This is a genomic window from Pseudomonas sp. IPO3774 (assembly GCF_013386835.1).
Taxonomy (GTDB): Bacteria; Pseudomonadota; Gammaproteobacteria; order Pseudomonadales; family Pseudomonadaceae; genus Aquipseudomonas.
The window spans coordinates 134,057-176,706 of the sequence record NZ_JACAQY010000013.1 but is presented as its reverse complement, the minus strand read 5'-3'; the positions used below and the strand labels follow the sequence as shown (position 1 = coordinate 176,706).

Genomic DNA, 42,650 nt, shown 5'->3' with positions numbered 1-42,650 from the left:
AGCGGGATTTTCGTTCAGCGCAGGATCTTCGGCGCTTCATCCCGTGGCAGGTTATTGCGCAATGCAGGCTGTCCAGGTGCTTCCTGATAACCACCGCCGAGTTGTTCGGCCAACTGCCGCGCCACATCCTCGCCCAACGCCTTCGACACTTCCCGCACCACGCGAGGCCGGTTCAGGCTCACGCGCACGTCACGGTTGTTCACCAGCTTGGTGTCCTGGCCTTCGCCCATGGCGGTAAACGCCGAGGTGATCTCAAAGGTGCGGGTGTTGATCAGGCTGAAATCCGCCACCAGCGTCAGGCCCAGCACCGCCGAGTAGCTGTTGGTGTGGTCCAGCGCGTTGATGTCCTGGGTGAAGTCGATGTCCGACAAGGTGCCGAACAGCACGTAGTCCGCACCCTTGAAGTTACCGGCCTTGATCCGCTTGATCACGTCATACACATCGCCCTTGGCGTCTGCGGTGTAAGGCGTGCCCTGCACCAGCTGGAACTGCCGCGACTTGAGGATTTCCCCCTTGATGTCGCCGCTGAACTTGCGCAGCTCGGTCTGCTCGATGTAGCTGGTACGGCTTTCATACTCGCTGTAGCTCGAGCCGCCGCTGGCGTTGTAGGCGCTGGCCTGGAAATTGTTGCTGGCCGCGACCTGGTGGATGTATTCCTCCACGCGAGCCTCGTAGGCCAGGTCGGTTACCGCGATCTTCGGTGCGGCCGAGGCGCCAAAGGCGCACAGCAGGCCGATCATGCCGATCCATGCACGCATTGCTTAGCGCTCCGTGGTCTTGCGGATTTCTTTTTCGTCCATCCATTCGGCCAGGCCGCTTTCGACGTCGACCAGTTGCAGGCTGAACTTGTAGAACACGTCCTTGTAGTCCGAGCTGCGCTTGACGATGGAGCTGATGGAGCCTTCCAGGCGGTACTTGGCGGCGACCATGTTGCCGGTCTTGCTGACGGTCGACTTCTTGTACAGGCCGCTCTGGTTCTGCAGCTTCAGTTGGTCGACCTGGCTTTGCATGTCGGTGTTGTCGCTGGCGAAGCGGGCGGTGCCGGTCTTCATCAGCTGGGTCTTGATCGACGTGGTGATCTCGCGGGTATCGATGTACTCGCTGGTCTTGTTCTTCACGTCATACACCTGCACCACCGGACGGCCTTGCAGGATGCCGGACTGGGCCAGGGAGCGGGTCATGCTTTCGGCGATCATCTGCAGGTCGGTGGAGCCGAACTCGTTGGTCACCAGTTCCACGGCCTTGCTGTCGCCGTAGCTGATGTTTTTACCGCCCAGGACTGGCGAGGTGTTGGCGCAGCCGCTGGCCAGGACGGCCACCACGGCGAGGAACGAGAAGCGTGCAAACATGGGGATGTCTCTCTGAAACTGAATGAGTGGGTGGATCAAGGCGTCTTCACTTCAAGGCGGAAGTCGGCAGCCTGGGGCAGGTTGGCGATGGCCGGCAGGAAGGTCGCCTGGTTTGCGTAGAGGTTCAGCACCTTCCAGGTCTCTTCATCACCCACCGGGAAACCGTCGGCACCCAGCCAGGCGAAGCGGTAATACATCATCTGGTTGCTGCTGGTGATGTTGCTCAACTGCACCTTGGCGGTCAGGAAACCGTTTTCCCGGGCGACCCGGATGGCGCCGACGGCGATGCCCTTGAACTTGCCCATCACCACGATCTTGCTCGCGGCGCTTCCGGGTTCCGGCGGTGGCGGGGTGGCGCAACCGGCCAGCAGGACCAGCGCCAGGGCGCCGAGGATGAAATGACGCATAGCGTGCTCCTTAAGGTTGTTTGAGAGTGGCGACGGCCTGGGGCGGATTGTTCTGCACCACGTGGGCTGCAAGACCGCCGGCGAAGACCTGGTTGCCGACCACGCGCAGGGTGATCACCTGGTAGCGCTGATCGGCCTTGACCGTCACCAGCGTGCCGCCCAGGGCGTTGGGCAGGCTGACCTGGTGCTCGCCGTGCTTGAGGCGCAGGCGTGTCACCTGGGTCATGTCCGGCAGGGTGCGCCAGGTGCGGGTGTCGGCGCCTTCGGTGACGGCCGAGGCAATACCGAGTACCAGGCCTGCCATCGGGTTGGTCTTGTTCAGGTTGTTCTGGGTGATGCCGCGAGTGACGGCGCGCACGGTGGTGCGCAGGATGATCCCCGGCATGTCATCCCGCAGGGCGCGGCGGGACATGGCGGTGGTGCTGTTGAGGGCAGTGAGGTTCTGTTGCCGGCCGTCGACACCGATCTGGGCGAAGGGCGCGGTCGAGGTGTCGGGCTTGATCACCGGGAACGACAGTGGCGTGATCACCAGGTGGCCGTCGATGGGGATCGGCAACGGCAGGCGAATCGAGTCGCGGGCCGGCGCCAGGCCGCTTTGCACCACGATCAGCACGTCAGTCTCGTCCGCACCGACCTTGGATTTGTCCAGGTCGAGCAGGGCCTGTTCCAGCAGCGGTGTGTTGGGGCGCAGTTCGGCGGCCTTGCGATAACCCGGTGCGGCCAGGTCTTTTTCGCCCAGGGCTTCGTAGACGAAGCCGGCCAGGTAGTGGCTGAAAGCGCTCTGGTAGCTGTTCTTCAGGCCTACCACTTCAGGGGCGTTGAGGCTTTCCACCGGGTAGCCGCGCAGGTCCTTGAACTGGGTCGCGATGCCCTGGCGCTCGGCCTCGTTTTCGCTCTTGAGGTATTCCTTGTCCCGCAGGTCGGCAATCACCGCTTCGCGTTCGTGGGTCTTCTTGATCTCGGTGCGGGCACCGTCGAAGTCATTCAGCGCCAGCAGGTTCAGGGCCATCTGGGTGGTCAGCATGACCTTTTCGTAGTCGTAGCCTTCGTAGCGGCGGACCTTGTCATTGACCAGGAAGGCGCCGAACTGCGCGAGGTACTTGTCGGTGTCGAACTTGACCGACTCTTCCCACTTGTAGACTTGCAGGTCGGCGCTGCGCCAGGCGACCTGGCTGCCGGTCAGGTCGCCCTTGGCGCGCAGCAACTCACCCTTTTCGAAGTAGTAGAGAAGGTCCTTGTCGTCGCCGGTGTTGTTCTTCTCAAGCAGGGTCAGCGCGGCGTCGACGTTGCCGGTGGCCAACTGCTGATTGGTGGCTTGCAGCTCGGTGTCGTAGCTGCGAAACATCGAACAACCGGACAGCAAGGTCACTGCCGCGAGTGTGAGCGAGGTAAAGGCGCGAGATGCCATCGAAGAGCTTCTTCCCTGAACGTAATCGGCCGAATGTGCTGGTCGGGCCGAATCACCAATGGCAGGAACGCGTTGCGATCCGGCCAATTCCTCATAAAAAGAGGAGCTGAAATGCCATTTCGAAATAACGAAGGCGCGGCATTATAAGCTGCATTACTGGCAAAACAATGGCCTTTTGGATCCGATTTTTAGCTCGGATGCCACTACCTAAGTGTCGTTATCCCCATCCCCGAATCACTAACGCCTTGAGTCAAACCCCTTAAGGTTTGACAATGTGTTACTTCGTATTTCCCTTTGAGATCCATTCATGATTGCCCCCTTCCGTTTTCTTGCCTGGCTGGTGCTGCCGGCGTTGATGTCGTGCAGTTTCAACCTGCTGGCTGCAACTGCCGAGGGCGCGCCCCAAGCCCTGCATTTACTGGACTACATCGGTGCGGACTACCCCCCGACAGTGGAGGCGGGCAAGGTTATCGATGATTCCGAATACCGTGAACAGGTAGAGTTTCTCGGGGTGTTGCAGGGGCTGGTGGCCGATCTACCGGAAAAGCCCGAGCGCGCCGAACTGATCAAAGGCGTGGATGAACTGCTGGCCGCCGTAACGGCCCATCAGGACGGCGCGGTGGTTGCGCACCAGGCCCGGCAATTGGGCGCCAAGTTGGCAGTGGCCTATGAAGTCAGCCAGGCCCCGGCCATTACCCCCGATCCGACGCGCGGTGCGCCGCTGTACGCGCAGAACTGCTCGGTGTGCCACGGCGCCACAGGCGCCGGCGATGGCCCCGCAAGCGTGGGCATGACGCCGCCGCCCGCCAACCTGCGGGACGCTGCACGCCTCGATCGCTTGAGCCTCTACGCGATCTACAACACCCTGGGTCTGGGCGTGGAAGGCACCGACATGCCGTCGTTTGCCGATCAACTGGACGACCGCCAGCGCTGGGACCTGGCGACCTATATCGCCGGCTTCACCGCCGACCCGGCTGCCGCGAACAGTGAAAAGTCCTTCAACCTCGCCGACCTCGCGCGCCAGACCCCCAACGAAGTGCTGGCTGCCGAAGGTCCCGGCGCAGTTGCCACCTTCCGCGCCCAGCGCGCCCAACCGCCGCAGGTCAAGCGTGGCCCGGCGCAGTTGCTTGATTACACCGCGGCCACCCTCGACAAAAGCCTCGCCGCGTTCCGCAATGGCGAGCACGAGCAGGCCTACGACCTGTCGGTAGCCGCCTACCTGGAAGGTTTCGAGCTGGTTGAAAGCTCCCTCGATAACGTTGATGCCAACGTGCGCAAGGACACCGAAAAGGCCCTGATGGCCTACCGGCAGTCATTGCAGGACGGCTTGCCGATCGAGCAAGTGCAGCAGCGCCTGGATGTGGCCAAGGGCAAGCTCACCGAGTCGGCCGGCCTGCTGGGCAGCGATGGCTTGAGCTGGTCCCTGAGCTACATCTCCGGTTTGCTGATCCTGCTGCGCGAAGGCCTGGAAGCGATCCTGGTGTTGGCGGCGATTCTCGCGTTCCTGCGTAACACCGGCCAGCAATCGGCGGTGCGCAGCGTCAACGTCGGCTGGGGCCTGGCGCTGTTGGCCGGCTTGGCGACGTGGGCGTTGGCGGCTTATGTGATCGACGTCAGCGGCGCCCAGCGCGAGTTGCTGGAAGGCTGCACGGCGCTGTTTGCCAGCGTGATGGTGCTGTGGCTCGGGGTGTGGATGCACGACCGCCGTCACGCGGCCGCCTGGCAGGACTACATCAAGAGCAGCCTGGTAGGCGGTGGCGGGCGCTTCGGTTTTGCGATGCTGGCGTTCTTCTCGGTGTACCGCGAGCTGTTCGAAGTGATCCTGTTCTACGAAACCCTGTGGTTGCAGGCCGGCCCTGCCGGGCACAACGCGGTATTGGCCGGTGGCGCCACGGCGCTGGTGCTGTTGGTGGGCCTGGCCTGGGTGATTCTGCGGGGCTCGGCGAAACTGCCGCTGGCGCTGTTCTTCGGCATAAACGCGGCGTTGCTGTGCGCGCTGTCGGTGGTATTCGCCGGGCATGGCGTCAAGGCGTTGCAGGAAGCCGGGATCTTCGGCACCCGGCCGGTCGCGTTCTTTGACTTCGACTGGCTGGGCATTCACGCCGATGCCTATTCCCTGAGCGCCCAGGCTGTGGCGATCCTGGCGATTGTGGTGCTGTACGGTCGCAGCCGGCTCGCTGAAAAGCGTCGGGTGGTGGCTTAACCATGCGCGTGTGGATCGATGCAGACGCCTGCCCCCGGGCGGCCAAGGATCAGGTGGTGAAGTTCGCCCTCAAGCGCCAGTTCGAAGTGGTGCTGGTGGCCGGGCAGAGCCAGATCAAGCCGAGCTTCTCGTGCGTGAAGTTGATCGTGGTGCCCAGCGGCCCGGACGCGGCCGATGACTACCTGGTGGAGCACGCCGTGCCCGGTGACCTGGTGATCTGCAGCGATGTGCCGTTGGCCGACCGCTTGGTGAAGAATGGCGTGGCTGCGCTCGACCCACGAGGCAAGGAGTTCAGCCCGCAGAACATGAGCGAGCGGCTGGCGGTGCGTAACCTGTTCACCGATCTGCGGGAGCAGGGGCAGATGGGCGGTGGCCCGCCGCCCCATGGGGACAAGGACAAGCAGGCGTTTGCCAATTCGCTGGATCGGATTCTGACCCGGCTGATGAAGGCCTAATCGTTCTCGTGGGTGAGTTCCAGCACCCGGTCCACCAGCTTGTTGATGCCTGACGCCACTTCGCTGATGCGTTTGCCCAGCATGTAGGCCGGGGTACTCACCAGCTTGCGCGCCTTGTCTTCGACGATGTCGTCGACCGCGCATTCCTGGTGGGTGGCGCCCATCTTGTCCATGGCGGCTGCGGTGTCGGCGTCATTGCCGATGGTGCAGGTCACGCCTGGGCCATAGATCTTCGCTGCCAGCGCCGGCGAGATGCAGATCAGCCCGACGGGCTTGCCCGCTTCGGCAAACGCCTCGGCCAGCTCCAGCACCTGCGGGTTGACGCTGCACCCGGCGCCTTCCACGGCAAAGTTCGACAGGTTCTTCGCCGCGCCAAACCCCCCGGGCACGATCAGTGCGTCGAAATCCTCGGCGTTGGCCTCACGAATGTCCTTCACCTCGCCACGGGCAATGCGCGCCGACTCCACCAGCACATTGCGCGACTCGGGCATCTCCTCCCCCGTCAAGTGGTTGATCACATGCAACTGGGCAATGTTCGGCGCAAAACACTGCACCTCGGCGCCGCGCTGGTCCAGGCGCAGCAGGGTGATCACGCTTTCATGAACCTCGGCACCGTCGTACACGCCACAGCCGGAAAGGATCACTGCAATCTTTTTGCTCATGGGCATTTCTCCTGATTCATGGCGTTAAATGTCTACTCATTTGTCACTCATTGCCAATGGGATATCCAGCCGCTACACCTACTCTAGATGTAACAATAATTGACCGGACTTGCCCATGGACTTCGTCCCTTACGCGGTACCGTTTTTCATTGCCTTGATCGTGGTCGAGCTGCTGGCCGACTACCGGCGCGGCCAACGCAACTACCGGGTGGCCGACGCCATCAACAGCCTCAGCACCGGCGTGCTGTCCACCACCACGGGGCTGCTGACCAAAGGGGTGGGCATCCTCACCTATGCCTTCGCCCTCAAGCACCTGGCGATCATCGAGCTATCGGCCCAGAGCGTCTGGACCTGGGTGTTCGCCTTTGTGTTCTATGACTTCTGCTACTACTGGCTGCATCGCATGGGCCATGAGCGCAACATCCTCTGGGCCGCGCATTCCGTGCACCACCAGAGCGAGGACTACAACCTCAGCACCGCCTTGCGCCAGACCAGCACCGGCTTCCTGCTGAGCTGGATCTTCTACTTGCCGCTGGCCGTGTTGGGCGTGCCGCTGGTGGTGTTTATCAGCGTGGCGTCCCTCAACCTGTTATATCAATTCTGGGTGCATACGCGGCATGTGCCGAAGCTCGGCTGGTACGAGTGGTTCTTCGTCACGCCATCCAATCATCGGGCCCACCATGCACAGAACGCTCTCTACATGGATCGCAACTACGGCGGGGTGTTCATTATTTGGGACCGCCTGTTTGGCTCCTTCCAGGAAGAAGACGATAACGAGCCGGTAATCTTTGGCGTGACCACGCCCTTGGCCAGTTGGAACCCGCTGTGGGCCAACCTGCAGTTTTATGCGCAGCTGTGGAGTGATGCACGGCGCACCGAGAGTGGGTGGGACAAGCTGCGGATCTGGTTCATGCGCACCGGTTGGCGCCCGGCGGATGTGGCGGCAAAGTACCCGATGGCCAAGCCGGACTTGAGCCAGTTCCGCAAGTTCGAGGTGCCGCTGGATGGGCGCCAACAGATTTACATCGCGCTGCAGTTTGCCGCGTACGTGGGTTTTGGCAGCTACCTGATGAATTTCGGCGAGGGCTTGCCGACCGCTGCCCTGGTGTTGGGCTGGAGCGCGATGGCATTGGGGTTGTTCACCCTGGGGGTGGCGCTGGAGAATCGCCCGTGGGCGTTGAAGGCTGAACTGCTGCGCCTGGCACTGAATGTGCCTTTGGTGTGGCTGGCGCCGCTGGTGGGGCTGTGGCCGGCCAGCGCGTTGGGCTGGCTGGGCCTGGTCAGTTACAGCTTGCTCAGCGGCATCGGCCTCTACTGTTGCAGAGACCGGCTTACTCGACTGGCGTCGTAGGCTTTTCGGCTTTTTCAGGTTCGCCGGCCGCCAGGCGAACCTTCTCGGCGGCACAGGCTTCGCGGGTCAGGCGGGCGTTCTTGACGCGCCGGCGAATCCACAAGCCCAGGCCCAGCACCAGCAGTGCGCCCAGCACCCACAGTTCGTATTTCTTGACGCTGCCCAGCATGCCTTCCAGTACCGCGCCGAAATGGTAAGCCGCAGCGCCCAGCGCAGCGGCCCACACGGCGGCGCCAATCCCGTTGAGCAACAGGTAGCGACCCGGCGGGTAGCCCGACAAACCAATGGCCACCGGCATCACCGTGCGCAAACCGTAGACAAACCGGAAGCTCAGCACCCAGATGTCCGGGTGCTTGCGAATATGCTCCAGGGCCTTGTCGCCCAGCAGTTGCCAGCGCGGCTTGCGCGCCAACAGTTTGCGGCCGTGCTTGCGTCCCAGGAAGTACCACAACTGGTCGCCGGCGTAGCTGCCGAAAAAGGCAACGACCACCACCAGGTTGATATCCATGTATCCACGGAACGCCAGGAAGCCTGCGAGAACCAGGATGGTTTCGCCTTCGAAGAAGGTGCCTAGGAACAGCGCAAAGTAGCCGAAGTCATGCAGAAATTGTTGAAGCATGGTCTGGGTGCTGGCGAAATGAACGCGCAGCCTACGCCTTCGTGAACATTCATGAAAGTATCGAGATGTGTCACGAAGTGAACAATTCCTACATAAACGACGAATGCGACTACAGGTCGCACGCCGGTTGCCTTACGGCGCATGAGCTAACCACAACTGTAATTCCTTCGTCATAATGGCCGCTTATAACTGTCACGCTCGCCCGTCAAGCCGGGCTCAGGAGTCTGCCGTGAGCTTTACCCCCGCCAACCGCCTGTTTCCCTCCACTCGTCTGCGTCGCAACCGTCGTGATGATTTTTCCCGGCGCCTGGTGCGTGAAAACGTGCTGACGGTGAATGATCTGATCCTGCCGGTGTTTGTGCTGGACGGTGAAAATCGTCGGGAAGCGGTGGCGTCGATGCCGGGCGTGGAGCGCTTGACCATTGATTTGCTGCTCGAAGAGGCCGCGAGCTGGGTTGAACTGGGGATTCCGGCGCTGGCGCTGTTCCCGGTCACGCCGTCCGGGCTCAAGTCCCTGGACGCCGCCGAAGCCTGGAACCCCGACGGCATCGCCCAGCGCGCCACCCGCGCCTTGCGTGAACGCTTTCCGGAGCTGGGGGTGATTACCGATGTGGCGCTGGACCCGTTCACCACCCACGGGCAGGATGGCATTCTCGACGAAGAAGGCTATGTTCAGAACGACATCACCGTTGATGCGCTGGTAAAACAGGCCTTGTCCCACGCCGCAGCGGGCGCCCAGGTGGTGGCCCCCTCGGACATGATGGACGGTCGCATCCAGGCGATTCGCGAAGCCCTGGAACTGGCCGGACACGTCAACGTGCGCATCATGGCCTACTCGGCCAAGTACGCCAGCGCCTATTACGGCCCGTTCCGCGATGCGGTGGGTTCGGCGCTGAACCTGGGCAAGGCCAACAAGGCCTCGTACCAGATGGACCCGGCCAACAGCCACGAAGCCCTGCACGAAGTGGCCGCGGACCTGGCCGAAGGCGCCGACATGGTGATGGTCAAGCCCGGGATGCCGTACCTCGACATCCTTTATCGGGTCAAAGAGGAATTCAAGGTGCCGACCTTTGTCTATCAGGTCAGCGGTGAATACGCCATGCACATGGCCGCGATCCAGAATGGTTGGTTGAGTGAAGGGGTGATCCTTGAATCCCTGACTGCCTTTAAACGCGCGGGTGCTGATGGCATCCTGACTTACTTCGCCGCCCGCGCCGCCCAATTGCTTAGAGAGCAACACTAGCCCTCACAGGAACACTCGATGAATACCGAAGGACTCACAGAAGTTGCCGTAAAAGACGCTCACCCGGTGGTCGAACAAGCTACCGAGACCCCGCCGGAGCTGGAGCCGGCCCCACCTGCCGTGGTGGCCGAAGCGCCCGCTGCCGCGCCGGTACCGGTGGTTGCGGTTACCAACCTGGATGACAGCAGCCTGTACATCCATCGCGAGCTGTCACAACTGCAATTCAACATCCGCGTGCTGGAACAGGCGCTGGATGAGTCCTACCCATTGCTGGAGCGGTTGAAATTCCTGCTGATCTTCTCCAGCAACCTGGACGAGTTCTTCGAGATCCGTGTCGCCGGCCTGAAGAAGCAGATCACGTTCGCCCGTGAACAAGCCGGTGCCGACGGCCTGCAACCGCATCAGGCCCTGGCCCGCATCAGCGAGCTGGTACACGGCCACGTGGACCGCCAATACGCGATCCTCAATGACATCCTGCTGCCGGAACTGGAAAAGCATCACGTGCGCTTCATCCGGCGCCGGCACTGGACCACCAAGATCAAGACCTGGGTGCGCCGCTACTTCCGCGACGAAATCTCGCCGATCATCACCCCCATCGGCCTCGACCCGACGCACCCGTTCCCGCTGCTGGTGAACAAGAGCCTGAACTTCATCGTCGAGCTGGAAGGTATCGATGCCTTCGGTCGCGACTCGGGCCTTGCGATCATTCCGGCACCGCGCCTGTTGCCACGGATCATCAAGGTACCGGAAGAGGTGGGGGGCGCTGGCGATAACTATGTATTCCTTTCGTCGATGATCCACGCCCACGCCGATGACCTGTTCCAGGGCATGAAGGTCAAGGGCTGCTACCAGTTCCGCCTGACCCGTAACGCCGACCTGGCGCTGGACTCCGAAGACGTCGAAGACTTGGCCCGCGCCCTGCGCGGCGAGCTGTTCTCCCGTCGCTACGGTGATGCGGTGCGCCTGGAAGTGGCGGACACATGTCCGAAACACCTGTCCGACTACCTGCTCAAGCAGTTCAACCTGAGCGAGACCGAGCTGTACCAGGTCAATGGCCCGGTGAACCTGACGCGCCTGTTCAGCATTACTGGTCTGGACAGCCACCCGGAGCTGCAATACACGCCGTTCACCCCGCAGATCCCGAAACTGCTGCAAAACAGCGAGAACATCTTCAGTGTGGTGAGCAAGCAGGACATTCTGCTGCTGCACCCGTTCGAGTCCTTCACCCCGGTGGTCGACCTGCTGCGCCAGGCCGCCAAGGACCCGCACGTGCTGGCTGTGCGCCAAACCCTGTACCGCTCCGGCGCCAACTCCGAAATCGTCGATGCGCTGGTAGACGCCGCGCGTAACGGCAAGGAAGTGACGGCGGTGATCGAACTGCGGGCGCGGTTCGACGAAGAGTCCAACCTGCAACTGGCCAGCCGTCTGCAAGCCGCCGGTGCGGTGGTGATCTACGGCGTGGTCGGCTTCAAGACCCACGCCAAGATGATGCTGATCCTGCGCCGCGAAGCCGGTGAGATCGTGCGCTACGCCCACTTGGGCACCGGCAACTACCACGCCGGCAACGCCAAGCTCTACACCGACTACAGCCTCCTGACCTCCGACGATGCCTTGTGTGAAGACGTCGGCAAGCTGTTCAGCCAGTTGATCGGCATGGGCAAGACCCTGCGCATGAAAAAACTGCTGCACGCGCCGTTCACCCTGAAGAAGGGCATGCTCGACATGATTGCCCGCGAGACCCAGTTCGCCCTCGAAGGCAAGCCGGCGCACATCATCGCCAAGTTCAACTCGCTGACCGATCCGAAGATCATCCGCGCGCTGTACAAGGCCAGCCAGTCGGGTGTGCGTATCGATTTGGTGGTGCGTGGCATGTGCTGCCTGCGGCCGGGCATCGCCGGGGTCTCCCATAACATCCACGTGCGTTCGATCATCGGGCGCTTCCTGGAGCACACGCGGGTGTTCTACTTCCTCAATGGCGGCGAGGAGCAGATGTTCCTCTCCAGTGCCGACTGGATGGAGCGCAACCTCGACAAGCGTGTGGAGACCTGCTTCCCGGTGGAAGGCAAGAAACTGATCATGCGGGTCAAGAAGGAGCTGGAAAGTTATCTCACCGATAACACCCACAGCTGGAGCCTGCAGTCGGACGGGCGCTACGTGCGCAATACCCCGACCGGCAACCAGAACCCGCGCAGCGCCCAGGCGACGTTGCTGGAGAAGCTGGGCAGCCCGATTCTGACGGTGAACTAAAAACCGACGCGGTCAAAAATGTGGGAGCGGGCTTGCTCGCGAAAGCGGTGGATCAGTCGATGAATCTGTTGACTGACACTCCGCCTTCGCGAGCAAGCCCGCTCCCACATTTGTTTTGTGGCGTTAGATTGTTCCCACGCTCTGCGTGGGAATACATCCTGTGACGCTCCGCGTCACTCACTCATATCAGCGCACGTTCAGCGTGAACCCAACCCGCGTCAGCCACTCGGCTTCCTGGGCGAAATCCGCCTGGGTCAGCTGGTTTTCATCCAGCCAGTTCTTCGGGAATACCACGTCCAGGCTGTCGGCATTGGCCCGCAGGACCACTTGCGGCATTTCCTGGGTACCACGGATGTGGTGGAACAGGATCGCAAACCGCAGCAGCGCGCACAGGCGAATCAGCTTGATGCCCTCGGCACCGAACTCGGCAAACTTGTCCCGGGGGATGTTGCGGCGGTGGCCGCGTACCAGCAGCGCGAGCATCTGCTGGTCTTCACGGGAGAAACCCGCCAGGTCCGAGTGCTCGATCAGGTAGGCGCCGTGCTTGTGGTAATGGTAGTGGGCGATGTCCAGCCCCACTTCATGGACCTTGGCCGCCCAACCCAGCAGTTCACGCCACACGCCGTCTTCCAGGTCCCAATCCGCTGCGACCTGGTCGAAAGCATGCAGCGCCTTGCGTTCAACCCGCGCCGCCTGTTCCAGGTCGACGTGGTAACGCTCCATCAACGAGCTGAGGGTGCGCTCACGGACGTCTTCATGATGATGACGGCCCAGCAGGTCGTAGAGCACCCCTTCACGCAGGGCGCCATCGCAGTGGTCCATGCGTTGCAGTTCAAGGGCGTCGAAAATCGCTTCGAGAATCGCCAGGCCCGCCGGGAAAATGGTGCGGCGATCAGGCTTGATGCCTTCGAAGTCGATCTTCTCGGCATCCCCCAGCTTGAACAGCTTGCGCTTGAGCCAGGCCAGGCCTTCGGCGTTGACCTCGCCAGTGCCATGGCCGCCGGCCTTGAGGGCCAGGCCGATGGCGCGGATGGTGCCGGACGAACCGATGGCCTCATCCCAGGTCAGGCGGTGCAGGGCGTGCTCGATGCTCATGATCTCCAGCCGCGCCGCCGTATAAGCCTGGGCGTAGCGGGCCGGGGTGATCTTGCCGTCCTTGAAATAGCGCTGGGTGTAGCTGACGCAGCCCATTTGCAGGCTTTCGCGCAGCAGCGGCTCGAAGCGCTGGCCAATAATGAATTCGGTACTGCCACCGCCGATGTCGGCCACCAGGCGCTTGCCCGGAGTGTCGGCCAGGGTGTGGGACACGCCGAGGTAGATCAGGCGCGCTTCCTCGCGGCCGGAGATGACCTCTACCGGGTGCCCGAGGATCTCCTCGGCGCGGCGGATGAACTCGCCCCGGTTGCGGGCTTCGCGCAGGGCGTTGGTGCCGACGATCCGCACGGCGCCCGGGGGCATGCCGTTGATCAGTTGGGCAAAGCGCTTCAGGCAATCGAGCCCGCGCTGCATGGATTCTTCATTGAGCTGACGCTCGTCGTCGATCCCGGCAGCCAGCTGCACTTTCTCGCCGAGCCGCTCAAGGATGCGGATTTCGCCGTTCTGGGCCTTGGCCACGACCATGTGAAAGCTGTTGGAGCCCAGGTCGATGGCGGCGATCAGGGACAGATTCTTGGCTTGGGATTGCGGCATGGTTAAGGGGTCTCGGTCGATAACCTCGCCATCGTGCCACGATCAACCGCTGACGCCAACGCGTAGTGCTTCCGGAATTCGCTCATCGGTGTCTTGGAGGAAAATCTGCAGGATATGTAGGGCGATTCTTGATGCGCCTGGCGATTGTTCCGTAGGGCAAGTGGAGTAACGGAAATCTCCAGCTTTAATAGGCTTCCTGAATATGCCTACATGGCTGGGTTATTTGTTCCAGTCGATAATTAAGTCAGGACTACTGCAAGGATGATCTAAGGGGACATTGTTTTTTTACCGCTCTGACACTAGTTCAGGCGTCGTCTCATTCTTTCTTCGGGTGTTTACGAGAGAGACTGTCACTCGGCAATTAAGCCGTGGTGTTAACTATTTGTAGTTTGCCTATCAAGGTTGATAGCAGTTGGGCATGGAATAGCCCGGCGAACCACATGCACCTGAGAACTTCAGTGACAGGATGAACATGAACAGAACATTTGGTTTGGCAATAGTTGTCGTTGGCCTGGCGGTAAGCATGGGTACTCAAGCAAATACAAGTGGTGCCGGGAACCTGAGAGTCACCGGAACCATTAAACCAGCTGCATGCACGGTAAACCTCGGCGCCACAGGCGGCACCGTTGATTACGGTACGATCAATGCGTCGAGCATTCCGCTGACCTCTTTCTATCCTCTGCAGGAAAAGTCGCTGCCGTTAAACGTCAACTGTGGTGCGGCGGCTGCCCAGATGGCACTGTCCGTTACTGACTCACAAACAAACAGTGTCGTAAGGGGGATCCTGGGAACCGGCTTCACCGACAACCACAACTTTGGTCTTGGCGCGGTCGGAACCAGGAATACCGGTGGCTATTCGATCAGGCTCGCCACCTTGACCACTGTCGGCGCTACGCTGTACCCGCTTAGAAGGACAAGCTCCGGCGGTGCCTGGAGCACCAGTGACGGCAAGGTCGAAAAATCTCCTTACCAGCACTCCTGGAGCCGTAATAACAACACAACTCCAGCCGCGGTCTCTTCCGTTACCGGCACTCTCGTAGTCAAGGCTGTGATCAATCGCGGCGATGCACTGGATCTCAGCAGGGATATTCAATTGAATGGAGCTGCTACTTTGGTAGTAACTCGAATCTAACTCTATAAACATGGCCAGCATTTAGCAGGCGGTCGCGCACCGTGGCTTCGTGCTGGCTCTTTATATGCGTATAGGTATTTCGTGATTGTCAACGGTGCGTTATCTGGTTGCGGGTAGAGTTCGATGAGTCGTCTTTTAAATACAGTTAATGCTCTGTTCTGGTGTGCGAATCTTTGTTTTTTGGTTTCTGGCAGTGTAAGAGCGGATGGGATGGAGCCGGAAACATCCGTTGTTATTCTTTATGAAGAGAACGGTGAAGCGACGATCAACGTAAAAAATACGGACGCTGGCCCTGCTTTACTTCACACAGTCATTCAAAACGTCCCGGAAGATCCGGAGACACTCTTGATCGTTACGCCTCCTATCGCCCGTGTCGAACCGGGCGAAACACAACTTGTGCGGTTTATCAGTACCTTGAAGCAGCCGCTCAAGACTCAGCGATTGAAGCGCGTCACCTTTGAAGGTATTCCGCAGGCGCGCGCCGAAGGGCGCTCGACTATTGGAGTGACCATTCGACAGGACTTACCGCTGATCCTGCATCCCCAGGGCTTGCCGCGGCATCAGGAGCCATGGAAGTTGCTGAAGTGGAAGCTGCGGGGAAATCGGCTGACGGTTCATAACGACAGTGCCTACGTGGTCCGGATGGGGCTGGAGGTACACCTGCTGCCGTCGAGGCACCCGGCGATATTGCCGCGCACCTATATCCTGCCTGGCGAAGTGTTATCGACCCGCATCGAAGAGGCGGTGGCCCAGGTCAGCGGTGTCGAGATTCAACCGGCGACGGTCTACGGGTATTCGGCAACCGCCTACGAAGCCTCCGTTGTTGTCGAGGCGGGTTGAGCGGTCTATGAGAAATGCTACCCATGCAAACGATTGGAGCCTCTCTGTACGACCCATTCGAACCTCGGTTTCCCGGACTTGTATCGGCCTGGCAACGCTGTGGAGCCTTCCCGCCTACGCGCTGGAGCTCGGATCGGGTTTTGATCTGGCGGTCTTGTCGGCGAACGGGATCGACCCGAAGGTTGCCCATTATTTTCGCAGTGCTGCGCGATTCCGCGAGGGCGTGCACGTGGTGGGGCTGCAGGTCAACGGCACCTCATTGGGCCTGGTGGAGGCACGCTTCGACTACCAGGGGCAGTTGTGTTTTACCCCGGTCCTGCTGGACAAGGCCGGGTTGCGGTTGCCAGCCGCGATTATTCGGCCGGGTATCGCGCCCGATCAGGCGTGTCATGACTTTCTCGGTGCTTACCCCGCGACCATCGTCAAGTTGCGCCCCGGCAGCGATGAGGTATCGCTGGTGGTGCCTACTCAGTCAATGCGCGAGGCCGAATGGGATGTCGGCAGTTTCTCCCAGGGCGGCACGGCAGCCTTGTTCAATTACGATGTGCAGGGGTTCGAAGAGCGCTTCAACAGCGGCTCTTCCCGCTCGGTTTCGGCCTACACCGAGGCGGGATTCAATATCGGCAACTGGATCGTCCGAAGCCGCCAATTCTTCGTCTCCGATAACGGCAAGCGCAGCAGCGAGCATGTGAATGCCTACGCCCAGCGCGATTTCGCGCCCCTGAAGTCGACCTTCCAGGTCGGGCAGATTTCCAGCAACAACCCGGTGTTCGGTGGGTTACAGCTGTCGGGTTTCCAGCTCTCGCCGGATGGCCAATCGCGCAGTCCGGGTGGCAGCAGCGTGGTGGTCGAAGGTTTGGCCCAGAGCCCATCCCGGGTCGAGGTGCGCCAGGCCGGGGTGTTGATCCATACCACACTGGTACCGGAAGGCCCGTTCACGTTGACCGGATTACCCATACTCAATGGCACCAGCGATCTTGAGGTCAGTGTCATTGGCACTCGCGGTGGCAGGCATGGGTTCACCGTCCCTGCCGCGTCCTTTGCGGGGGCGGTACCGATAGAGCCCGGTTATTACTTCTCCCTGGGCAAGGTGCGCGGGGCAAATCCGGGTGCCGGGGAGCCTCCGGTCGTGGCGATGGGCAGTGGGACCTGGGGATTGGGGCGCAACTCGTCACTGGGATTCGGCCTGTTGAGTACCGACGAATACCAGGCGGCGGGTGGCGTGTGGAGCAGTGTTTTTTTCCAGCACCTTTCGGTTGGCGTGCGCCAGAACCTGTCTCGCGATGGCCGGGACGAAGTTACCGGGGCTCGCAGCTCAGTCACCGTGGGAAGTCCGCTGTTCGCCGGCATTGAAATGACGTCGAGTGCCACTACCCAGACGCGGGATTATCGCGAAGTACTGGAAGTGGGGCAGTCGACGCGGCGTGACCAGCGGGATGCCCGCTTCAAGGACCAATACACGGTAGGTTTGAGTTGGGTCGACCCGTCCCTGGGAGGCTTTTCCGTCAGTTATTCGCGCAGCTCGCAATTTGATGATCGCTCCGCCGAACACGTCTTTGCCTCATGGAACCAGCAGTTCAATGGCACCCAGGTGGCTTTGATTGCGGATTCCCGGGTGGGCGGCTCTCGACCGCGCAAGGTCAAGAACACCGTTCGAGACGAGCGCAGCGATGTGTCGGATAAGGGGCTTTCGCTTCGGTTGCAGGTCACCGTGCCGTTCGGTGGGGATCGCCGCGTCACCTCGTATGCCAGTCGGCGGGGCGACAGGTTCGATCTTGGGACCGCCTTCAGCGATCGGGTCAACGACTATGTGAACTATGAAGTGGGGGTTGCGCGTGAGCAGGCGAGCCGTACACAGGCTGTTCACGCCCGCGTGAATGCCATGCCGCGTTACACCCAGATAGGGTTGGGTGTGCGACATGATTCATTGAGCACCGGGTATAACGGCCAATTGCAGGGCGGCGTGGTGGCCCACGACAGAGGCATGACGTTCTCGCCCTATGCCGTCCAGGACACCTTTGGAATTGTCTCGGTGGGTAATGTCGGGGCAGCCAAGGTTTCGACGCCGCAGGGGCCGGTCTGGACTGACTACCGCGGGCAGGCGGTGATCGCCAGCCTGCCTGCCTACCGCAGCAGCAATGTCGAGGTGCAAACCCAATCCCTGCCCAAGCGCATCGACCTGAAAAACGGCACCAAGGTCCTTGCGGCCGGACGCGGTTCTTTCAACACGATCGATTTCGAAGTAGTGAAAGTGCGCCGTGTATTGCTTGAGGTCCGTGACGCGCACGGCCAACCCTTGCCCCAGGGAGCCTCGGTTTTCGACAGCAACAATGCTTTCCTGACCAGCGTCGTGGGCGAGGGCATGGTCTTCCTTAACAGCCTGGATGAGTCGCGAGCGCTGAACATCTCCTTGCCAGATTCAAGCACCTGCTTGTTGCAACTGAACCTTGAGCCAGAATCCAATGACGACAAATTCTATGAAACAGGTTCGGCGGTCTGCCGTACCCTCTGAGCCGGTGGGGCCTTTTGACGGTGGACGCCTGCGTCATGGGCTTATCCTTTACCTGCTGCTGTTTGTCGTGGTGTTGGCCAATGAGGCGCGGGCAGATAACTGCCAGGTGTCCTTGAGCCAGCCCCGGGTTGATTACGGTCTGGTTCGCCAGGCCGAGCGGGGCCACCCACAGATCGCGCTGGGCAAGCGCACGCTTCGCCTGAGCATGGCCTGTGAGGCGCCTGTATCCATGGCGCTGCGCTTTACGGGCGTACCCGCAGGCCTGGAGGGCTTTCGGTTTGGGCGCCAGGGGCATTTCACCCTGAGCCTGCAGTCCGCTCAAGTCGATGGAAAATCCGTTGAGCTGGTAATGCCGCACCTGTCTGAAGAGCCGGCGACCGGACGATTGCTGCCGGGCCATAGGCTTGTTGCACACGTAGCGGGTATGCCGGTGCATGGGCGCCGCTTCACCGCCCTGGTCAACGTCGAGACCTTCCTGCCTGCGGCTTTGCTGGCCGTCAGGGATGAAACGACATTTGAGGGGCAGGGCGGTTTTGAGTGGGCGCCCGGGGCCTGATGCCTCAGTCCGTGCGCTCCACCGAACCGATGAAGTTGGCCAGCTCGGCGGTCTGCGGATTGGCAAACAGGATTTTCGGGTCGCCCACTTCATGCACCTTGCCCTGGTGCATGAACACCAGCTTGTCACCCACTTCCCGGGCAAAACGCATCTCATGGGTGACCATGATCAGTGTCATGCCATCCTTGGCCAGTTGGCGCACTACGCTGAGCACTTCGTTGACCAGCTCCGGGTCCAGGGCCGAGGTGATTTCATCGCACAGCAGCACTTTGGGCGACATCGCCAGAGCCCGGGCGATTGCTACCCGCTGCTGCTGGCCGCCGGACAAACGATCGGGGAACGCGTCGAACTTCTCCCCCAGCCCAACGCGCTCGAGCATTTGTCGCGCCAATTGTGCGGCCTTGGCTTTCGGCACTTTCTGCACCACTTGCGGCGCAAGCATGACGTTTTCGCCCACCGTCAGGTGTGGGAACAGGTTGAACTGCTGGAACACCATGCCGACTTTCTGCCGCAGGGTGCGCAGGTCGGCGCGGGCGGCGTCGAGGTATTCGCCGTCGACCTCGATCACGCCGTCATTGATCGACTCCAGGCCATTGAGGGTGCGCAGCAGGGTGGATTTGCCCGAGCCGCTGCGACCGATGATCGCCACCACCTGGCCCTCTTCGACACTCAGGTCGATGCCCTTGAGTACGTGGTGATCGCCGTAATACTTATGCAGGGCGGAAATTCTAAGCAGAGGCATGCAGTCTCCTTTCCAGGTAGCGCGCACTGAGGGACAAGGGGTAGCAGAGCAGGAAGTAACCCAGCGCCACCAGGCCATAGACCATGAAGGGTTCGAAGGTAGCGTTGGCGAGCATGCCGCCGGTCTTGGTCAGCTCGGTGAAGCCGATGATCGAGGTCACGGCGGTGCCCTTGACCACTTGCACCGAGAAACCCACGGTTGGCGCCACGGCAATGCGCAGGGCCTGGGGCAGGATCACGTAGCGCAATTGCTCCAGCGGGTTCAGGGCCAGGCTCGCGGACGCCTCCCATTGGCCGTGGGCGATGGAGTCGACGCAGCCACGCCAGATTTCGGCCAGGTAGGCGCTGGTGAACAGGGTCAAGGCAATCGCCGCCGCCAGCCAGGGCGAAATGTCCACGCCGAGCAAGGCGATGCCGAAGAACACCAGGAACAGTTGCATCAACAGCGGCGTGCCCTGGAACAGCTCGATATAGGTGCGGGCGACATTGCGCGGGAACGCCTTGGTGCTGATGCGCATAGTCATCACCAGCAAACCGATCACGCCGCCGCCGATGAACGCCACCAGCGACAGCAGCAAGGTCCACTGCAAACCGGTGAGCAGGTTGCGCACGATGTCCCAGAACGAAAAATCACTCATCGGGCGTTCCTCATGACATAGCGCCGGCCGATCCAGTTCAGCAATTGGCGGATCATCAGCGCCATGCACAGGTAGACCAGGGTCGTCAGCGCATAGGTTTCAAAGGCGCGGAAGTTGCGCGACTGGATAAAGTTGGCGGCAAAGCTCAGTTCCTCGGTGGCGATCTGCGAGCAGACCGCCGAGCCGAGCATCACGATGATGATCTGGCTGCTCAGGGCCGGCCAGACCTTGCCCAGCGCGGGCAGCAACACCACATGGCGGAACGCCTCGAAACGTGTCATGGCCAGCGCGGCCGCCGCTTCCAGTTGCCCGCGGGGGATCGCCTGGATCCCGGCGCGGATGATCTCGGTGGAGTACGCCCCCAGGTTGATCACCATCGCCAGCACTGCCGCCTGCCATTCGGTAATTTTCAGGCCGAGGGACGGCAGGCCGAAGAAGATGAAAAACAACTGCACCAGGAACGGCGTGTTGCGGATCAACTCGACGTACACGCCGAAGATCCAACTGAACGGCTGGATCTTCCACGCCCGCACCACAGCGCCGACGATTCCCAGCGCCACACCCAGCACGGCGCCGATGGCGGTCAGTTCAAGTGTGAACAGCGCGCCGCGCAGCAGCAGATCGGTATTGGCCAGGACCGGCACAAAGTCGAATTGATAGGCCATAGGCTAACCCTCGTTACCGCGCTCAGAGATCAGCCGGCAGCGGCTCTTTGAGCCACTGCAATGCATTCTTTTCCAGGCTGCCGTCGGCCTTGGCCGCGACCAGGATCTGGTTCACCTTGTCCAGCAGCGCCGGCTCGTTCTTGTTCACGCCCACGTACACCGGCGAGTCCTTGAGCTTCACTTTCAGTGCCGGCACGCGCTTGGGGTTGCGTTCGCTGATGGCCACCATCACCACGTTGCCGCTGGCGATCAGGTCCACCTGGCCGGCGAGGTAGGCGGCGATGGTCGAGTTGTTGTCTTCAAAGCGCTTGATCGTCGCCTCTTTAGGCGCCACGGCGGTCAGCTCGATGTCTTCGATGGCGCCACGGGTCACGCTGATGGTTTTGCCCTTGAGGTCGTCAACGGTGCTGATCGGCGCATCGGGAGGGCCGAATACGGCGAGGTAGAAGGGCGCGTAGGCCTTGGAGAAGTCGATGACCTTCTCGCGCTCGGCGTTCTTGCCCAGGCTGGAAATCACCAGGTCGACCTTGCCGGTGGTGAGGAACGGGATGCGGTTGGTGCTGTTGACCGGGGTCAGTTCAAGCTTGACCTTGAGCTGGTCGGCCAAAAGCTTTGCGGTGTCGATGTCCAGGCCGCGGGGCTTCATGTCCGGGCCGACCGAGCCGAACGGCGGGAAATCCTGGGGCACGGCCACCTTGAGGGTGCCACGGGCGACGATATCGTCCAGACCGTTGGCCTGGGCGGGCGCCTGGCTCAGCATCAGGCTGGCAAACAGGGCAGTGAGCAGGGCGCTGCAACGCTTGGTCATGGCGACTCTCCGAAAAGGACGAAAGGATTTTCCGGTTTTTGCCAGTGCACAGCCCATGCCAGCACCGCCGTATTTCGCGCCAGAGCCGGTGGCTGTTGAGTCTTGGCGGTCTTACTGGTCTGAACAGTTACTGGGTTTTCTGCACCCTTTTCGAGCGCCGTCAAAACCGCGCGAGCCCCTTTGGGGCGTGGCTTGCCGGGCGCTGCGAATAGCTTTACAACTAGCCGCTCAGTTGACTGGAAACCTGAGTTTCTTATGAATTCCATCGCCCAAGCCGTACCGGAAGTGGCGCTACAGGCCATCCGCAAATTGATCGCTGACGAGGGCTTCGGGCCGGGTGATGCGTTGCCCTCCCAGCGCGACCTGGCGCTGCAATTGGGCGTGAGCCGGGCCTCTTTGCGTGAAGCCTTGTCGTCCCTCAGTGCCTTGGGCGTGGTAAGTGTGCAGCCGGGCAAAGGCGTGTTCGTGCAAGCAGTCGAAGAGCTGCCGGGGTTGGCCTGGCCGTTTACGGCGCAGGCGACGCCGCTGGATATCTTTCAACTGCGCTACGCCCTGGAAGGTTTTGCGGCGGGGCTGGCGGCGGTGACGCTGACCACCGGGGAGTTGGACATCCTGGAAGATAACGTCGAGGCGATGCGCAAGGAGCTGAAGGCCGGTGATTTCGAGGCAGCCGCCCGGCTGGACTTCGAATTCCACCGGCGCATCCTGCTGGCCAGCGGCAATCAGGCGATGGTGAGCATCCTCAGCGCCAGTGCCGAGGTGTTCCTGGAGAGCCAGAAACTACCGTTCATCCGGCCGGAGCGGGCCATGGAGACCTGGCAGGAGCACCGCAAGGTCCTCCGTGCCCTGGCCCGACGCGCCAGCGGGGCGGCGCAGAAAAGCATGCAGGAACATGTGCGTAACGCGGCGTTGCGTACAGGGATTGCCTTCATCACTCCCGTAACCCCATGAGTTGGGCTATACCCAAACTCATGCGCCATCATAGGAAGAGTCAATCAGCTGCAGCTTCCTGAACGCGGGAAGGGCGGCTATGATGGGCAACGTTTTTTTTGCTTACAACCCGGAGACATCCATGAGCAACGATCTTATCAAGCACGTCACCGACGCGACCTTCGAGGCCGAAGTACTGAAGGCCCAGGGCCCGGTGCTGGTTGACTACTGGGCTGAGTGGTGCGGTCCTTGCAAAATGATCGCTCCGGTCCTGGACGACATTGCCACCACTTACGAAGGCAAGTTGACCATTGCCAAGCTGAACATCGATGACAACCAGGAAACTCCGGCCAAGCACGGCGTGCGTGGTATCCCGACCCTGATGCTGTTCAAGAACGGCAACGTCGAGGCCACCAAGGTCGGCGCGCTGTCGAAGTCCCAGCTGCAAGCTTTCCTCGACGCCAATATCTAAGCGTCCTCAAAAAGCCCCGCAATTTGCGGGGCTTTTTCGTGAAACAGGGCTAGACGCTCTGAAACTCAGGTGGTACATTCGGCCCCGCACTGGTTTCTCCACTGCCCCCTGCAAGCCGTCGCCGACGCTCTCCTTTTCGATTAGTACGCGATCCTGTCGCCTTCTCTGCGGCGCGGCCTCATTAAGCCAAAAGCTTAATTTCCCCCCCTCCATAAATGATTACGTCATTCCTATATGAATCTGACTGAACTCAAGCAAAAGCCGATTACCGAACTGCTCGAATTGGCCGAACAGATGGGCATAGAAAATATGGCCCGTTCGCGCAAGCAGGACGTGATTTTCTCCCTGCTGAAAAAGCACGCGAAAAGCGGCGAGGAAATCTCCGGTGATGGCGTGCTGGAGATTCTCCAGGACGGCTTCGGCTTCCTCCGCTCTGCAGACGCTTCCTATCTCGCCGGCCCAGACGATATCTACGTCTCGCCGAGCCAGATCCGTCGCTTCAACTTGCGCACCGGTGACACCATCGTTGGCAAGATCCGCCCTCCAAAGGAAGGCGAGCGTTATTTCGCCCTGCTCAAGGTCGACACGATCAACTACGATCGTCCCGAGAACGCGAAAAACAAGATTCTCTTCGAGAACCTGACGCCGCTGTTCCCGACCGTGCGCATGAAGATGGAAGCCGGCAACGGTTCCACCGAAGACTTGACCGGTCGTGTCATCGACCTGTGTGCCCCGATCGGCAAAGGCCAGCGCGGCCTGATCGTGGCCCCGCCGAAAGCCGGCAAGACCATCATGCTGCAGAACATCGCAGCGAACATCGCCCGTAATAACCCTGAAGTTCACCTGATCGTGTTGCTGATCGATGAGCGTCCGGAAGAAGTAACCGAAATGCAGCGCACCGTGCGCGGCGAAGTGGTTGCCTCGACGTTCGATGAGCCGCCAACCCGCCACGTGCAGGTTGCCGAAATGGTGATCGAGAAGGCCAAGCGCCTGGTCGAACACAAGAAAGACGTGGTGATCCTGCTCGACTCCATCACCCGTCTGGCCCGTGCCTACAACACCGTGATCCCAAGCTCCGGCAAGGTGCTCACCGGTGGTGTCGATGCCCACGCCCTGGAGAAACCGAAACGTTTCTTCGGCGCTGCGCGGAACATCGAAGAAGGCGGCTCGCTGACCATCATCGCCACCGCACTGGTTGAAACCGGTTCGAAGATGGATGAAGTGATCTACGAAGAGTTCAAAGGTACCGGCAACATGGAACTGCCTTTGGACCGTCGTATCGCCGAGAAGCGGGTGTTCCCGGCCATCAACATCAACCGTTCCGGCACGCGCCGCGAAGAGTTGCTGACCGCCGATGACGAACTGCAGCGCATGTGGATCCTGCGCAAGCTGCTGCACCCGATGGACGAAGTTGCGGCCATCGAGTTCCTGATCGACAAGCTGAAAACCACCAAGACCAACGACGAGTTCTTCCTGTCGATGAAGCGCAAGTAACACGACGCTTCGGTCAAAAAGGATGGCGCCCCATGGGGCGCCATTTTTTTTGTTTCTGGAAAAGGAGGTTTGGCTTTAGTGTGTGTCTGTTTAGAAACAAACTCGCGTGTGTGACTACACTCGCTGTCCATCCGATCAGGCAAATTACAAGATTTTATGACCATTCTCGCTTATCGCAGGGACATTGACGGCCTGCGTGCCATAGCTGTGCTCGCTGTTGTGCTGTTTCATTTTGGTGTACCGGGCTTTACCGGCGGCTTTGTCGGCGTCGACGTGTTTTTCGTGATCTCCGGCTACTTGATCACCTCGATCATCTGGCGCGAGCGTGAGGCCGGCCGTTTCAGTTTTGTCAGCTTCTGGGCCAGGCGAGCGCGGCGTATCCTGCCGGCACTGTTCGTGATGATGCTCGGCGCGCTGGTGGTGGGCTGGTTCCTGCTGGCGCCCAAGGATTACAGCGAGTTGGGGCGCTCGATACATAACCAGGTGGTGTTTATCTCCAACCTGTTTTTCATGCGTCAGGACGGTTACTTTGATGTGGCCTCCGATATCAAACCATTGCTGCATACCTGGTCATTGTCGGTTGAAGAACAGTTCTACATCCTCTTCCCACTCCTGCTGACACTGCTGTCGAGCCGGCTCAAATATTGGCGCACGGCGCTGTTCGTGTTGTTGCTGGTGTCATTCGGCATGAGTACATGGGCGGTGGCCCACGCTCCGGAACGAGCCTTTTTCCTGCTGCAGATGCGTGCCTGGGAGCTGTTGGCGGGTGCAATGCTGGCGGTAATGCCGGTACGCGAGTACCGCGCCAGCCCGGCGTTGGCGCAGGCCGTCAGCCTTGCCGGCCTCGGCCTGATCCTGCTGGCGGTCTTCGCGTATGACCCGAGCACGCCGTTTCCCGGCGCCGCAGCGCTGTTGCCGGTGGTGGGCGTGGTCTGCCTGATTTGGGCCAACGGCCAGCAAACTACCCTGACGAGCAAGCTGCTGGGTAGCCGCTTGCTGGTGGGGATTGGCCTGATCTCCTACTCCTGGTACCTGTGGCACTGGCCGGTGTACGTGTTTGGCAAGTACGCCAGTGTCGACGGGCTGGGCCCGTGGGAGCTTGGTGCACTGTTTGTGTTGAGCCTGGTGCTGGGTTATGCGTCCTGGCGGTTTGTCGAGGCGCCGTTCCGTGAGCGTCGGCTGTTGGCAGGGCGCAAGCCAATCCTGGTGGCGGCGGGTATCGCGCTGCTTGGGGTGGGACTGCTCGGCAAAGGCCTGGTCATGACGAAGGGCTTGCCTTGGCGCCTGTCGCCCGAGGCACTGCAATTTGCCCAGGCGCGCGAGTGGAGCCCGGACCTTATGGCCTGCCTGGTGGATGGTGGGAAAAATCGCCACCATGGATTTTGTCATTTCGGACCTCAGTCCGCGCCGACGCGCGCGCTGGTCTGGGGCGATAGCCATGCCACGGCGCTGGTTCCGGCGTTGCGAGACGGCGCCAGCAAGTACGGTGTCAGCGTCACGCAGGCAGGTTATGCCGGTTGCCTGCCGTTTAATCGCAAGGAAAGCGTTCCGGGCTGCCTGACCTTTAACCAGCAGGTCACGCAACTGCTCGGCAAGGAAACCTTTAGCGACGTGGTGCTGGTGGCGCGCTGGAGCCTGTATGTCTATGGGCAGCGCGATGGTGACACCGAGGCTTCGTTGCTGGACCCGGCAACCGGAACCTATGACCGCGCCTTCGCCGAGCGGCGCTTCGCTGAAAGTCTGGGCGCCCTTGTGCAGCAATTGCGCGCCAGCGGTCATCGGGTGTGGCTGGTCAAGGAAGTCCCCCTGCAGGAATTCAGTCCGCCTTACCGCCTGAGTCGCCTGGCGATGCTCGGCCGGCCCACCGACAAAGAAGGCATGCCCCTGGATGAGCACCTCCAGCGCCAGGCCTATATCAGCAGCGTATTCGAGCGCATGGCGGCGGCTGATCCCGGGGTAAAGGTAATGGATCCGGCGCCCAAGTTATGCAGTGCGAATGACTGGTGCCGGGTGGAACTGGACGGTCAGTCGCTGTACACCGACGACAATCACCTCTCGGCGGTTGGTTCGCGGTATGTCGAGGCGTTTCTTGAACCCTTGTTCAAAGCCTTGCGCGATGAAACCCAGGCATCGGCTCTTTGAGTCTGTGTCGTCGGCAATGCTGCTCAATAAGCTGCCAGCGACCGTAAGAGCAGGTAGGATGTACGCCTATTTTACGGGTGGCATGGTTAATGAAATTCAAGGATCTTCGGGATTTCGTGCAGCAACTTGAGCAGCGCGGAGAGTTGAAACGTATCCAGGTGCCGATTTCCCCGGTCCTGGAGATGACTGAGATTTGCGACCGCACCTTGCGCAACAAGGGCCCGGCGCTGCTGTTCGAAAACCCGGTGGGCTTTGATATCCCGGTGCTCGGCAACCTGTTCGGCACTCCCGACCGCGTGGCGTTTGGCATGGGCGCCGAGTCGGTCAGCGAACTGCGCGAGATCGGCAAGCTGCTGGCCTTCCTCAAGGAACCCGAGCCACCCAAGGGGCTCAAGGACGCCTGGTCGAAGCTGCCCATCTTCCGCAAGATCATCGCCATGGCCCCCAAGGTCGTGAAAGACGCGGTTTGCCAGGAAGTGGTGATCGAAGGCGAGGATGTCGACCTCGGCATGCTCCCCGTGCAGACCTGCTGGCCTGGCGACGTCGGCCCGCTGATCACCTGGGGCCTGACCGTCACCAAGGGCCCGAACAAGGACCGCCAGAACCTCGGCATCTACCGTCAGCAAGTGATCGGCCGCAACAAGGTCATCATGCGCTGGCTGAGCCACCGTGGCGGCGCCCTGGATTTCCGTGAGTGGTGCGAAAAGCACCCCGGCCAGCCATTCCCTGTTTCCGTGGCCCTGGGCGCCGACCCGGCGACCATCCTCGGCGCCGTCACGCCGGTGCCCGACAGCCTGTCCGAGTACGCTTTCGCGGGCCTGTTGCGCGGCAATCGCACTGAGCTGGTGAAATGCCGCGGTAACGACCTGCAAGTGCCGGCCACCGCCGAAATCATCCTCGAAGGCGTGATTCACCCGGGCGAGATGGCCGATGAAGGCCCCTACGGCGACCACACCGGCTACTACAACGAAGTCGACAGCTTCCCGGTGTTCACCGTCGAGCGCATCACCCACCGGATCAAGCCGATCTACCACAGCACCTACACCGGCCGCCCGCCGGATGAGCCGGCGATCCTCGGCGTGGCGTTGAACGAAGTGTTTGTGCCGATCCTGCAAAAGCAGTTTCCGGAAATCACTGACTTCTACCTGCCGCCCGAAGGCTGCTCGTATCGCATGGCCATCGTGACGATGAAGAAGTCGTACCCCGGCCACGCCAAGCGGGTAATGCTGGGTGTGTGGTCGTTTTTGCGACAGTTCATGTACACCAAGTTCGTTATTGTCACCGACGACGACATCAACGCCCGGGACTGGAACGACGTGATCTGGGCCATCACCACGCGTATGGACCCCAAGCGCGACACGGTGATGATCGACAACACGCCGATCGACTACCTCGACTTTGCTTCCCCGGTATCGGGCCTCGGCTCGAAAATGGGCCTGGACGCCACCCATAAATGGCCGGGTGAAACCACCCGCGAATGGGGCCGCGTGATCGTCAAGGACGAAGCGGTCACTGCCCGTGTCGATGCGCTCTGGAAAGAATTAGGAATAGATTGATGCGTGTAACCCTGCAGCCTTCCGGTGCGGTACTTGAACTGACGCCCGGCGAGCGGATCCTCGAGGGCGCGCGCCGCCTGGGCTACGATTGCCCCCAGGCCTGCCGCAATGGCGTGTGCCACGTGTGCGCGGCGCTGCTGGTGGAAGGCCGGGTGCAGCAAGCCGGTGAGGTGCGTGACCATGGCGAGTTCTATACCTGCATTGCCGAACCGCTGGAAGATTGCATTGTGTTGTGGGATGGCGTGCTGGCGCCGGGAGAATTGCCGGTGCGCAAACTGTCTTGCCAACTGAGTGAATGCGTCGAGGTGGGCGGTGACGTATGGCGCGTGCGCCTGCGGGCTCCGGCCGGCAAGGCGGTACGCTACCACGCCGGGCAATACCTGATGATCGAGCGGGAAAACGGCGAGAAGTCGGCATTCTCCCTGGCCTCGGCGCCCCACGCCGGGCGCGAGCTGGAATTGCACGTGCTGGCCCGGGAAGACAGCGCCCGCAGCCTGCTGGAGCAGTTGCAGCGCAACCAGATGGCCCGCATCGAAATGCCGTTTGGCGACACCCACCTGGCGGAACTGCCCGACGGGCCGCTGGTGCTGATCGCCGCCGGCACCGGCATGGCCCAGATGCATAGCCTGATCGAACACTGTCGCGCCAGTGGCTTCAAGCACCCGGTGCATCTGTATTGGGGGGTACGTCGACCGGAAGACTTCTACGACATCGAGCACTGGGACCAGTGGCTGCAACTGCCCAACCTGTTCCTGCACAAAGTGGTCAGCGACCTGTGTGGCTGGGAAGGGCGCTGCGGGCTGTTGCATGAAGCGGTGTGCGAAGACATCAGCGACCTCAAGGCCGTGCATGTCTACGCCAGTGGTTCACCGGCGATGATCTACGGCACCCTGGATGCGCTTGTCGAGGCCGGCATGGATGCACACCAGATGCGTGCTGACGTATTTGCCTACGCACCTCGCCCGTAACATGTGGCGAGGGAGCTTGCTCCCGCTGGGCTGCGCAGCGGCCCCGAAACAGTCGCTGGGTTCTATCTTTAAGATCGCATGAACTTCAGGGCCGCTTCGCGACCCAGCGGGAGCAAGCTCCCTCGCCACAGAAGCCCTTCAGTGGCTTGATCAGAAACGAACGCCCGTGGTCACCATCGCCGCATTGAACCCGAGCAACACCAGCTCGGCGGCGACCGGCCCGTAGTGGGTGCCCACCGAGGGGATGATCACCGGCGCCACCCCCAGTCCATTCAGCGGAATCTTGTCGCGGTACTTGCCGCGATAGCCCTGGATCACACCCCCTGTCAGCTTCAAGTACACCGGGTAATCGGGCATGTCATAGCGTTTGCCGGCATAGGCGTAGTACGAACGCTGGCTGAACGAGTTGCGAAACGTCGCCCCGCCATACACCAGGCCTGACGCTTCATTGCGCTCCAGGCCGATCAGGTCCTGGTTGTTGTTGTGGTCCTTGTCCGGCGCAAAATGCCGGGTGTAGACGCTCGTCTGGGCATACCAGAAGCCTTTTTCGTCCTGGGTCGGCACTTCCGCCGCCAGGGCGGTGGTGGCCTGTGCCAGGAACAACAGGCTGGGCAGTCGGTATTTCATGGAGTGACCTCGGTAGTCGATTCGGTTGGCGGCTAGGTGGGTCGTGACAGGCGCCTATTTTGAAGGCTCAGCGTGCCCCCAGGCTGAACCTGCGCTGAAACTACAGGGATTGAGGCAGCCAATCCTGATGAGCGGAGCGGCCTGGGCTTATGCATTCGCTTATTCTTTAAAGGTATTTAATTTGTTACATAAATATCATTAAGCTATATGCCAACGGACTACCGACTTTCTGCCAATAACCAATAAATGACCGCCACCGTCCGCCACACGGATCGATCGTACGAGCTCAGAGCATTGACGTTCTGGCTTTTGATTCCAAGGGGAGCGGTATGGGGAGCAACAAGCAGCACCTGCTGTACACGGCGATTTTGTCGGCTAATTTGCTGACCGCTGTGGGATTCAGTCCAGTGGCATCCGCCGAAACGGCCACTGCCGATGTACCCAAACTCGATACAGTCATTGTCACCGGCACCCGCGCCCAAGAGCGCACCGCCAGTGCCTCGTTGTCACCTATCGATGTGATTTCCGGCGACACCTTGCGCAGCACCGGCTCTGATGAGTTGGGCGCGGTGTTGGCCCGATTGATTCCTTCCATCAACTTTCCACGCCCGAGCCTGGTAGACGGTGCCGAACTGGTGCGCCCGGCGCAGCTGCGTGGCCTGTCACCGGACCAGGTGTTGGTGCTGGTCAACGGCAAGCGCCGCCACACCAGTGCCTTCGTCAATCTCGGCGGTGCGGTTGGGCGTGGCTCGGCGCCGGCGGATTTGAATGCGATCCCGTTGTCGGCGGTCGACCATATCGAGGTGCTGCGTGACGGCGCATCGGCCCGCTACGGCTCCGATGCGATTGCCGGGGTGATCAACGTGATCCTCAAGCATGACGACCACGGCGGCTCGATCACCAGCAAGTTTGGTGAGTACAAGAAGGGCGACGGTATCCAGCGCAACCTCAGCGGCAACACCGGTGTGGCACTGGGCGATAACGGGTTTATCAACATCTCTGCCGAAGGCGCCGACAACGATTACACCAACCGCGCCGGCAAGGACCTGCGTCCGGGCAGCGTTGGTTCGACGACCTACGGCCAGCGGGTGTTCCGCCAGGGCGAGCCGGCCACCGACCAGGGCAAGCTGTTTCTCAACTCGGAATATTCCTTCAGCGATGCGGCCGAGTTCTATGCGTTTGGCGGCTACAGCAAGACCCGCGGCGAGACGGCGGCGTTCTACCGGGCCAGTAACGCGAGCAACAACATTCCTGCGCTCAACCCCAATGGTTACCTGCCGTTGATTCGCGGTGACGTGGAAGACACGTCCCTGGCGGTCGGCCTGCGCGGCTTGTTGGCCTATGACTGGCACTACGATGTGTCGGTCAACTACGGCAAGAACCAGTACCAGATCGGTACCGAAACCATCAACACCTCGCTGGGCCTGGCCACGCCGCGCAAGTTCGACAATGGCACGTTGGTCAATGACCAGAAGCAACTCAGCCTGGACCTGTCGCGGGAATTCAGCCTGGGCTGGTTGCCGTATCCGGTGTCGGTGGCGTTTGGCGGCGAATACCTGGACCAGGGTTACCAGATCAAGGCGGGCGACCCGGCGTCCTACTACCAGACCGGCAGCTCGGGCCTGGGCGGCTTCCGTGATTCCGACGCCGGCACCAGCACGCGCCACAACTGGGCGCAGTACCTGGACCTGGAAACCAACTTCACCGAAAAACTCAGTGCCTCCGCCGCCGTGCGTCACGAGGACTACAGTGATTTTGGCTCCAACGTCAGCGGCTCGCTCTCGGCGCGCTACGACTTCACCCCGCAAGTGGCCTTGCGCGGCAGTGTATCCAACGGTTTCCGTGCGCCGTCCCTGGCACAGCAAAACTTCGCCTACACCTCGTCGCAACTGATCGGCAACACCATCCAGGAAGCCGGCACCTTCCCGGCCAACAGCCAGGTGGCGCGCCTGCTCGGCGCTGAAGACCTGAAAGCCGAGAAATCCCGCAACTACAGTCTCGGCCTGGTGCTGGAGCCGACCGACAACCTGACCGTGACCGCCGATGTCTACCGTATCGACATCAGCGACCGCATCAGCCTGTCCTCCAACCTGGACCTGAGCAAGAACCCGGCTGCGCTCGCGTATCTGCAGGCCAATGGCGTCGGCAACATCAACTACACCACGGTGCGCTACTTCACCAACGCCACCGACACCACCACCAATGGCGTCGACCTGGTGGCCAACTATCGCTACCAACTGGACAACGGTGTGCGCTGGAACAGCACCGTGGGCTACAACTACAACCACACCAAGGTCACCGACGTAAAAGCCAACCCGTCCGTACTGGATAGCCTGGGCGCGAGCCTGGTTCGGGTGGACCGTCGCGAGCGCATCGGCCTGCTGGGCGATACCACGCCACAGCACAAGCTGAGCCTGGGCAACGACCTGAGTTTCGGCAACTGGGCGCTGCACAGTAATTTGGTGCGCTATGGTTCATTCACCAGCTACCAGGCCGACCCGACCAACGACCAGCGCTTCAAGGCCGCCTGGCTGTTGGATCTGTCAGCCGACTACAAGCTGAAAAACTGGACCTTCACCGTTGGCGGCGACAACGTCACCGACAAATACCCGGAAAAACTCAATGCCTACGCCAGCAGTGGTGGCAATTTGGCCTATAGCACTTTTTCGCCGTACGGTTACAGCGGCGCGTTCTATTACGGTAAAGTTGCTTACAACTGGTAACAGCTTCTCGTAACAACAAAGGAGACCTAAGCGATCTGCCATGACCGCCATTGAATCTGATCTTTTGCAATTGGCTTACCCTCCGCGGCTCGATCTGGGGCCGCAACTCACTCACGAACAGTTGATGAGCTCGATGCAAGCCACCATGGCGCTGCACAAGGGTGGGCCGGTCTGGCTATTCGCTTACGGTTCGCTGATCTGGCGGCCTGAATGTTCGTCGACACAGCGGATGCGGGCGCGGGTCCACGGTTATCACCGGGGCTTGTACCTGTGGTCTCATGAGCACCGGGGCACGCCGGAAATACCGGGGTTGGTGTTTGGCCTGGATCGCGGCGGCTCGTGCAGCGGGTTTGCCTACCGCTTGCCGGAAGATCAACTGGAGGCCTCGCTGTATGCCCTGTGGCAGCGCGAGATGCCGTATCCCTCGTACCGGCCGCACTGGCTCAGCTGTCGTCTGGAAGATGGCAGCCAGGTGCAGGCATTGGGATTTGTCCTGGAACGGCACCTGCCCAGTTATGCCGGCAATTTGCCCGACATCGTGCTGAATCACGTGTTGCAAAGCGCTTGCGGGCGTTACGGCACTACGCGCGATTATGTCGAGCAGACCGTCAACGCCCTGCGTAGCCACGCCATGCCAGACAAGAATCTGGAGGCGCGGCTCAAGCGGTGTTCCAAAGGCTGTTCCGACGATTAACGTGCGGCACTGACGCTATTGGTGTGCCACAAGGTGGGGATCAGGAACGCGATGGCCAGCAGGCACGCGCCGATCAGCAGCACGAAACCACCGTCCCAACCGAAATGGTCAACGGTGTAGCCCATGGCCGCACTCGCTGCCACTGAACCACCCAGGTAACCGAACAGGCCCGTAAAGCCCGCTGCGGTACCGGCGGCTTTCTTCGGTGCCAGTTCCAGCGCCTGCAGGCCGATCAGCATCACCGGGCCGTAGATCAGGAAGCCGATGGAGAACAGCGCGATCATGTCGATCATCGGGTTGCCCGGCGGGTTGAGCCAGTAAACCAGGGTCGCCACGGTGACCAGGCCCATGAACACAATGCCGGTCAGGCCACGGTTGCCACGGAAGATCTTGTCCGACATCCAGCCGCACAGCAGCGTGCCCGGAATGCCCGCCCACTCGTAGAAGAAGTACGCCCACGAGGTTTTATCCACATCGAAGTGCTTGGCTTCCTTGAGGTACGTCGGTGCCCAGTCCAGCACGCCGTAGCGCAGCAGGTAGACGAAGACGTTGGCGAAGGCGATGTACCAGAGCATTTTGTTGCGCAGCACGTACTTGACGAAGATTTCCTTGGCGCTGAATTCGTCCTCGTGGCTGGCGTCGTAGCCTTCCGGGTAATCGTTCTTGTATTGCTCGATGGGCGGCAGGCCCACCGATTGCGGGGTGTCGCGCATGGTGATGAAGGCAAACGCCGCCACCAGCAGGGCCACGGTAGCCGGGACGTAGAACGCCGCGTGCCAGTCGTTGAACCAGGCCATGCCCAGCAGGAACAGCGGGCCGATCAAGCCGCCGCCGACGTTATGCGCCACGTTCCATACGGAAACCACACCGCCGCGTTCCTTCTGCGACCACCAGTGCACCATGGTCCGCCCACTTGGCGGCCAGCCCATGCCCTGGGCCCAGCCGTTGATGAACAGCAGAATGAACATCATGGTCACGCTGGAGGTAGCCCAAGGTGCGAAACCGAAAATGAACATCACCCCGGCGGACACCAACAGGCCGAAGGGCAGGAAGTAGCGCGGGTTGGAGCGGTCGGACACCAGGCCCATGAGGAACTTGGACAGGCCGTAGGCAATTGCGATCGCCGACATTGCCAGGCCCAGCTGGCCACGGGTGTAACCCTCGTCGATCAGGTACGGCATGGCCAGGGAGAAGTTCTTGCGCAGCAGGTAGTACCCGGCGTAACCGAAGAAAATACCGGCGAAGATCTGCCAGCGCAGGCGTCGGTACGTGCTGTCTATTTTTTCTTCAGGCAGGGGCGCCTGATGTGCGGCAGGACGGAAGAAAGCAAACATTCAAGAGCTCCAGATTTCTTGTTTTGACTGCGGATGCGAATGTTACAGTTTCGTTACCGAAAATAGCACCGCCTCTTATCTGCGGGCATAGGAATTGAGTGCAATTGCATGTTCTTTTACGAACATGTCGCTTAGAGGCAAGTGAGGGACGTTTTCAGGAGGGGATGCCAAGAAGCTGTGGTGAGGGAGCAAGCTCCCTCACCACAGGCAGTGATTCGGTTCAGTTGCCGTTGGCGGCTGCGATATCACCTGGAAGCAGGTGTTCCTGGATCTTCTGGCTGCGGGATTCCACCAGTTGACCCTGGTCGTCGAAGCGCAACACGATCAGCCAGTCATACACATTTTCCGGCCATTTCTTCATGCCGGTCAGCGCCGCGCCGTCACCGCCGAAGGCCTCGATCAACTTGTCGATATGCCCGTGATGCCAGGCGATCAACACGGTCTGCGCCTGGTTGGACTTGCGCAGGGACTTCACCAGCTTGCCGACTTGATCGTCTGAGTAGGGGGTTTCAAGCGGGAGCTGCAGGCGCTGGGCCAGGGGTGTCAGGGTCAGGCGCGGGCGAGAGCTTTCCTTGCTGTCGCTGGTAGCGATCAGCCGCTGGGGCACCACGGAGATGCCGTTCAACAGCAGCGGGTCGAAATAGCTGGCGTAGGCCGCCGCCCGTTGTTCGCCCTTGGGGCTCAGCAACGGACCTTCATCGGGTTTTTCCGCATGGCGCACGATCAGCACCGTCACGTTGTTCAGCCCGCGTACATCCTTGCCCTCTTTATGGGCAAAGGCGTGAGCCGACACCATCATCAACAACCCCAGAAACAGCGCGCGCAGCGGTGTGACCATTATTCATTCCTGCCAGTGAGTGAGTGCCTCGGCCGATCATGGGCCCAGGCACTCCGCGGACAAAATGAAACAATAGTCAGCGTAGCTGCACCACGACCTTGCCCACAGCCTTGCGCTGGCCGAGGTCGTTGATCGCCTGCGCCGCCTGCTCCAGCGGGTACACCTGGGACACCAGCGGCTTCAACTTGCCCTCGGCGAACCAGCCGAACAGTTGCTGGAAGTTGGCGGCATTGTCCTGCGGCTGGCGCTGGGCGAACGACCCCCAGAACACCCCGACCACCGCCGCGCCCTTGAGCAGCGCCAGGTTCACCGGCAGCTCGGGAATGCGCCCGCTGGCAAAGCCCACCACCAGCAGCCGGCCATTCCAGGCGATGCCGCGAATGGCCTGGTCAAACAGGTCGCCGCCCACCGGATCGTAGATCACATCCACGCCGTTGCCGCCGGTAAGGCGTTTGATCTCGTCCTTGAGGCTGGCTTCGCTGTAGTTGATCAACTCATCGGCACCGGCAGCCTTGGCCACCGCCAGCTTGTCGGCGCTGCTGGCCGCGGCGATCACCCGGGCGCCCATGGCCTTGCCGATTTCCACCGCAGCCAGGCCGACGCCGCCGGAGGCACCGAGCACCAGCAGGGTTTCCCCGGGTTGCAGGTTGGCCCGTTGCTTCAGGGCGTGCATCGACGTGCCGTAGGTCATGCTGAAGGCGGCGGCGGTGTTGAAGTCCATGCTCGGCGGGATCGGCAGCACGTTGTAGCCCGGCACCGCGACCTGCTCGGCGAAGCTGCCCCAGCCGGTCAGGGCCATCACCCGGTCACCGACCTTCAGGTGGCTGACGTTCTCACCGACTTGGCTGATCACGCCTGCCGCTTCACCGCCTGGCGAAAATGGGAAGGGCGGCTTGAACTGGTACTTGCCCTCGATGATCAGGGTGTCCGGGAAATTGACCCCGGCCGCATGCACGTCCAACAGGATTTCGTTCTTCTTGATCGCCGGGCTTTCGACGTCTTCCAGCACCAGGTTTTCGGCGGGGCCGAAGGCTTTGCACAGCACAGCTTTCATCGGACTATTCCTTTTGGCGTGTTGGCCGATAAGTGTAGGTGGGCAGGGCGACGGGTCAACGAGCATGCCCCGGCCTGATAAGTCGCCATAAGCTTGTGCTCAGGGCTGCTAGCGTTATGCTACTGGGCAACCGAATTGAGGAATGAACTGTGAAAGCGTGGATCCTGTTGATGCTGGCCCTGACACTGCCGACGGCAGCCCTGGCCGAAGAAGCCAAAGAAGGCGAAGCGCCGAAGGTCAGCTATATCAGCCTGAGCCCGCCGTTTGTCGGTAACTACGGCCTGGATGGCACCGCGAAGCTGCGGGTGTTCAAGGCGGATATCGCCCTGCGGGTCACCGGTCCCGAGGCAGCCGCTGCCGTGAAAGCCAACGACGCGCTGATTCGCAACCAGTTGGTGGCGTTGTTTACCCAGCAGACCAACGACACCATGAGCAGCGTTGATGGGAAGGAAAAACTGCGCCAGGAAGCCCTGAAGCAGACCCAGCAAGTGATGAACGACGAAACCGGCAAGCCGCAGGTTGAGGATCTGTTGTTCAACAACCTGATCATCCAGTAAGCCGGTCGCTTCGCGCCCTTCGCGAGCAAGCCCGCTCCCACACTTGACCGAGTTCTAACATGAGAATGCGGTTGAATGTGGGAGCGGGCTTGCTCGCGAAGAGGTCCTGACAGGCACCTCAGGAAGCCAGGCTCTTCCTGAACCGCGCCAACGCCACCGCAAAGAACAGCAACCCGATCCCCGCCAGCGCCAGCAAGTCCGGCCACACCACATTCACACCCGCATCCCGGAACAGAATCGCCGCACTCAGGCTCACAAAGTGCGTCGACGGCGAGCCCTGCATCACCCATTGCAACCACTGCGGCATGCTGTCCAGCGGCGTGCTGCCGCCGGACAACAGCAGCATCGGGATAATCACCGGGATCGCCAGCAGGCCAAACTGCGGCGTCGAGCGGGCGAGGGTGGCGAGGAAGATGCCGAGGGCAGTACTGGCAAACAGGTACAGCGCCGTCACCAGCAAAAACAAAGTCAGCGACCCGGCCAGCGGCACGCCGAGCAAGCCTTTCACCACCACTTCCAGCGACAGCCAGGTGCACAGCACCACCACCAGCATGTTGCTCCAGATTTTCGCCAGCATGATTTCCAGCGCAGTCAGCGGCAGCACCAGCAAATGGTCGAGGGTGCCGTGTTCGCGCTCACGCAGCAGCGCGGTGCCGGTCAGCACGATGGCGAGGATGGTGATGTTGTTGACGATCTGGATCACCGCCAGAAACCAGCCGCCTTCCAGGTTGGTATTGAACAGCGCCCGGGTGGTCAGCAGCGCCGGCGCCTTTTGGGCGGCATCGGCCTGGTTGCCATAGGTCAGCAATTCCCGCTGGAAAATCCGCCCGATATACCCGGCGCCCATGAATGCCTGGCTCATGGCCGTGGCATCGACGTTGACCTGCACCCCCGGCTGGCGCCCGGCCAACAGGTCGGCCTGGAAATTCGCCGGTACGTTGATCACGAAGGTGTACTGGCCGCTGTCCATCACCTTGTCCAGTTGGTCGTACGGCAACGGCACCGCCGCCTGGAATTCCGGCGGTTGCAGTGCTTCGGCCAGTTGCCGGGAAAGCGCGCTGTGGTCTTCATCCACAAAGGCCACGCTGGCGTTGTGCACACCGATCACCGAGCCGGCGGCGGGCATATAGATGGCGACGGTAAAGGCGTAGAACAGGAACAGCAGCAACACGCTGTCGTGGCGCAGGCTGGTCAGTTCCTTGATGCCGAGGCGCAGGATATGGGCGAACTTGTGCATCTCAGGCCTCCTGCTTCTTGAGCATGATCAGGCTAAGCCCGGTGAACCCCAGGAAAAACCCGAACAGCGCCAGGCACTGTGGCCATAGCTGACGCAGGTCCAGGGCCTTGGTAAAGGTGCCCACCGCAATGTCGAGGAAGTAGCCCGCCGGAAACAACATGCCCATCAACGCGGCGGCGCCTTCCAGGGACGAGCGCGGCACGATCAGCCCGGAGAACTGGATGGTCGGCAGGCTGGTGATGATCATGGTGCCGAGGATCGCTGCGATCTGGGTGCGGGTGAACGCGGAAATCAGCAGGCCCATGCTAGTGGTGGCCAGCACATACAGCAGGCCGCCGAAAGCCAGGGTCACGCCGCTGCCCTTGAACGGCACGCCGAACAGCCAGCGGTTCATCGCCACCAGCAGGCCCAGGTTGATCAGGCTCACGGCCAGGTACGGCGCCTGCTTGCCCAACAGGAATTCCAGGCGGGTCAGGGGTGTGGCGTAGAAGTTGGTGATGGAGCCCAGTTCCTTCTCGCGCACGATCCCCAGGGCCGTGAGCATCGCCGGGATAAACGCGAGGATCAGCGCCATCACGCCGGGGCCGATAGCGTTCACGCTGACCACGTCCTGGTTGTAGCGAAAGCGGGTTTCCAGTTTGGCGGCGGCTTGCTGATTCAATGGTGTGCTGTTCAGTTCGGCCAGTTGTTGGAGGTTGGCCTGGTGCACGGCCTCGACATAATTGCGGCTGGTTTCCGCACGGAACGGCATGCCGCCATCGAGCCAGGCGGCCACGGCGGGTTGGCGGCCGGCGTAGAGATCGCGGCCGAACCCTGGCGGAATCTCCAGCGCCAGTTTGATTTCCGAGCGTTGCAGGCGTTTGTGCAGTTCGTTGGAGTCAGTGATCGGCGACTGTTCGGCGAAATAGCGCGAACTGCGAAAGGCTTCCAAGTAGGCCCGGCTTTGCGGCGTCTGATCCTGGTCGTAGACGGCGAAGGCGAGCTTCTCCACGTCCAGGGATATGCCGTAGCCGAAGATCACCATCATGAAAATCGCCCCCAACAGGGCGAAGGCCATGCGCACTTTGTCCCGCAGCAGTTCCTTGCCTTCGCGGCTGGCCACGGCCAACAGGCGGGCGACGCTGAACCCGCGTTTGCTGACGGGTGGGGCCATGGGTTCGCTGACGGTTTCGGTGGGCGCGGTGGCCGCTTCGGGCGCGCCTTGGGCCTGTTCCAGGCAGGTGACGAACGCTGCTTCCAGGGTTTCGCCGTGGAACTGCTGTTGCAGCGCGTCTGGCGTGTCGCAGGCCAGCACCTTGCCCGCGTGCATCAGCGAGATGCGGTCGCAGCGCTGGGCTTCGTTCATGAAGTGGGTGGACAGGAAGATCGTCACGCCCTGTTCCCGGGACAGTTCGATCAGCAGCCGCCAGAAGTCATCCCGCGCGGCCGGGTCGACGCCCGAGGTCGGCTCATCGAGGATCAGCACTTCCGGGCGGTGCAGCACCGCCACCGCCAGGGACAAGCGCTGGCGCAGGCCCAGCGGCAACTCGCCGGACGGCTGCTCGGCAACGTCGCCCAGGTCAAAACGCTTGATCAACTCGTCGATGCGCTGGCCGCTCTCGGCCTTGGGCAGGTCGAACAACTGCGCATGCAGCACCAGGTTCTGGCGCACGCTGAGTTCGCCGTACAGCGAGAAGCTTTGCGACATGAAACCCACGCGCTTGCGGGTGGCCAGGTCCTTGGCGTTGACCGGGTTGCCCAGCAGCGTGGCGGTGCCCTCGGTGGCGGGCATCAACCCGGTGAGGACTTTCATGGTGGTGGTCTTGCCGCAGCCGTTGGAGCCGAGGAAACCAAAGATCTCGCCCCGGCCAATCGCGAAGCTGACCTTGTTGACTGCCGTGAAGTCGCCGAAGCGCAGGGTCAGGTCGTGGGCTTCGATGGCGATGTCGGTGTTGTCGCTTTGCCGTGGCGGAATCACCAGGGGGTCGTTGTTATGGGCGCTGTCGCCCTGGAAATGGGTGAAGGCTTCATCCAGTTTGCCGCTGGGCGTCGCGGCGGCCAGTTCGCTGCTCAGGCCGTCGGCGATCAGCTTGCCGCGGTCGAGCATCAGGCAGTGTTCAAACTGCTCGGCCTCTTCCATGTAGGCGGTGGCCACCAGCAGTGTGAGCTGCGGGCGTTCGCTGCGTACGGTTTCCACCAGTTCCCAGAAGCGTCGACGGGACAGCGGGTCGACGCCGGTGGTGGGTTCGTCGAGGATCAACAGGTCAGGGTCGTGGATCAGTGCACAGCACAGGCCGAGTTTCTGCTTCATGCCGCCGGAGAGCTTGCCGGCGGGGCGCTCGGCGAAGCGTGCGAGGTCGGTGGCCAGCAGCAGGTTGTGCATGCGCTGGTCGCAATCGGCTTTTGACAGGCCGAACAGCGTGGCAAAGAACCGGATGTTTTCGCTGATGGACAGCTCGGGGTACAGGTTGCCGCCCAGGCCTTGAGGCATGAAGGCGATACGCGGGTACAGGCTGTTGCGGTGGCGGCGGTCTTCGATGGAGCCGCCGAGTACTTGCAGTTCGCCTTGTTGAAGCTTTTTGACCCCGGCGATCAAGCCCAGCAGGCTCGACTTGCCGGCGCCGTCCGGGCCGATCAACCCGCAGCGTGTGCCGGCAGGCAGGCTGAAGGCGATGTCGATCAGCGCCTGTTGCTTGCCGTAGCGATGGTTGATCCCCGTGGCGTGCAGCGCCAGGCCGCTCATTGCAGGTTGGCCGGCCAGTCCAGGTCAGCGGTGCGCACATAGCCGGCGCCGGGCATGCCCGGTTTGGCTTGGGGCACGGCGCTTGGTTGGGTCAGCCGCAGCTTGACCCGGAACACCAGCTTCTGGCGTTCGTCGCGGGTTTCCACTTCCTTGGGGGTGAACTGCGATTTGGCGGCGACGAAGCTGATTTTCGCCGGCAGCGGTTGCTTCGGCAGGGCGTCGAGGACGATCCGCGCTTCGCTGCCCACGGTCAAAGCGCCTGTGACTGAAGCGGGCAGATACAGGTTCATGTATTGGTCGTTGGGGTCGATCAGCAGCAACACGCGGCCACCCGCGCCGAGCACTTCGCCGGGTTCGGCCAGGCGCAGCTGGATGATGCCGTCGATAGGCGCCCGCAGGCTGCTGTCTTCGATTTCACTGGTGAGCTGGGCGACCTGGGCCTGGGCGGCGCCGATGGCGGCCTTTACCGAATTGACCTGGGCCTGGGCGGCGACCACGGCAGCGTTGCCGGTGTTTTGCCGGGCCTGCTGCTGGTCGATCAGCTGGCCGCTGGCGAAGCCGCGCTTGTACAGCTCCTGGGTGCGCTTGAGTTCCTGGCTGGCCAGCAGTTGTTCGCTCCGGCGCAGTTGCACATTGGCTTCGGCAGCAGCGAAATTCTCCCTGGCCCGCAGCACTTCGGCTTCGGCCTGGGCGCGCTGGGCTTCCAGGGTGCGGGTGTCCATGCGCGCCAGCAGTTGGCCCTTGAGCACCTTGTCGCCTTCGTCCACCCGCACTTCGGCGAGGCGCCCGGGGATCTTGGCGGCGATCTGCACTTCAGTCGATTCCAGCCGGCCATTGCCCATGCTCAAGCCTTCGGGCAGGCGGTCCTGGGTGGATTGCCAATAGCCGAAGCCGCCGGCGGCCAGCAGCAAGACAATCAATGGAATGGCGAAAAGATGGGAGGTACGGTGGTTCGTCGACATGGGTGCATCCTGCGGCGTTAGCGTCCTAGTTTGACCGATCCTGCCCGGAGGCCCTTGATGCGGGTCAAATGAAGCGCCAGCCTAACCCGGTTGGCGCGCAGATGCATGCGCCATGGGCGTGACCGCAGGGTTCTGCTGTTTCAGCGCAGGCCGAGTACGGCGGCCCATTGCTCGGCGGTGACCGGCATCACCGAAAGGCGGCTGCCTTTTTGCACCAGGGGCAACTCGGCGAGGGCAGTTTGCTGTTTCAGATAGCCCAGCCCCAGGACCTCCGCAAAGGTCTCGACGTGGGCAACATTGATCGCGCTCCACGGATTTTTTTCAGGGCTGGCCTTGGCGTCGAAATAATGACTGTCGGGCTCCAGCGCGGTCGGGTCCGGGTAGGCTGCCTCGACGATTTTACCGATGCCGGCAATCCCCGGTTCCGGGCAGCTGGAGTGGTAGAAGAAGAACTGGTCACCCACCGCCATCGCCCGCAGGAAGTTCCGCGCCTGGTAGTTGCGCACCCCGTCCCACCGGGCCTCGCCGAGCTTTTCCAGGCCCTTGATGGACAGTTCATCGGGCTCGGATTTCATCAGCCAATAGGCCATGTTTTCGCTCCTCAAAAGTCGATTGGGAAAGTTGTCCTGCAATTTTATGACAAACCGACAGTCGGTTGGCGTCAAGGTTTGCGTGTTGGTTCACGTTAACGCAGAATGCCGGGGTTTTGAGCTTGACGCAGCTGGCACGGACTACTAATGGAACGTTGCTGTCATCGTGTGCAAGATGCCTGAAGGGGGGCAATCGATGAAACGCAAACCGGATTTACTATGGAT

Annotated in this window: 38 protein-coding genes (1 of these 38 cut by a window edge); 19 read left to right on the top strand and 19 right to left on the bottom strand. The window is 61.4% G+C overall.

Going from position 1 to position 42,650, the window contains the following annotated elements; all coding sequences use genetic code 11:
• Window positions 1-14: 14 nt before the first annotated feature.
• Genes HYE77_RS06805 through HYE77_RS06790 form a run of 4 tightly spaced genes read right to left on the bottom strand, consistent with a single transcriptional unit; the run spans window position 15 to window position 3,164 of the window.
• A complete protein-coding gene (locus HYE77_RS06805) occupies window positions 15-758 on the bottom strand; it encodes a hypothetical protein (RefSeq protein WP_008439305.1) in 744 nt (247 codons plus the stop codon).
• 3 nt (window positions 759-761) lie between these two features.
• The gene (gene lpoB, locus HYE77_RS06800; RefSeq protein ID WP_003214026.1) at window positions 762-1,349 is read right to left on the bottom strand and encodes a penicillin-binding protein activator LpoB; all 588 of its coding nucleotides are present in this window, start codon (window positions 1,347-1,349) and stop codon (window positions 762-764) included.
• 35 nt (window positions 1,350-1,384) lie between these two features.
• Window positions 1,385-1,756, bottom strand: coding sequence for a YcfL family protein (locus tag HYE77_RS06795; protein WP_008439304.1), 372 nt, complete (start codon window positions 1,754-1,756; stop codon window positions 1,385-1,387).
• A 10-nt stretch (window positions 1,757-1,766) separates the two neighbouring features.
• Window positions 1,767-3,164 (bottom strand): COG3014 family protein, encoded by a 1,398-nt coding sequence (locus tag HYE77_RS06790; protein ID WP_177068587.1) that lies wholly within the window; start codon window positions 3,162-3,164, stop codon window positions 1,767-1,769.
• A gap of 307 nt (window positions 3,165-3,471) precedes the next feature.
• Here HYE77_RS06790 and HYE77_RS06785 point away from each other — a divergent pair, with 307 nt between their 5' ends.
• Both HYE77_RS06785 and HYE77_RS06780 read left to right on the top strand, forming a co-directional pair.
• Window positions 3,472-5,367, top strand: a complete 1,896-nt coding sequence (locus HYE77_RS06785; RefSeq protein WP_008439302.1) for a cytochrome c/FTR1 family iron permease — start codon at window positions 3,472-3,474, stop codon at window positions 5,365-5,367.
• Between the two features lie 2 nt (window positions 5,368-5,369).
• On the top strand, window positions 5,370-5,822 hold the full coding sequence (locus HYE77_RS06780) for a YaiI/YqxD family protein (RefSeq protein WP_003214020.1): 453 nt from the start codon (window positions 5,370-5,372) through the stop codon (window positions 5,820-5,822).
• Here the strand turns inward: HYE77_RS06780 and elbB are convergent.
• Complete coding sequence (gene elbB, locus HYE77_RS06775; protein WP_003214018.1) at window positions 5,819-6,484, bottom strand: isoprenoid biosynthesis glyoxalase ElbB; 666 nt, start codon at window positions 6,482-6,484, stop codon at window positions 5,819-5,821. The two genes, HYE77_RS06780 and elbB, sit on opposite strands and share 4 nt — an antisense overlap.
• A gap of 115 nt (window positions 6,485-6,599) precedes the next feature.
• On the opposite strand from elbB, the gene HYE77_RS06770 reads away from it, so the two are divergent.
• On the top strand, window positions 6,600-7,835 hold the full coding sequence (locus HYE77_RS06770; RefSeq protein ID WP_008439297.1) for a sterol desaturase family protein: 1,236 nt from the start codon (window positions 6,600-6,602) through the stop codon (window positions 7,833-7,835).
• Here the strand turns inward: HYE77_RS06770 and HYE77_RS06765 are convergent.
• Window positions 7,816-8,454: a DedA family protein gene (locus tag HYE77_RS06765; RefSeq protein ID WP_003214015.1), complete on the bottom strand. Its 639-nt coding sequence runs from the start codon at window positions 8,452-8,454 to the stop codon at window positions 7,816-7,818. The two genes, HYE77_RS06770 and HYE77_RS06765, sit on opposite strands and share 20 nt — an antisense overlap.
• Before the next feature lie 229 nt (window positions 8,455-8,683).
• Here HYE77_RS06765 and hemB point away from each other — a divergent pair, with 229 nt between their 5' ends.
• A complete protein-coding gene (hemB, locus tag HYE77_RS06760) occupies window positions 8,684-9,697 on the top strand; it encodes a porphobilinogen synthase (protein ID WP_177068586.1) in 1,014 nt (337 codons plus the stop codon).
• Between the two features lie 18 nt (window positions 9,698-9,715).
• Window positions 9,716-11,944: a polyphosphate kinase 1 gene (gene ppk1 / locus HYE77_RS06755; protein WP_003214009.1), complete on the top strand. Its 2,229-nt coding sequence runs from the start codon at window positions 9,716-9,718 to the stop codon at window positions 11,942-11,944.
• Window positions 11,945-12,130: 186 nt separating this feature from the next.
• Here the strand turns inward: ppk1 and ppx are convergent, their stop codons facing one another.
• Complete coding sequence (gene ppx, locus HYE77_RS06750; RefSeq protein WP_003214007.1) at window positions 12,131-13,633, bottom strand: exopolyphosphatase; 1,503 nt, start codon at window positions 13,631-13,633, stop codon at window positions 12,131-12,133.
• 472 nt (window positions 13,634-14,105) lie between these two features.
• Between ppx and HYE77_RS06745 the strand changes: the two genes are divergently transcribed.
• The 4 genes from HYE77_RS06745 to HYE77_RS06730 all read left to right on the top strand — a co-directional run bounded on the left by HYE77_RS06745 (window position 14,106) and on the right by HYE77_RS06730 (window position 18,673).
• Entirely contained in the window at window positions 14,106-14,765 is a 660-nt protein-coding gene (locus HYE77_RS06745) for a DUF1120 domain-containing protein (RefSeq protein WP_177068585.1), read from the top strand.
• A 123-nt stretch (window positions 14,766-14,888) separates the two neighbouring features.
• Window positions 14,889-15,605, top strand: a complete 717-nt coding sequence (locus tag HYE77_RS06740) for a fimbria/pilus chaperone family protein (RefSeq protein WP_177022369.1) — start codon at window positions 14,889-14,891, stop codon at window positions 15,603-15,605.
• A 7-nt stretch (window positions 15,606-15,612) separates the two neighbouring features.
• Window positions 15,613-18,117 carry a fimbria/pilus outer membrane usher protein gene (locus HYE77_RS06735; RefSeq protein ID WP_256347139.1) on the top strand — a complete coding sequence of 835 codons (2,505 nt, stop codon included), beginning with the start codon at window positions 15,613-15,615 and terminating at the stop codon, window positions 18,115-18,117.
• Window positions 18,083-18,673, top strand: a complete 591-nt coding sequence (locus HYE77_RS06730) for a hypothetical protein (RefSeq protein ID WP_177068583.1) — start codon at window positions 18,083-18,085, stop codon at window positions 18,671-18,673. The genes HYE77_RS06735 and HYE77_RS06730 overlap by 35 nt, the downstream gene beginning before the upstream one ends.
• Before the next feature lie 4 nt (window positions 18,674-18,677).
• Here the strand turns inward: HYE77_RS06730 and HYE77_RS06725 are convergent, their stop codons facing one another.
• Genes HYE77_RS06725 through HYE77_RS06710 form a run of 4 tightly spaced genes read right to left on the bottom strand, consistent with a single transcriptional unit; the run spans window position 18,678 to window position 21,525 of the window.
• Window positions 18,678-19,415 (bottom strand): amino acid ABC transporter ATP-binding protein, encoded by a 738-nt coding sequence (locus HYE77_RS06725; protein WP_003213999.1) that lies wholly within the window; start codon window positions 19,413-19,415, stop codon window positions 18,678-18,680.
• The gene (locus HYE77_RS06720) at window positions 19,402-20,052 is read right to left on the bottom strand and encodes an amino acid ABC transporter permease (RefSeq protein WP_003213996.1); all 651 of its coding nucleotides are present in this window, start codon (window positions 20,050-20,052) and stop codon (window positions 19,402-19,404) included. Before HYE77_RS06720 ends, HYE77_RS06725 begins: the two co-directional genes overlap by 14 nt.
• Complete coding sequence (locus HYE77_RS06715; protein ID WP_003213995.1) at window positions 20,049-20,717, bottom strand: amino acid ABC transporter permease; 669 nt, start codon at window positions 20,715-20,717, stop codon at window positions 20,049-20,051. The genes HYE77_RS06720 and HYE77_RS06715 overlap by 4 nt, the downstream gene beginning before the upstream one ends.
• 22 nt (window positions 20,718-20,739) lie before the next feature.
• Window positions 20,740-21,525 (bottom strand): transporter substrate-binding domain-containing protein, encoded by a 786-nt coding sequence (locus HYE77_RS06710; protein WP_003213993.1) that lies wholly within the window; start codon window positions 21,523-21,525, stop codon window positions 20,740-20,742.
• A 255-nt stretch (window positions 21,526-21,780) separates the two neighbouring features.
• Here HYE77_RS06710 and HYE77_RS06705 point away from each other — a divergent pair, with 255 nt between their 5' ends.
• The 6 genes from HYE77_RS06705 to HYE77_RS06680 all read left to right on the top strand — a co-directional run bounded on the left by HYE77_RS06705 (window position 21,781) and on the right by HYE77_RS06680 (window position 29,087).
• Complete coding sequence (locus tag HYE77_RS06705; RefSeq protein ID WP_008438871.1) at window positions 21,781-22,476, top strand: FadR/GntR family transcriptional regulator; 696 nt, start codon at window positions 21,781-21,783, stop codon at window positions 22,474-22,476.
• Between the two features lie 121 nt (window positions 22,477-22,597).
• Window positions 22,598-22,927: a thioredoxin TrxA gene (gene trxA / locus HYE77_RS06700; RefSeq protein ID WP_003213989.1), complete on the top strand. Its 330-nt coding sequence runs from the start codon at window positions 22,598-22,600 to the stop codon at window positions 22,925-22,927.
• 234 nt (window positions 22,928-23,161) lie between these two features.
• Complete coding sequence (gene rho / locus HYE77_RS06695) at window positions 23,162-24,421, top strand: transcription termination factor Rho (RefSeq protein WP_008438874.1); 1,260 nt, start codon at window positions 23,162-23,164, stop codon at window positions 24,419-24,421.
• Between the two features lie 156 nt (window positions 24,422-24,577).
• Window positions 24,578-26,563, top strand: a complete 1,986-nt coding sequence (locus HYE77_RS06690) for an acyltransferase family protein (protein WP_177068582.1) — start codon at window positions 24,578-24,580, stop codon at window positions 26,561-26,563.
• Between the two features lie 89 nt (window positions 26,564-26,652).
• A complete protein-coding gene (gene ubiD, locus HYE77_RS06685) occupies window positions 26,653-28,119 on the top strand; it encodes a 4-hydroxy-3-polyprenylbenzoate decarboxylase (RefSeq protein WP_008438879.1) in 1,467 nt (488 codons plus the stop codon).
• A complete protein-coding gene (locus tag HYE77_RS06680; protein ID WP_003213981.1) occupies window positions 28,119-29,087 on the top strand; it encodes a CDP-6-deoxy-delta-3,4-glucoseen reductase in 969 nt (322 codons plus the stop codon). The genes ubiD and HYE77_RS06680 overlap by 1 nt, the downstream gene beginning before the upstream one ends.
• 150 nt (window positions 29,088-29,237) lie before the next feature.
• On the opposite strand, the gene HYE77_RS06675 is transcribed toward HYE77_RS06680, so the two are convergent.
• Window positions 29,238-29,714 (bottom strand): hypothetical protein, encoded by a 477-nt coding sequence (locus HYE77_RS06675; protein ID WP_003213979.1) that lies wholly within the window; start codon window positions 29,712-29,714, stop codon window positions 29,238-29,240.
• A gap of 329 nt (window positions 29,715-30,043) precedes the next feature.
• Between HYE77_RS06675 and HYE77_RS06670 the strand changes: the two genes are divergently transcribed.
• Together HYE77_RS06670 and HYE77_RS06665 are read left to right on the top strand one after the other, a co-directional pair.
• On the top strand, window positions 30,044-32,437 hold the full coding sequence (locus HYE77_RS06670) for a TonB-dependent siderophore receptor (RefSeq protein WP_003213976.1): 2,394 nt from the start codon (window positions 30,044-30,046) through the stop codon (window positions 32,435-32,437).
• Between the two features lie 40 nt (window positions 32,438-32,477).
• Window positions 32,478-33,131 carry a gamma-glutamylcyclotransferase gene (locus HYE77_RS06665; protein WP_003213974.1) on the top strand — a complete coding sequence of 218 codons (654 nt, stop codon included), beginning with the start codon at window positions 32,478-32,480 and terminating at the stop codon, window positions 33,129-33,131.
• On the opposite strand, the gene glpT is transcribed toward HYE77_RS06665, so the two are convergent.
• From glpT to HYE77_RS06650, 3 genes are all read right to left on the bottom strand, one after another.
• On the bottom strand, window positions 33,128-34,465 hold the full coding sequence (glpT, locus tag HYE77_RS06660; protein ID WP_003213972.1) for a glycerol-3-phosphate transporter: 1,338 nt from the start codon (window positions 34,463-34,465) through the stop codon (window positions 33,128-33,130). The genes HYE77_RS06665 and glpT overlap by 4 nt on opposite strands.
• Before the next feature lie 220 nt (window positions 34,466-34,685).
• The gene (locus tag HYE77_RS06655; RefSeq protein ID WP_008438881.1) at window positions 34,686-35,303 is read right to left on the bottom strand and encodes a flagellar basal body-associated protein FliL; all 618 of its coding nucleotides are present in this window, start codon (window positions 35,301-35,303) and stop codon (window positions 34,686-34,688) included.
• A 76-nt stretch (window positions 35,304-35,379) separates the two neighbouring features.
• Window positions 35,380-36,357, bottom strand: a complete 978-nt coding sequence (locus HYE77_RS06650) for an NADPH:quinone oxidoreductase family protein (protein WP_003213968.1) — start codon at window positions 36,355-36,357, stop codon at window positions 35,380-35,382.
• A gap of 149 nt (window positions 36,358-36,506) precedes the next feature.
• On the opposite strand from HYE77_RS06650, the gene HYE77_RS06645 reads away from it, so the two are divergent.
• A complete protein-coding gene (locus tag HYE77_RS06645; RefSeq protein WP_003213967.1) occupies window positions 36,507-36,914 on the top strand; it encodes a flagellar basal body-associated protein FliL in 408 nt (135 codons plus the stop codon).
• Window positions 36,915-37,032: 118 nt separating this feature from the next.
• Here the strand turns inward: HYE77_RS06645 and HYE77_RS06640 are convergent, their stop codons facing one another.
• From HYE77_RS06640 to HYE77_RS06625, 4 genes are all read right to left on the bottom strand, one after another.
• Window positions 37,033-38,151 carry an ABC transporter permease gene (locus tag HYE77_RS06640; RefSeq protein ID WP_003213965.1) on the bottom strand — a complete coding sequence of 373 codons (1,119 nt, stop codon included), beginning with the start codon at window positions 38,149-38,151 and terminating at the stop codon, window positions 37,033-37,035.
• A 1-nt stretch (window position 38,152) separates the two neighbouring features.
• On the bottom strand, window positions 38,153-40,873 hold the full coding sequence (rbbA, locus tag HYE77_RS06635) for a ribosome-associated ATPase/putative transporter RbbA (protein WP_177068581.1): 2,721 nt from the start codon (window positions 40,871-40,873) through the stop codon (window positions 38,153-38,155).
• Window positions 40,870-41,835 (bottom strand): HlyD family secretion protein, encoded by a 966-nt coding sequence (locus tag HYE77_RS06630; RefSeq protein ID WP_003213963.1) that lies wholly within the window; start codon window positions 41,833-41,835, stop codon window positions 40,870-40,872. Before HYE77_RS06630 ends, rbbA begins: the two co-directional genes overlap by 4 nt.
• 140 nt (window positions 41,836-41,975) lie before the next feature.
• Window positions 41,976-42,425 carry an EVE domain-containing protein gene (locus tag HYE77_RS06625; RefSeq protein WP_177022360.1) on the bottom strand — a complete coding sequence of 150 codons (450 nt, stop codon included), beginning with the start codon at window positions 42,423-42,425 and terminating at the stop codon, window positions 41,976-41,978.
• Between the two features lie 196 nt (window positions 42,426-42,621).
• Between HYE77_RS06625 and HYE77_RS06620 the strand changes: the two genes are divergently transcribed.
• A protein-coding gene (locus HYE77_RS06620; RefSeq protein ID WP_003213959.1) for a hypothetical protein crosses the window boundary here: on the top strand, window positions 42,622-42,650 show its 5' end (the start). 121 nt of this gene lie beyond the right edge of the window; only the first 29 of its 150 coding nucleotides appear in the window; it begins with the start codon at window positions 42,622-42,624; its stop codon lies beyond the right edge, outside the window.

Bases quoted from the DNA above. Each gene is read 5' to 3' on its own strand.
- ubiD (WP_008438879.1), top strand. From the start codon at position 26,653: ATGAAATTCAAGGATCTTCGGGATTTCGTGCAGCAACTTGAGCAGCGC.
- HYE77_RS06675 (WP_003213979.1), bottom strand. From the start codon at position 29,714: ATGAAATACCGACTGCCCAGCCTGTTGTTCCTGGCACAGGCCACCACC.
- ppk1 (WP_003214009.1), top strand. From the start codon at position 9,716: ATGAATACCGAAGGACTCACAGAAGTTGCCGTAAAAGACGCTCACCCG.
- HYE77_RS06640 (WP_003213965.1), bottom strand. From the start codon at position 38,151: ATGCACAAGTTCGCCCATATCCTGCGCCTCGGCATCAAGGAACTGACC.
- HYE77_RS06650 (WP_003213968.1), bottom strand. From the start codon at position 36,357: ATGAAAGCTGTGCTGTGCAAAGCCTTCGGCCCCGCCGAAAACCTGGTG.
- HYE77_RS06655 (WP_008438881.1), bottom strand. From the start codon at position 35,303: ATGGTCACACCGCTGCGCGCGCTGTTTCTGGGGTTGTTGATGATGGTG.
- elbB (WP_003214018.1), bottom strand. From the start codon at position 6,484: ATGAGCAAAAAGATTGCAGTGATCCTTTCCGGCTGTGGCGTGTACGAC.
- HYE77_RS06670 (WP_003213976.1), top strand. From the start codon at position 30,044: ATGGGGAGCAACAAGCAGCACCTGCTGTACACGGCGATTTTGTCGGCT.
- HYE77_RS06690 (WP_177068582.1), top strand. From the start codon at position 24,578: ATGACCATTCTCGCTTATCGCAGGGACATTGACGGCCTGCGTGCCATA.
- HYE77_RS06720 (WP_003213996.1), bottom strand. From the start codon at position 20,052: ATGAGTGATTTTTCGTTCTGGGACATCGTGCGCAACCTGCTCACCGGT.
- rbbA (WP_177068581.1), bottom strand. From the start codon at position 40,873: ATGAGCGGCCTGGCGCTGCACGCCACGGGGATCAACCATCGCTACGGC.
- HYE77_RS06805 (WP_008439305.1), bottom strand. From the start codon at position 758: ATGCGTGCATGGATCGGCATGATCGGCCTGCTGTGCGCCTTTGGCGCC.
- HYE77_RS06680 (WP_003213981.1), top strand. From the start codon at position 28,119: ATGCGTGTAACCCTGCAGCCTTCCGGTGCGGTACTTGAACTGACGCCC.
- HYE77_RS06745 (WP_177068585.1), top strand. From the start codon at position 14,106: ATGAACAGAACATTTGGTTTGGCAATAGTTGTCGTTGGCCTGGCGGTA.
- HYE77_RS06795 (WP_008439304.1), bottom strand. From the start codon at position 1,756: ATGCGTCATTTCATCCTCGGCGCCCTGGCGCTGGTCCTGCTGGCCGGT.
- trxA (WP_003213989.1), top strand. From the start codon at position 22,598: ATGAGCAACGATCTTATCAAGCACGTCACCGACGCGACCTTCGAGGCC.
- HYE77_RS06665 (WP_003213974.1), top strand. From the start codon at position 32,478: ATGACCGCCATTGAATCTGATCTTTTGCAATTGGCTTACCCTCCGCGG.
- HYE77_RS06765 (WP_003214015.1), bottom strand. From the start codon at position 8,454: ATGCTTCAACAATTTCTGCATGACTTCGGCTACTTTGCGCTGTTCCTA.
- HYE77_RS06625 (WP_177022360.1), bottom strand. From the start codon at position 42,425: ATGGCCTATTGGCTGATGAAATCCGAGCCCGATGAACTGTCCATCAAG.
- rho (WP_008438874.1), top strand. From the start codon at position 23,162: ATGAATCTGACTGAACTCAAGCAAAAGCCGATTACCGAACTGCTCGAA.
- glpT (WP_003213972.1), bottom strand. From the start codon at position 34,465: ATGTTTGCTTTCTTCCGTCCTGCCGCACATCAGGCGCCCCTGCCTGAA.
- HYE77_RS06710 (WP_003213993.1), bottom strand. From the start codon at position 21,525: ATGACCAAGCGTTGCAGCGCCCTGCTCACTGCCCTGTTTGCCAGCCTG.
- HYE77_RS06730 (WP_177068583.1), top strand. From the start codon at position 18,083: ATGAAACAGGTTCGGCGGTCTGCCGTACCCTCTGAGCCGGTGGGGCCT.
- HYE77_RS06630 (WP_003213963.1), bottom strand. From the start codon at position 41,835: ATGTCGACGAACCACCGTACCTCCCATCTTTTCGCCATTCCATTGATT.
- HYE77_RS06705 (WP_008438871.1), top strand. From the start codon at position 21,781: ATGAATTCCATCGCCCAAGCCGTACCGGAAGTGGCGCTACAGGCCATC.
- HYE77_RS06740 (WP_177022369.1), top strand. From the start codon at position 14,889: ATGAGTCGTCTTTTAAATACAGTTAATGCTCTGTTCTGGTGTGCGAAT.
- HYE77_RS06715 (WP_003213995.1), bottom strand. From the start codon at position 20,717: ATGGCCTATCAATTCGACTTTGTGCCGGTCCTGGCCAATACCGATCTG.
- HYE77_RS06785 (WP_008439302.1), top strand. From the start codon at position 3,472: ATGATTGCCCCCTTCCGTTTTCTTGCCTGGCTGGTGCTGCCGGCGTTG.
- HYE77_RS06735 (WP_256347139.1), top strand. From the start codon at position 15,613: ATGAGAAATGCTACCCATGCAAACGATTGGAGCCTCTCTGTACGACCC.
- HYE77_RS06725 (WP_003213999.1), bottom strand. From the start codon at position 19,415: ATGCCTCTGCTTAGAATTTCCGCCCTGCATAAGTATTACGGCGATCAC.
- HYE77_RS06790 (WP_177068587.1), bottom strand. From the start codon at position 3,164: ATGGCATCTCGCGCCTTTACCTCGCTCACACTCGCGGCAGTGACCTTG.
- HYE77_RS06770 (WP_008439297.1), top strand. From the start codon at position 6,600: ATGGACTTCGTCCCTTACGCGGTACCGTTTTTCATTGCCTTGATCGTG.
- lpoB (WP_003214026.1), bottom strand. From the start codon at position 1,349: ATGTTTGCACGCTTCTCGTTCCTCGCCGTGGTGGCCGTCCTGGCCAGC.
- HYE77_RS06780 (WP_003214020.1), top strand. From the start codon at position 5,370: ATGCGCGTGTGGATCGATGCAGACGCCTGCCCCCGGGCGGCCAAGGAT.
- ppx (WP_003214007.1), bottom strand. From the start codon at position 13,633: ATGCCGCAATCCCAAGCCAAGAATCTGTCCCTGATCGCCGCCATCGAC.